Origin of the sequence: Pseudoalteromonas sp. BSi20311 (assembly GCF_000239875.1) — a bacterium.
Lineage (GTDB): Bacteria > Pseudomonadota > Gammaproteobacteria > Enterobacterales > Alteromonadaceae > Pseudoalteromonas.
This window is the reverse complement of the sequence record NZ_BADU01000188.1, coordinates 1-56,108: the sequence shown is the minus strand read 5'-3', so window position 1 is coordinate 56,108 and position 56,108 is coordinate 1. Positions and strand designations below refer to the sequence as shown.

At 41.1% G+C, this 56,108-nt stretch carries 63 protein-coding genes, 3 tRNA genes and 1 riboswitch; of the genes, 29 read left to right on the top strand and 37 right to left on the bottom strand.

Translation table 11 applies throughout. The features are described from left to right. Nucleotides 1-119 precede the first annotated feature (119 nt). Nucleotides 120-1,472 (top strand): Do family serine endopeptidase, encoded by a 1,353-nt coding sequence (locus tag P20311_RS18070; RefSeq protein WP_008115544.1) that lies wholly within the window; start codon nt 120-122, stop codon nt 1,470-1,472. Between the two features lie 143 nt (nt 1,473-1,615). Beyond that, nucleotides 1,616-2,698 carry a trypsin-like peptidase domain-containing protein gene (locus P20311_RS18065; protein ID WP_008115543.1) on the top strand — a complete coding sequence of 361 codons (1,083 nt, stop codon included), beginning with the start codon at nt 1,616-1,618 and terminating at the stop codon, nt 2,696-2,698. A 75-nt stretch (nt 2,699-2,773) separates the two neighbouring features. On the opposite strand, the gene murA is transcribed toward P20311_RS18065, so the two are convergent. Genes murA through P20311_RS18030 form a run of 7 tightly spaced genes read right to left on the bottom strand, consistent with a single transcriptional unit; the run spans nt 2,774 to nt 7,440 of the window. Beyond that, complete coding sequence (gene murA / locus P20311_RS18060) at nt 2,774-4,033, bottom strand: UDP-N-acetylglucosamine 1-carboxyvinyltransferase (protein ID WP_008115542.1); 1,260 nt, start codon at nt 4,031-4,033, stop codon at nt 2,774-2,776. Nucleotides 4,034-4,047: 14 nt separating this feature from the next. Further along, a complete protein-coding gene (locus P20311_RS18055) occupies nt 4,048-4,305 on the bottom strand; it encodes a BolA family protein (protein ID WP_007378312.1) in 258 nt (85 codons plus the stop codon). Between the two features lie 5 nt (nt 4,306-4,310). Continuing rightward, nucleotides 4,311-4,604 (bottom strand): lipid asymmetry maintenance protein MlaB, encoded by a 294-nt coding sequence (locus P20311_RS18050; RefSeq protein ID WP_008115539.1) that lies wholly within the window; start codon nt 4,602-4,604, stop codon nt 4,311-4,313. Beyond that, the gene (locus tag P20311_RS18045) at nt 4,597-5,277 is read right to left on the bottom strand and encodes a phospholipid-binding protein MlaC (protein ID WP_008115538.1); all 681 of its coding nucleotides are present in this window, start codon (nt 5,275-5,277) and stop codon (nt 4,597-4,599) included. The genes P20311_RS18050 and P20311_RS18045 overlap by 8 nt, the downstream gene beginning before the upstream one ends. 5 nt (nt 5,278-5,282) lie before the next feature. Continuing rightward, nucleotides 5,283-5,831 carry an outer membrane lipid asymmetry maintenance protein MlaD gene (gene mlaD / locus P20311_RS18040; protein WP_008115537.1) on the bottom strand — a complete coding sequence of 183 codons (549 nt, stop codon included), beginning with the start codon at nt 5,829-5,831 and terminating at the stop codon, nt 5,283-5,285. A 14-nt stretch (nt 5,832-5,845) separates the two neighbouring features. Beyond that, nucleotides 5,846-6,625 carry a lipid asymmetry maintenance ABC transporter permease subunit MlaE gene (gene mlaE / locus P20311_RS18035; RefSeq protein ID WP_008115536.1) on the bottom strand — a complete coding sequence of 260 codons (780 nt, stop codon included), beginning with the start codon at nt 6,623-6,625 and terminating at the stop codon, nt 5,846-5,848. Continuing rightward, nucleotides 6,625-7,440, bottom strand: a complete 816-nt coding sequence (locus P20311_RS18030) for an ATP-binding cassette domain-containing protein (RefSeq protein ID WP_076918908.1) — start codon at nt 7,438-7,440, stop codon at nt 6,625-6,627. Before P20311_RS18030 ends, mlaE begins: the two co-directional genes overlap by 1 nt. Before the next feature lie 265 nt (nt 7,441-7,705). On the opposite strand from P20311_RS18030, the gene P20311_RS18025 reads away from it, so the two are divergent. From P20311_RS18025 to mgtE, 12 genes are all read left to right on the top strand, one after another. Next, on the top strand, nt 7,706-8,674 hold the full coding sequence (locus tag P20311_RS18025; protein WP_036932956.1) for a calcium/sodium antiporter: 969 nt from the start codon (nt 7,706-7,708) through the stop codon (nt 8,672-8,674). 3 nt (nt 8,675-8,677) lie between these two features. Further along, entirely contained in the window at nt 8,678-9,649 is a 972-nt protein-coding gene (locus tag P20311_RS18020) for a KpsF/GutQ family sugar-phosphate isomerase (protein ID WP_008115530.1), read from the top strand. After that, nucleotides 9,650-10,201 carry a 3-deoxy-manno-octulosonate-8-phosphatase KdsC gene (gene kdsC, locus P20311_RS18015; RefSeq protein WP_008115528.1) on the top strand — a complete coding sequence of 184 codons (552 nt, stop codon included), beginning with the start codon at nt 9,650-9,652 and terminating at the stop codon, nt 10,199-10,201. Further along, nucleotides 10,198-10,752 (top strand): LPS export ABC transporter periplasmic protein LptC, encoded by a 555-nt coding sequence (gene lptC / locus P20311_RS18010; protein WP_008115526.1) that lies wholly within the window; start codon nt 10,198-10,200, stop codon nt 10,750-10,752. The genes kdsC and lptC overlap by 4 nt, the downstream gene beginning before the upstream one ends. Continuing rightward, the gene (gene lptA / locus P20311_RS18005) at nt 10,742-11,281 is read left to right on the top strand and encodes a lipopolysaccharide transport periplasmic protein LptA (protein ID WP_008115524.1); all 540 of its coding nucleotides are present in this window, start codon (nt 10,742-10,744) and stop codon (nt 11,279-11,281) included. Before lptC ends, lptA begins: the two co-directional genes overlap by 11 nt. Continuing rightward, entirely contained in the window at nt 11,278-12,003 is a 726-nt protein-coding gene (gene lptB / locus P20311_RS18000; protein WP_008115523.1) for an LPS export ABC transporter ATP-binding protein, read from the top strand. Before lptA ends, lptB begins: the two co-directional genes overlap by 4 nt. A gap of 334 nt (nt 12,004-12,337) precedes the next feature. After that, complete coding sequence (locus P20311_RS17995) at nt 12,338-13,837, top strand: RNA polymerase factor sigma-54 (protein ID WP_008115521.1); 1,500 nt, start codon at nt 12,338-12,340, stop codon at nt 13,835-13,837. A 26-nt stretch (nt 13,838-13,863) separates the two neighbouring features. Then, entirely contained in the window at nt 13,864-14,151 is a 288-nt protein-coding gene (gene hpf, locus P20311_RS17990) for a ribosome hibernation promoting factor (RefSeq protein ID WP_008115519.1), read from the top strand. Nucleotides 14,152-14,155: 4 nt separating this feature from the next. After that, a complete protein-coding gene (gene ptsN, locus P20311_RS17985) occupies nt 14,156-14,608 on the top strand; it encodes a PTS IIA-like nitrogen regulatory protein PtsN (protein WP_036985320.1) in 453 nt (150 codons plus the stop codon). Between the two features lie 19 nt (nt 14,609-14,627). Next, the gene (rapZ, locus tag P20311_RS17980) at nt 14,628-15,470 is read left to right on the top strand and encodes an RNase adapter RapZ (RefSeq protein WP_008115516.1); all 843 of its coding nucleotides are present in this window, start codon (nt 14,628-14,630) and stop codon (nt 15,468-15,470) included. Nucleotides 15,471-15,487: 17 nt separating this feature from the next. Then, complete coding sequence (locus P20311_RS17975; RefSeq protein WP_008115514.1) at nt 15,488-15,760, top strand: HPr family phosphocarrier protein; 273 nt, start codon at nt 15,488-15,490, stop codon at nt 15,758-15,760. A 106-nt stretch (nt 15,761-15,866) separates the two neighbouring features. Then, on the top strand, nt 15,867-17,225 hold the full coding sequence (gene mgtE, locus P20311_RS17970; protein ID WP_008115512.1) for a magnesium transporter: 1,359 nt from the start codon (nt 15,867-15,869) through the stop codon (nt 17,223-17,225). Between the two features lie 87 nt (nt 17,226-17,312). On the opposite strand, the gene P20311_RS17965 is transcribed toward mgtE, so the two are convergent. Beyond that, nucleotides 17,313-19,496 (bottom strand): YgiQ family radical SAM protein, encoded by a 2,184-nt coding sequence (locus P20311_RS17965; RefSeq protein WP_008115511.1) that lies wholly within the window; start codon nt 19,494-19,496, stop codon nt 17,313-17,315. A 300-nt stretch (nt 19,497-19,796) separates the two neighbouring features. Between P20311_RS17965 and P20311_RS17960 the strand changes: the two genes are divergently transcribed. Continuing rightward, entirely contained in the window at nt 19,797-20,345 is a 549-nt protein-coding gene (locus P20311_RS17960; protein WP_008115510.1) for an SRPBCC family protein, read from the top strand. Continuing rightward, nucleotides 20,314-21,195 carry a TIGR03899 family protein gene (locus P20311_RS17955; protein WP_008115509.1) on the top strand — a complete coding sequence of 294 codons (882 nt, stop codon included), beginning with the start codon at nt 20,314-20,316 and terminating at the stop codon, nt 21,193-21,195. The genes P20311_RS17960 and P20311_RS17955 overlap by 32 nt, the downstream gene beginning before the upstream one ends. Nucleotides 21,196-21,237: 42 nt before the next feature. Here P20311_RS17955 and P20311_RS17950 read toward each other — a convergent pair whose 3' ends face one another. The 8 genes from P20311_RS17950 to P20311_RS17915 all read right to left on the bottom strand — a co-directional run bounded on the left by P20311_RS17950 (nt 21,238) and on the right by P20311_RS17915 (nt 26,767). Continuing rightward, nucleotides 21,238-22,008 carry a TIGR04219 family outer membrane beta-barrel protein gene (locus tag P20311_RS17950; RefSeq protein WP_008115508.1) on the bottom strand — a complete coding sequence of 257 codons (771 nt, stop codon included), beginning with the start codon at nt 22,006-22,008 and terminating at the stop codon, nt 21,238-21,240. 3 nt (nt 22,009-22,011) lie between these two features. Next, a complete protein-coding gene (locus tag P20311_RS17945) occupies nt 22,012-22,998 on the bottom strand; it encodes a DUF2333 family protein (RefSeq protein ID WP_008115507.1) in 987 nt (328 codons plus the stop codon). An 8-nt stretch (nt 22,999-23,006) separates the two neighbouring features. Then, the gene (locus tag P20311_RS17940) at nt 23,007-23,516 is read right to left on the bottom strand and encodes a copper chaperone PCu(A)C (protein ID WP_008115506.1); all 510 of its coding nucleotides are present in this window, start codon (nt 23,514-23,516) and stop codon (nt 23,007-23,009) included. Nucleotides 23,517-23,594: 78 nt separating this feature from the next. Beyond that, nucleotides 23,595-23,921 (bottom strand): hypothetical protein, encoded by a 327-nt coding sequence (locus P20311_RS17935; protein WP_008115505.1) that lies wholly within the window; start codon nt 23,919-23,921, stop codon nt 23,595-23,597. 10 nt (nt 23,922-23,931) lie between these two features. Further along, nucleotides 23,932-24,138: a PspC domain-containing protein gene (locus P20311_RS17930; protein WP_008115504.1), complete on the bottom strand. Its 207-nt coding sequence runs from the start codon at nt 24,136-24,138 to the stop codon at nt 23,932-23,934. Between the two features lie 10 nt (nt 24,139-24,148). Then, on the bottom strand, nt 24,149-24,829 hold the full coding sequence (locus P20311_RS17925; RefSeq protein WP_008115503.1) for a PspA/IM30 family protein: 681 nt from the start codon (nt 24,827-24,829) through the stop codon (nt 24,149-24,151). A 261-nt stretch (nt 24,830-25,090) separates the two neighbouring features. Further along, entirely contained in the window at nt 25,091-26,023 is a 933-nt protein-coding gene (gene dusA / locus P20311_RS17920; RefSeq protein ID WP_036932963.1) for a tRNA dihydrouridine(20/20a) synthase DusA, read from the bottom strand. 123 nt (nt 26,024-26,146) lie between these two features. Next, nucleotides 26,147-26,767: a MarC family protein gene (locus P20311_RS17915; RefSeq protein ID WP_008115498.1), complete on the bottom strand. Its 621-nt coding sequence runs from the start codon at nt 26,765-26,767 to the stop codon at nt 26,147-26,149. A gap of 92 nt (nt 26,768-26,859) precedes the next feature. Between P20311_RS17915 and P20311_RS17910 the strand changes: the two genes are divergently transcribed. The 3 genes from P20311_RS17910 to P20311_RS17900 all read left to right on the top strand — a co-directional run bounded on the left by P20311_RS17910 (nt 26,860) and on the right by P20311_RS17900 (nt 28,250). Further along, nucleotides 26,860-27,294 carry a transcriptional repressor gene (locus P20311_RS17910; protein ID WP_008115496.1) on the top strand — a complete coding sequence of 145 codons (435 nt, stop codon included), beginning with the start codon at nt 26,860-26,862 and terminating at the stop codon, nt 27,292-27,294. A 63-nt stretch (nt 27,295-27,357) separates the two neighbouring features. Further along, nucleotides 27,358-27,825 (top strand): chemotaxis protein CheX, encoded by a 468-nt coding sequence (locus P20311_RS17905; protein ID WP_008115494.1) that lies wholly within the window; start codon nt 27,358-27,360, stop codon nt 27,823-27,825. Beyond that, nucleotides 27,822-28,250, top strand: coding sequence for a secondary thiamine-phosphate synthase enzyme YjbQ (locus P20311_RS17900; protein ID WP_008115492.1), 429 nt, complete (start codon nt 27,822-27,824; stop codon nt 28,248-28,250). The genes P20311_RS17905 and P20311_RS17900 overlap by 4 nt, the downstream gene beginning before the upstream one ends. A gap of 162 nt (nt 28,251-28,412) precedes the next feature. Here P20311_RS17900 and P20311_RS17895 read toward each other — a convergent pair. From P20311_RS17895 to orn, 4 genes are all read right to left on the bottom strand, one after another. Beyond that, a tRNA-Gly gene (locus tag P20311_RS17895) sits at nt 28,413-28,488 on the bottom strand. A 65-nt stretch (nt 28,489-28,553) separates the two neighbouring features. After that, nucleotides 28,554-28,629: transfer RNA gene (locus P20311_RS17890), tRNA-Gly, on the bottom strand. A gap of 130 nt (nt 28,630-28,759) precedes the next feature. Beyond that, a tRNA-Gly gene (locus P20311_RS17885) sits at nt 28,760-28,835 on the bottom strand. A 146-nt stretch (nt 28,836-28,981) separates the two neighbouring features. Further along, nucleotides 28,982-29,527: an oligoribonuclease gene (gene orn / locus P20311_RS17880; protein WP_008115490.1), complete on the bottom strand. Its 546-nt coding sequence runs from the start codon at nt 29,525-29,527 to the stop codon at nt 28,982-28,984. 122 nt (nt 29,528-29,649) lie between these two features. Between orn and rsgA the strand changes: the two genes are divergently transcribed. Together rsgA and asd are read left to right on the top strand one after the other, a co-directional pair. Continuing rightward, on the top strand, nt 29,650-30,708 hold the full coding sequence (rsgA, locus tag P20311_RS17875; protein WP_008115488.1) for a small ribosomal subunit biogenesis GTPase RsgA: 1,059 nt from the start codon (nt 29,650-29,652) through the stop codon (nt 30,706-30,708). A 14-nt stretch (nt 30,709-30,722) separates the two neighbouring features. After that, a complete protein-coding gene (gene asd / locus P20311_RS17870) occupies nt 30,723-31,589 on the top strand; it encodes an archaetidylserine decarboxylase (protein WP_008115486.1) in 867 nt (288 codons plus the stop codon). A gap of 90 nt (nt 31,590-31,679) precedes the next feature. Here asd and P20311_RS17865 read toward each other — a convergent pair whose 3' ends face one another. The 8 genes from P20311_RS17865 to P20311_RS17830 form a co-directional block, all read right to left on the bottom strand. Then, nucleotides 31,680-32,477, bottom strand: a complete 798-nt coding sequence (locus tag P20311_RS17865; RefSeq protein ID WP_008115483.1) for a HesA/MoeB/ThiF family protein — start codon at nt 32,475-32,477, stop codon at nt 31,680-31,682. Beyond that, nucleotides 32,461-33,987 (bottom strand): thiamine phosphate synthase, encoded by a 1,527-nt coding sequence (gene thiE / locus P20311_RS17860; RefSeq protein ID WP_008115482.1) that lies wholly within the window; start codon nt 33,985-33,987, stop codon nt 32,461-32,463. The genes P20311_RS17865 and thiE overlap by 17 nt, the downstream gene beginning before the upstream one ends. A gap of 21 nt (nt 33,988-34,008) precedes the next feature. Next, nucleotides 34,009-34,800, bottom strand: coding sequence for a thiazole synthase (locus tag P20311_RS17855; protein WP_008115481.1), 792 nt, complete (start codon nt 34,798-34,800; stop codon nt 34,009-34,011). A 5-nt stretch (nt 34,801-34,805) separates the two neighbouring features. Continuing rightward, entirely contained in the window at nt 34,806-35,000 is a 195-nt protein-coding gene (gene thiS, locus P20311_RS17850) for a sulfur carrier protein ThiS (protein WP_036932961.1), read from the bottom strand. A 6-nt stretch (nt 35,001-35,006) separates the two neighbouring features. After that, entirely contained in the window at nt 35,007-36,008 is a 1,002-nt protein-coding gene (locus tag P20311_RS17845) for an FAD-dependent oxidoreductase (RefSeq protein ID WP_008115479.1), read from the bottom strand. Nucleotides 36,009-36,124: 116 nt separating this feature from the next. After that, on the bottom strand, nt 36,125-38,077 hold the full coding sequence (thiC, locus tag P20311_RS17840; protein ID WP_008115478.1) for a phosphomethylpyrimidine synthase ThiC: 1,953 nt from the start codon (nt 38,075-38,077) through the stop codon (nt 36,125-36,127). 141 nt (nt 38,078-38,218) lie between these two features. Beyond that, a riboswitch (TPP riboswitch) is annotated at nt 38,219-38,325 on the bottom strand. Nucleotides 38,326-38,423: 98 nt separating this feature from the next. Continuing rightward, nucleotides 38,424-38,822 carry an META domain-containing protein gene (locus P20311_RS17835; protein ID WP_010390523.1) on the bottom strand — a complete coding sequence of 133 codons (399 nt, stop codon included), beginning with the start codon at nt 38,820-38,822 and terminating at the stop codon, nt 38,424-38,426. 115 nt (nt 38,823-38,937) lie between these two features. Continuing rightward, complete coding sequence (locus tag P20311_RS17830) at nt 38,938-39,336, bottom strand: thioesterase family protein (RefSeq protein ID WP_008115476.1); 399 nt, start codon at nt 39,334-39,336, stop codon at nt 38,938-38,940. 102 nt (nt 39,337-39,438) lie between these two features. Between P20311_RS17830 and P20311_RS17825 the strand changes: the two genes are divergently transcribed. Beyond that, entirely contained in the window at nt 39,439-41,538 is a 2,100-nt protein-coding gene (locus P20311_RS17825) for a TonB-dependent receptor (protein ID WP_008115475.1), read from the top strand. A 277-nt stretch (nt 41,539-41,815) separates the two neighbouring features. On the opposite strand, the gene epmA is transcribed toward P20311_RS17825, so the two are convergent. Continuing rightward, nucleotides 41,816-42,790: an elongation factor P--(R)-beta-lysine ligase gene (gene epmA / locus P20311_RS17820; protein WP_008115473.1), complete on the bottom strand. Its 975-nt coding sequence runs from the start codon at nt 42,788-42,790 to the stop codon at nt 41,816-41,818. A 60-nt stretch (nt 42,791-42,850) separates the two neighbouring features. Beyond that, nucleotides 42,851-43,417, bottom strand: coding sequence for an elongation factor P (gene efp / locus P20311_RS17815; RefSeq protein ID WP_010390517.1), 567 nt, complete (start codon nt 43,415-43,417; stop codon nt 42,851-42,853). Nucleotides 43,418-43,457: 40 nt separating this feature from the next. On the opposite strand from efp, the gene epmB reads away from it, so the two are divergent. Continuing rightward, the gene (epmB, locus tag P20311_RS17810; protein WP_008115469.1) at nt 43,458-44,471 is read left to right on the top strand and encodes an EF-P beta-lysylation protein EpmB; all 1,014 of its coding nucleotides are present in this window, start codon (nt 43,458-43,460) and stop codon (nt 44,469-44,471) included. On the opposite strand, the gene P20311_RS17805 is transcribed toward epmB, so the two are convergent. Then, nucleotides 44,468-44,677 (bottom strand): hypothetical protein, encoded by a 210-nt coding sequence (locus P20311_RS17805; protein ID WP_008115467.1) that lies wholly within the window; start codon nt 44,675-44,677, stop codon nt 44,468-44,470. The two genes, epmB and P20311_RS17805, sit on opposite strands and share 4 nt — an antisense overlap. A 116-nt stretch (nt 44,678-44,793) precedes the next feature. On the opposite strand from P20311_RS17805, the gene P20311_RS17800 reads away from it, so the two are divergent. After that, nucleotides 44,794-45,084 (top strand): hypothetical protein, encoded by a 291-nt coding sequence (locus P20311_RS17800; protein ID WP_008115466.1) that lies wholly within the window; start codon nt 44,794-44,796, stop codon nt 45,082-45,084. Nucleotides 45,085-45,137: 53 nt separating this feature from the next. Here the strand turns inward: P20311_RS17800 and P20311_RS17795 are convergent, their stop codons facing one another. After that, the gene (locus P20311_RS17795; protein ID WP_008115465.1) at nt 45,138-45,626 is read right to left on the bottom strand and encodes a DUF3016 domain-containing protein; all 489 of its coding nucleotides are present in this window, start codon (nt 45,624-45,626) and stop codon (nt 45,138-45,140) included. 251 nt (nt 45,627-45,877) lie between these two features. Between P20311_RS17795 and galE the strand changes: the two genes are divergently transcribed. After that, complete coding sequence (gene galE, locus P20311_RS17790; protein ID WP_008115464.1) at nt 45,878-46,894, top strand: UDP-glucose 4-epimerase GalE; 1,017 nt, start codon at nt 45,878-45,880, stop codon at nt 46,892-46,894. A gap of 83 nt (nt 46,895-46,977) precedes the next feature. On the opposite strand, the gene zapE is transcribed toward galE, so the two are convergent. After that, nucleotides 46,978-48,087 carry a cell division protein ZapE gene (gene zapE, locus P20311_RS17785; protein ID WP_008115463.1) on the bottom strand — a complete coding sequence of 370 codons (1,110 nt, stop codon included), beginning with the start codon at nt 48,085-48,087 and terminating at the stop codon, nt 46,978-46,980. Between the two features lie 58 nt (nt 48,088-48,145). On the opposite strand from zapE, the gene rsuA reads away from it, so the two are divergent. Then, entirely contained in the window at nt 48,146-48,844 is a 699-nt protein-coding gene (gene rsuA / locus P20311_RS17780) for a 16S rRNA pseudouridine(516) synthase RsuA (protein WP_008115462.1), read from the top strand. A gap of 75 nt (nt 48,845-48,919) precedes the next feature. Here the strand turns inward: rsuA and P20311_RS17775 are convergent, their stop codons facing one another. After that, nucleotides 48,920-49,693, bottom strand: a complete 774-nt coding sequence (locus P20311_RS17775; protein WP_008115461.1) for a YggN family protein — start codon at nt 49,691-49,693, stop codon at nt 48,920-48,922. Between the two features lie 139 nt (nt 49,694-49,832). Further along, a complete protein-coding gene (locus tag P20311_RS17770) occupies nt 49,833-52,262 on the bottom strand; it encodes a zinc-dependent metalloprotease (protein WP_008115460.1) in 2,430 nt (809 codons plus the stop codon). A gap of 154 nt (nt 52,263-52,416) precedes the next feature. Between P20311_RS17770 and P20311_RS17765 the strand changes: the two genes are divergently transcribed. Further along, nucleotides 52,417-53,385, top strand: a complete 969-nt coding sequence (locus P20311_RS17765) for a class 1 fructose-bisphosphatase (protein WP_008115459.1) — start codon at nt 52,417-52,419, stop codon at nt 53,383-53,385. Nucleotides 53,386-53,498: 113 nt separating this feature from the next. Here P20311_RS17765 and P20311_RS17760 read toward each other — a convergent pair whose 3' ends face one another. Then, entirely contained in the window at nt 53,499-53,825 is a 327-nt protein-coding gene (locus P20311_RS17760) for a hypothetical protein (protein ID WP_008115457.1), read from the bottom strand. 43 nt (nt 53,826-53,868) lie between these two features. On the opposite strand from P20311_RS17760, the gene P20311_RS18840 reads away from it, so the two are divergent. Further along, nucleotides 53,869-54,219 (top strand): cysteine-rich CWC family protein, encoded by a 351-nt coding sequence (locus tag P20311_RS18840; RefSeq protein WP_035112598.1) that lies wholly within the window; start codon nt 53,869-53,871, stop codon nt 54,217-54,219. A 1-nt stretch (nt 54,220) separates the two neighbouring features. Here the strand turns inward: P20311_RS18840 and P20311_RS17755 are convergent, their stop codons facing one another. After that, entirely contained in the window at nt 54,221-55,051 is an 831-nt protein-coding gene (locus P20311_RS17755) for a sulfurtransferase (protein WP_008115454.1), read from the bottom strand. Nucleotides 55,052-55,261: 210 nt separating this feature from the next. On the opposite strand from P20311_RS17755, the gene P20311_RS17750 reads away from it, so the two are divergent. Continuing rightward, the gene (locus P20311_RS17750; protein WP_008115452.1) at nt 55,262-56,002 is read left to right on the top strand and encodes a glycosyltransferase family 2 protein; all 741 of its coding nucleotides are present in this window, start codon (nt 55,262-55,264) and stop codon (nt 56,000-56,002) included. Nucleotides 56,003-56,108 lie beyond the last annotated feature (106 nt).

The window sequence follows — 56,108 nt, the reverse complement described above, 5'->3', positions numbered from 1 at the left end:
CTGAAACTCCCATCATGAGGTTGATTGGGTATACAGCTTTGTTGTTTTATCTTACTAAGATACTTTTTTGAGGCTGCTTATTGCAGCCTTTTGCTTTTTAAGTGGAGTAAACCCTGACTATGAAAATGAAATTATCACTTATCAGTGCTGCTATTTTATCTACTAGCTTATTACTAAGTCCAACCGCCTCGTTTGCTAAATTGCCGGTTGCCGTTAATGGTCAACAATTACCAACACTTGCCCCTATGCTTGAGCAAATTACCCCAGGTGTAGTGAGTATTCAGGTTTCAGGCTCTAAAGAGGTTCGCCGACGCGGTGACCCGCTCGATTTCTTTTTTGGCAACCCGCAGCCACGTAGCCAAAAGCGCCAGTTTAGTGGTTTAGGCTCAGGAGTTATTATTGATGCTGACAAAGGTTATGTCGTTACTAACAACCATGTAGTGCAAGACGCTGAAAAAATGGTGGTCACTCTTGAGGATGGCCGCGAATATGAAGCAACAAAAATTGGTAGCGATAAAGAGTCTGATATTGCGCTACTACAAATAGACGCAGATGAATTAACCGCAGTAAAGCTAGCTAACTCAGATGACTTACGTGTCGGTGATTTTGCCGTCGCAATTGGTAATCCTTTTGGTTTAAGCCACACGGTTACCTCAGGTATTGTTAGCGCATTAGGCCGCAGTGGCTTAAATATTGAGGGTTACGAAGATTTCATTCAAACAGATGCCGCGATAAACCAAGGTAACTCAGGTGGGGCTTTAGTTAATTTAAACGGTGAGCTGATTGGTATTAATACCGCTATTTTAGGTGCATCAGGCGGAAATGTGGGGATTGGCTTTGCTATTCCGTCAAATATGATGAAAAACCTAGTTGATCAAATTGTAGAGCATGGTGAAGTACGCCGTGGTTCGTTAGGTATTTCAGGCCGCCCTCTTGATGCAGGTCTTGCTAAAGCACAGCAGCTTGATGTTAAACAAGGGGCTTATGTTATGCAGGTAATGGATGACACTGCAGCCAGCAAAGCGGGAATTAAAGCAGGCGATGTAATTATTAGTATTAATGGTAGTGAAATTAGTGGCTTCCATGAACTACGCAGTAAAATTGCCACCTTAGGTGAGGGTCGTGAAGTACAGTTGGGGATTTACCGTGACGGTAAAGTTAAAAACGTTGAAGTTACCCTAGATGGCGCATCAGGGATTACTGCTGCAGGTGAAGAGTTACACCCCGCATTCCAAGGTGCAACACTTGAAAACGTGAAGAAAAACAAAATGAAAGGGATTGAGGTAACCTCTGTCGATCCTCGTTCACCATCAGCACGGGTTGGCCTTGAAGAAGGCGATGTTATTGTGCAAGTAAACCGTCAACGGGTAGAAAGCATTCGCGATATGAACCAAATTATCGACGATATTCAAGGTAATATTGTGTTAGGTGTTAAACGCGGACGCGAGTCTATCTTTGTATTAATTCAGTAATAGTATTACCCAAATCACCTCAAGATGCGTAATTCAGCGCTTCACTGAGGCTAAATAAACTCAATAAAAGTAACAGCGGCACTTGCCGCTGTTATTTTTTTTGTGCCATCATAAAGGGATTGCTCACTAACAATAAGAATACCGTGCTAAAACTTCTAAAATTTGTACTTCCTCCTTTATTTGCCGGTTTAGGCATTGCTTTTTTAGTGGTTTTTTTCAGCCCTAACATGCGTACTGCATTACTACCTAATGTTCCCCTGCCCAGTGCAATGACCGCCAGCCATTTGAGCTTTTCTGATGCGGTTAAACGTGCGGCACCATCGGTTGTCACTATTTTTTCAGAAAGCATTTCTAAAGAGCCACGCTACAAGCGCCAAAATACCGTGCAAGAGTTAGGATCTGGGGTGATCATGTCACCCGATGGCTATATATTAACTAACTACCATGTGATCAATAATGCCGATCAAATACTGGTCATCCTTACCGATGGTAGGCGCTTTTTTGATGTGCAACTTATTGGTTTTGATACGATTACCGATTTAGCATTATTAAAAATAAATGCCAACCACCTCCCCGTTATCCCTGTTAATGACAACTACACCACAAGTGTAGGTGATTTGGTGTTAGCAATTGGCAACCCATTAAATTTAGGGCAAACAATTACTCAGGGGATCATTAGCGCCACCGGTAAGCAAAAAATTACTGACAGCCCCTACAATAATTTATTGCAAATGGATGCTGCCATTAACGTGGGCAACTCAGGGGGGGCACTGGTAAATTCTAATGGCGACTTAGTGGGGATAACTTCTGCCCAATTTAAAACCCGTGAGAACTTAAACATTCAGGGAATATTTTTTGCTGTACCTTACACCCTTGCTAAAGAAGTTATGGGTAAACTTATTCGCCATGGACGAGTTGTACGTGGCTATTTGGGCTTTGAAGGTACAGCGGTAGACAGTACAGGTAAAGAGGTCAATGATAGCTTAACGCCCGTTGCAGGCATGCGTATTACCAACCTAGACCCTTTAGGCCCTGCTTGGCAGGCGGGTATAGAAGAGCAAGATATTGTGATTAAAATTGCTGGGCTTTCAGTGGCTAATCCACAAAATGTATTGAAAAAAATAGGCAGTACCGAGCCAGGCAAAGAAATTGAGTTTGAGCTATACCGTAATGGTGAAATAGAAAAAATAATGGTGACGGTTGCGGAGCTTGAAACCAAACTATAAAGCGCTTATTTATACTTTGGCATTAGACATAAAAAAACGCGATAGATCATCGCGTTTTTTTATGTCTTTGACTAACTAATTGCTTTTGCGTTTGATGTTAGCACCTAGCGCACTGAGTTTATCTTCAATACGCTGATAGCCTCTATCTACATGATAAATACGGTCAACAATCGTTTCACCTTGAGCCACAATTCCCGTTAAAATAAGGCTCGCTGATGCTCGTAAATCGGTTGCCATAACCTGCGCACCCGATAAGCTTTGTGTTTCACCACAAAAAGCCGTATTGCCTTCAAGGCGAATATTAGCACCCATACGCTGTAGCTCAGGTACATGCATAAAACGATTTTCAAAAATAGTTTCGGTAATGGTCGCACTGCCATTAGCTACTACATTTAAAGCGGTAAATTGCGCTTGCATGTCGGTTGGAAAACCTGGATGCGGCATAGTTTTAATATTAACCGCTTTAAGCTCTCGGCCTCGCATATCAAGATAAATACTATCCTCATGCACTTCTAGTAGCGCGTTGGTTGCACGCAGTTTTTCAATTACCGGCTCAAGTGAATGAAAGTCGGTCATTTTACACAGTACTTCGCCACCGGCCATCGCGGCGGCAACTAAGAAGGTACCGGTTTCAATACGATCCGGCAATATGCGGTGCTCACAACCTGATAAACGCTCAACCCCTTCAATCTCAATACGGCTAGAACCTGCACCAGTAATTTTAGCGCCCATTGCAATTAAGCAATTAGCTAAGTCGATGATTTCAGGCTCGCGCGCTGCATTTTCTAAAACAGTTTTGCCATCTGCAAGCGTTGCCGCCATGAGTAAGTTTTCGGTAGCACCGACACTGATCATTTCCATGAAAATTTCAGCGCCTTTTAAGCGTCCATCTACTTTGGCATTAATATAACCATTTTCCACCGTTATTTGCGCGCCCATGCGCTCTAAACCTTGAATATGAATATCAACTGGGCGTGCACCAATAGCACAGCCACCTGGCAAGGATACTTGTGCCTCACCAAAGCGAGCGACTAAAGGGCCAAGTGCGAGCACTGATGCGCGCATTTGCTTTACTAATTCATAAGGCGCTAACGTACTATTTACCGTTGCACCATCAATAATCAGTGAATCACCTTGCCACTGAACATCAGCGCCTAAGGTTTTTAATAAAGCTTCTGTAGTAATAATATCGCGAAGGCGCGGTACATTAGTAAAGGTACTTTTACCCTCGGGCAATAAGGCTGCAAATAAAATAGGCAGTGCCGCATTTTTAGCGCCAGAAATAGTTACTTCACCAGCCAGCGAAGTGCCACCTTGAATTACAAATTGATCCATCTAAGGGGCCTTATTTATTGCGGTAAAATGAATTTTTGCTCACGTTTCCACTCAGTCGGAGTAAAAGCGCGGATAGAAACAGCATGAATGGTACCATCTGAAATAGTATTCATTAATGGGCCATACACTAACTGTTGCTTTTTAACACGACTTAATCCGTCAAAGCATTCACCAACTGCAATTACTTCATAATGACTGCCATTGGCTTTTACATGTACTTCAGCTAACTGAAGTTCGTCGCGTAATAATGTTTCGACTTGACTCGTTTCCATAACTCTCACTCAAATAGGGTTGTAACCTGACCCAACTGCATAAGGTTTTGCAGTTGTCCAGGTGGGTTTTGCAATTCAAGGCGAATGCCTTGCTGCTTAAATTCTGTAAAAGAGTGAATTAACCAAGCTAAGCCGGCTGTGTCAACCCTTGTGACCTCACTTAGGTCAAAATAAAGGGTTTTATGCTTAGTTTGTCGCTTGGTGTTCAGAAGCCGTTCATTGCCAATTGAATTATGAGTCAATTCACCACTGACTCTTAAGTGCTGCTCATCGACTTGGCTGATTGCCAATTTACTCATTTGTGTCGCTGCCTCTAAACTGAACCGGTAACTTACTTTTTTGCTCTAGTAAGTCGCTAACATGGTCAATACCTTGTTGGCGTAAAATACCTTGTAGCTCGCTTTGCTTTGCATCAAGTAAACTAATACCTTCAGCAATCATATCGTAAGCGCGCCATTCACCGCTTCGGTCTTCACGTACTTTAAAATCAATTTTAATGTCGGGTTTACCGGCTTCTACAATTTTGGTTTTTACCACCACCACATCTTTACCTTTAAAAGGTTGCTCAGCAGCAAATTCAACTTGTTGATTAGTGTACTGGGTAAACACACCTGCATAAGTGGCAACTAGGTACTCTCTAAACGCACCAATAAAACGCTGAATATCTTTAATTGCTTTAGCTTTTTCTGCTTTATCGGTAATCGCGCGTACCTTTGACACTTCACTACCTAACACTCTTAGTGCCGCATATTTGTAGTCAATGTAAGGCATCAGCTCTTCTTCAACGATGACCCTTAAATGTTCTTTGTTGGTAGATATTAATGGCTGGTCTTTGGTAATACGCTCAAAAGTATTATCAGCAACCTGACGCACCATTTTATTCGGATCAACCAATTTAACTTCATCGGCATGCACGCTTTGTACTAGCATTAAACTTACCAATGCGACATTTGCTAAAAATGTTTTCAACATAATAATTACTCACTACCTTGGTTGAATAAAAACTGGCCAATTAATTCTTCAAGTACCAATGCCGACTTAGTATCAGTGATTGAATCGCCACTTGCTAATGCTTTGCTTTGCACCCCAAATAAATCGTCAATAGCTTGGTCTTGCGCACTGTTTGCAACATCTTCGCCTAAACAACGTTGTTTAGCTGAATCTGAGGCGATCACAGGGTTAATACCTAAATATTGCTCGCCTAAAATACCCGAGGTTAAAATTGAGATAGAACTGGTGTCTGAAAAACGACATAAATACTGCGCATCAATACTCATGTTCACCACAGGTAAAAACTCTTGCGGGTGCACATAAATTGACTCGACACGACCAATAACAACTCCCCCTACTTTAATAGGCGCGCGAGTTTTTAATGAGCCTATATTTTCAAACTTGGCGTTTAATGTGTAGGTTTCACCTGAGCCGCTAATACCTGAATTGGCCACTTTAAGCGCTAGCATTGAAAACGCCAAAATACCTAGTGCGACAAAAAAACCAACTAAAATTTCTAATTTCCGTGAATTCATTATTTAATACCCTATTAGCTAGTAAACATTACCGCTGTCAAAATAAAGTCAAAACCTAATACCGCCAGTGATGAGTGCACCACTGTTTCTGTTGTTGCCTTGCTGATCCCTTCTGATGTAGGAATACAGTCATACCCTTTATAAAGCGCAATCCAAGTCACAACAATCGCAAATACGATACTTTTAATTAAACCGTTTAGTATATCTTTTTCAAACGACACCTGAGCTTGCATTATTGACCAAAAGCTTCCGGTATCAACGCCTAGCCAATCAACACCCACCAAGTGAGCACCAATAATAGCGACCGCTGAAAAAATTAACGCCAGTAACGGCATACTAATTAAGCCAGCCCAAAATCGCGGCGCAATAATACGTCTAAGCGGGTCGATAGCCATCATCTCTAGCGACGATAACTGCTCGGTGGCTTTCATTAAACCGATTTCAGCCGTTAACGCACTGCCTGCCCTGCCTGCAAATAATAATGCAGTAACCACAGGCCCCAGCTCACGTAACAAGCTAAGCGCCACTAGAGGTCCAAGGCTGTCTTCTGCACCATAATCAACTAAAACGGTATAACCTTGCAGAGCTAAAACCATGCCGATAAATAAGCCCGACACCACAATAATCAACAGCGATTGTGAACCAACCATGTAGAGTTGGCGCACCAGTAGAGGCGTACCTTTTTTAAAATTGGGTAAATGCCATAGTGCACTTGCTAGCATTTGCGTTGAACGCCCAAGTGCAGCAAAACGACCCAGTGTTTTATGGCCTATTTTTTGTAGTAAATCCAACATTACTGCGGCTCTCCTAACAGTTCATCTGCATAGGTTTGTGCTGGATAATGAAATGGTACAGGCCCATCTGATAACCCTTTTAAAAATTGTTGCACCAGTGGTGATTCATGCTGACGCATTTCATCTGGCGTGCCGCTTCCAATCACACCTTGCTCGGCAATAATAATAACATGGTCGGCAATGCTCATTACTTCATTCACATCATGTGTAACGATCAAAGAAGATAAACCAAGCACTTCATTTAATGACTTAATCAGCTTAACCAACACTCCCATTGAAATGGGATCTTGTCCTGCAAAAGGCTCATCATACATAATAAGTTCAGGATCAAGCGCTATAGAGCGAGCCAAAGCTGCACGACGTGCCATACCACCAGATAACTCTGAAGGCATTAAATCTTTAGCACCACGTAAGCCAACGGCTTGAAGTTTCATTAAAACCACTAGACGGATTAAGTCTTCACTGAGTTGTGTGTGCTCGCGGATAGGAAATGCGATATTGTCAAACACCGACATATCGGTAAATAAAGCACCGCTTTGAAATAACATGCTCATGCGTTTACGTGCCGCGTAGAGTTCTTTACGCGACATGGCGACTATGCTGTCTTTTTTAAATAAAATATCACCGGAGTCAGGTTTGAGCTGGCCACCAATTAAGCGCAGCATCGTGGTTTTGCCAATTCCGCTTGGCCCCATAATGGCAGTAATTTTACCCTCTGGGACATCAAAGCTCATATTTTTATATATGACCCTATCGCCTCTAGAAAAGGTAACATCCTTTACTTCTACTATTGATTGCGACAAGTCGCTCTCCATAACAATATTCTCTCATATTTCTATTTTAAGGGTTTTTTGGTCAAGATGGAAAAAACAATTCGTAAGATTTTGTAATAGCGCCGCCAAAACAGTTATAAGACTGCGATAAATTGACTTAACCGACGCTTAAACAACCAAATCAACTTAGTAAAAAATTATTTTAATAACCGTCTAATGTATTACAGCTTACTCTTTTACTTATACTTTTATGGTGGCTTTTGTTACTATTCGCGCTATCTGAATTTACACTAGCTGGCTTATCACAATGGTTACCTCGTTTGTCATTTTAATTCTCGGTTTTGCAGCTCTCGTATGGAGTGCAGACAGGTTTGTTTATGGTGCAGCTGCACTGGCTAAAAACTTTGGCGTACCAACATTAATAGTAGGTTTAACCGTGGTAGCTATGGGCTCATCGGCGCCTGAAATGATGGTATCCGCTTCAGCTGCTTTGGCTAATAAAACCGATACGGCGGTTGGTAATGCGGTAGGTTCAAATATAACTAACATACTATTAGTATTAGGTATTACAGCGCTTTTAAGACCACTTTCAGTTTCTTCAAGTACACTAAGGCGTGAAATTCCATTGGTATTACTGGTGTCTATCGCCACTTGGTATATTTTTTCAGATAACTACTTTTCGTTTTTTGAAGGCGCAGCCTTACTGTTTGGTTTTGTTGTTTTTATTGGTGGGCTTATTTTTGTCTCACTGCGAGCAAAAAACCAAGACGACCCCTTTGTTAGCGAAGCCTGTGATGAAGTACCTGACAACGTACCAACCAAAAAAGCCGTTTTTTGGCTGGTAGTGGGTATGATTTTACTGCCGGTTAGTTCACACTTTTTAGTTGGCTCAGCCGTCGATATTGCTAAATACTTTGGCCTAAGTGACTTAGTAATTGGTTTAACCATAATAGCCATAGGTACCAGCTTACCTGAACTTGCAGCCTCTATTGCGGGTGTTCTTAAAAATGAAGATGACCTAGCACTGGGTAACATTGTTGGCTCAAATATTTTTAATATTCTCGCGGTGTTACCGCTGGCAGGATTAATTAACCCATCAGTTATTGACGCATCAGTAGCTAACCGTGATGTTATCATTATGATAGGTGCAACCTTGGCACTTATTGCTATGTCATTGAACTTTAGAGGTCAAAGACGTATCAATAGACTAGAAGGTGGCTTGCTCATCGTCGCATTTATGATTTACCAAGGTTATATTTTTAGTCAAGTAGGGTGATCCATGGCAACGCTAAATTTTATTCAACAAGGCTTACGCGTCCTTGATATAGAACGCCAAGCACTCAACGATATCGCACAATACGTTAATGAAAGCTTTAACCAAGCGTGTCAATTAATGTATGACTGCTCAGGCCGTATAATTGTTATTGGCATGGGTAAATCGGGCCATATCGGTAATAAAATAGCAGCCACTTTAGCGAGTACTGGTAGCCCCGCATTTTTTGTTCACCCTGGTGAAGCGAGTCATGGTGATTTAGGTATGATCACCGCCAGTGATGTAGTTATGCTTATTTCTAACTCTGGCGAAACCAGTGAAGTGCTTAATATTATTCCGGTATTAAAACGCATTGGCGCTAAAATGATTGCTATGACAGGTAACGAAACGTCAACTATGGCAACATTGGCAAATGTGCATGTGTGTATTAAAGTTGAACAAGAAGCCTGCTCATTAGGCCTAGCGCCAACGGCAAGTACCACGGCAACACTCGCTATGGGTGATGCAATGGCAGTCGCATTATTGGAAGCCCGTGGCTTTACCGCAGATGATTTTGCTCTGTCGCATCCAGGTGGCAGTTTAGGCAAACGCTTACTGCTAACCTTAAAAGATGTAATGCACAGCGGTATTCACACGCCTATTATTAATGAAACGCAAACCATTAAAGACGCCCTAATTGAAATGTCAGCCAAAGGGCTTGGCATGACCGCTATTATAGATGGTAACCAACAATTATCTGGTTTGTTTACCGATGGTGATTTACGTCGTATTTTAGAGCAACGTGTTGATATACACAGCACAGAAATTAATGTTGTGATGACTAAATCATGCACAACAGCCACACAAGACATGCTCGCGGCTGAAGCACTGAACATTATGGAACAAAAACGTATTAATGGTTTAATTGTGATTAATGAGCATAATCAGCCCATTGGCGCACTAAATATGCAAGACTTACTAAAAGCGGGAGTGCTATAAATGCAGTTTGAAGATCTTTACCAACCGTTAAGTGATGATGCAAAAGCGCGCGCCAAAAAAATAAAATTATTAATTTGCGACATTGATGGTGTGTTTTCTGATGGGCGTATTTATCTTGGCAACCAAGGTGAAGAGCTCAAAGCATTTAATACCAAAGACGGATTTGGCATTAAAGCCCTTATTAATAGTGGTTTTGAAGTTGCCGTGATCACAGGTCGTCACTCACAAATAGTTCAACAACGTATGAGTAGCTTAACCGTACAACATATATACCAAGGCCAAGAAGACAAACTCATCGCCTATCAAGAATTAAAACAAAAATTAGCGCTTAGCGATGAGCAAATTGCCTACATAGGCGACGATGGCCCTGATATGCCGGTAATGGAAAAAGTCGGGTTTGCAGTAGCCGTGAACGACGCCCACCCGCTGATTAAACGCTTATCGCATTATGTTACTCAGCTGCCTGGCGGCTTTGGCGCAGTGAGAGAACTAACAGACTTACTAATGCTTGAAAACAATAAGCCACTTACCAGCCAAGGAACCAGTTCATGAATGTAGCGCGCATTATACTGAGCGTTTTATTCATAAGCTGTATGGTTTGGCTTTGGTATCCTTACTTTACTCAAGTAGATATTGTTGCGGATGAACAAACTCAAGTTATTGCTAAACCCGATTATACCGCGATTGAGCTAAAACAAACCGCTTATAATGATCAAGGTAAAGTAAGCCATAAAGTGACTGCGGTAAAAATGGAGTTATATCAACAACTCGGTTTTACCTTTTTTGAAAAACCTATATTTACGTTATATAACGAACAGCAAACATGGCGTATTAACGCTGATGAAGCCACCCTCTACGACGATCGGCAACTGGTGTTAGAGGGTAATGTGAAAGCGCTAAATTTAGTCGATAACGCCATGATCGATACGATCACAGCCGATAGCATCAATGTAGATATAAAACTACTGACTATGCAGTCACAGCAGCCAGTCGTTATTACAGGACCTAATTTAAAAATCATCGGTAAAGGCCTTGAAGCCGATTTAAAAACCGAAGTGATTAAACTTATTAACCATACGCGAACCCTATATTATGACCAATAACCTATTTAAAATTTTAATTGTTCCTTCACTACTGATTGCATTTCATAGCCATGCAGAGGAAACCGTTGAAGCCCCTGCGGCTAATCAAATTTCAATTAGTGCTGACAGACAGGAAGGTCAATTAAAAGAAAACGTGGGCATTTTTGAGAAAAATGTTGAAATTATTCATGGTAATCGCCGCATTACCGCCGATCGTTTAGAAGTACATAAACGTGATGACTTAGGCGAGAATAAGCAACTTTTAATTGCCACAGGTAGCCCTGCTTACTTTGAAGAAACACAAGCTGATGGCACCATCATGAGCGCCAGTGCCAATGAAGTTCGCTATGATGTATCGCAACGTTTTTTAACCTTAATCGGTGATGCCAGTATCGCTCAAGCAGGTCAAAAAATTACCGCTAAAAGTATCACCTACGATATAGAGCAGCAGTTGATTAGCGCAGAAAAAGATGAAAATTCAACCGATCGTGTACACACCATTTTGGTGCCTGTTGAAAACAAAAAAGAAGACGATAAAGGCCAACCATGAGCACATTAAAAGCAGAGCTATTAGCAAAAAGCTATAAAGGCCGTGAAGTGGTGAAAAATGTTGGCCTAGAAGTCGAAGCTGGCAGTATTGTCGGTTTACTTGGCCCCAATGGCGCAGGTAAAACCACGACCTTTTACATGATTGTAGGCCTTGTACCGAGCGATAAAGGTAAAATATCAATAGATGATCAAGATATCACTTTATTACCTATGCATAGCCGAGCTCGCTTAGGGATTGGTTACTTACCACAAGAATCATCGATTTTTAGAAAGCTGACGGTTTACCAAAACTTAATGGCTATTTTAGAAACACGTAAAGAGCTTAATAAACAACAGCGTGAAGATACCTTAAATAATTTACTTGATGAATTTAGCATTCAGCATATTCGTGACAGCCAAGGTATGGCTCTGTCAGGCGGTGAACGCCGCCGTGTTGAAATTGCCCGGGCATTAGCAGCAAATCCTAAATTTATACTATTGGACGAACCCTTTGCAGGGGTTGATCCTATCTCTGTATTAGATATTAAAAAGATCATAGAGCATCTTAAAAATCGAGGGATTGGCGTATTGATCACAGATCACAACGTACGCGAAACACTTGATGTTTGTGAAAAAGCCTACATAGTTTCTCATGGGGAGTTAATTGCATCAGGCACTCCAGATTACGTATTAAACGATAAAACAGTACGCGATGTTTATTTGGGCGAGCAGTTCAAGCTCTAATATTTGTGTTATTCCACTAAGCATCTGCTAAGATTAATTATACTTAGGTCTGTTGACCTTTCAAGGTTGAATTTGCAGCAGTCTGTTTGGTATTTAGGCAAGGCAGAGCCTATGTGATGTGGTATTCCCCATAAATAGGCGATAACGCAGCATCAATGCCAAACAGGCGCTGCCCTTCGGGTTCTGCCTAGGGACGATTTACTTTTTGTTGCTCGGTTTTGACTTAGCCCACTAGGTTACAAACCTCGCGCCGCGATTAAACCGCCCCTAGTTTGAACAAATTTTAATCCGTAAAGGTCAACAGACCGTAATTTAAAAGGATTGTTAGAGATAAATGAGGCAATCATTACAGCTGCGCATGGGCCAGCAACTTACAATGACTCCACAGTTGCAACAAGCAATTCGCTTATTGCAGCTCAGTACATTGGATCTCCAGCAAGAAATTCAAGAAGCGCTCGATAGCAATCCCTTGCTTGAAGTTGAAGAACAAGATTACAGCGAAGATGCTGCGGGTAAAAACGAACAAAAAGCCGATAACGATGAATCAACGCTAAGTACTTCAGCTGACGAAAAACCTAGCGAGTATGAGCAAGACAGCGGCGAAGCCATGAGCAAAGACACCATTAGCGATGATATGGCAATGGATGTTACATGGGATGAATACATGAGCGCAGCACCTGCCTCTTCATCGGGACCGATGCCTGAAGATGAATCAATTTATCAAGGCTCTTCAACTGAAACGCTGCATGAATATTTAATGTGGCAATTGCAACTGACGCCATTTAGTCCTACAGATGAAGCCATTGCGATTGCAATAGTAGAAGCCGTGGACGACTCAGGTATTTTAACCCTTAGCTGTGAAGAAATTTTAGAAAGCTTTAATCAAGAAAACGACGACGAAGATGAAGTTGAACTTGATGAAATAGAAGCGGTATTAAAGCGTATTCAATTATTTGATCCGGTAGGAATAGCCGCGCGTAGTTTACAAGAGTGCTTGTGTATTCAACTTAATCAGTTTGATAAAGACACGCCTTTTTTAAACGAAACAAAAATGATTTTAACCGATCATATTGATTTGCTGGCTGCACGTGATTATCGCACGTTAATGAAAAAAACTAAGCTCAAAGAAGATGAGCTTAAAGAGATCATGACGTTAATTCATACCCTTAGCCCAAAACCGGCGGACACTATTGTCAGAGAAGAGTCAGAGTATGTTATTCCTGATGTGTCGGTTAAAAAAATTAAAGGGCGTTGGGTGGTTGAACTAAACCCTGATAGCATGCCTAAAATTAGGGTAAACAGCCAATATGCGGCTATGTCACGTACTGTTAAATCAAGTGGTGATAGCCAGTTTATTCGCTCACACTTGCAAGAAGCAAAATGGTTTATAAAAAGTCTAGAAAGTAGAAACGACACGCTACTTAAAGTAACTAACTGTATTGTGCAACAGCAACAGGCCTTTTTTGAACATGGTCCTGAGGCAATGAAGCCTATGGTGCTTAATGATGTGGCAGAAATGGTAGAAATGCACGAATCGACTATTTCACGTGTTACTACGCAAAAATACATGCACACACCACGGGGTATTTTTGAGCTTAAATATTTCTTTTCAAGCCATGTAAGCACTGAAAACGGTGGCGAATGTTCATCAACAGCAATTCGCGCATTAATTAAAAAATTAATCGCAGCAGAAAACTCAGCTAAACCATTGAGTGATAGTAAAATTGCAGATATATTGGCAGAGCAAGGAATTAAAGTAGCAAGGAGAACTATTGCAAAATATCGCGAATCTCTAGCTATTCCCCCGTCGAATCAACGAAAAAGTTTGATTTAAGGCGTACAACAAAGAGGAAAATGTTTATGCAACTGAACTTAACTGGTCGCCATGTAGATATTACTGACTCGCTTAGAGACTACGTAAATAGTAAATTTGCAAAGCTGCAGAGGCACACTGATCACATAACGAATGTGCATGTTATTCTCGATGTAGAAAAACTAAACCAAAAAGCTGAAGCAACCGTTCATGTTAGTGGCGCTGAAATTTTTGCCTCTACTGAACATCAAGATATGTATGCCGCTATAGACTCGCTGATTGACAAGCTAGATCGTCAAGTAATTAAACACAAAGAGAAACTTGCTCGACACTAACACTATGAAACTAAGCTCACTTATCTGTCAGGACTGCAGTAAAGCTGCGGTCCTTTTTAATAGTAAAAAAAGAATTTTAGAATTTATCAGTGAATTGGCTCACAATAAACTGCCCTATTTAACCCAACAAGATATTCTCAACGCGTTAACCGCTAGAGAAAAGCTAGGGAGTACAGGTATAGGCCGAGGAATTGCAATTCCACATGGTCGTATGAGTGGTGCACAAGAGCCTCTTGCACTTATACTGGTGAGCGAAACGGCTATTAATTTTGATGCGATAGATAACCGACCGGTCGACATTTTTGTTGCCTTAATTGTCCCAGACGGTGACAATCAACAGCATTTAAAGACCTTAGCTACCATTGCAGATAAGCTCAACGAAAAAGAATTTTGTAAGCAATTACGGGCGGCAAAATCCGACAATGAGCTGTACCAAGTCATTGTCAGTCAACCGTAGTAACAATAAAGGGTGATAAATGGAATTAATAATTATAAGTGGTCGCTCAGGTTCTGGTAAATCTGTTGCGTTACGGGTTGTTGAGGATTTAGGTTATTATTGTGTAGATAATATTCCTTTAAATTTATTACCATCTCTTGTTCGTAGTGTTTCCGACAGCTACAACAAAATTGCCGTAAGTGTTGATGTGCGTAACTTACCTAAAGAGCAGCAACAGTTTAATGAAATCATTGAATATTTACCTGGTTTCACTAAACCAACGGTGTTTTATTTAGACAGTGACGATCAAACATTAATTAAACGCTTTTCGGAAACTAGGCGTCTTCACCCTCTTTCGATTGACTCACTGCCGCTTGATTTAGCAATAAAAAAAGAAAAACAACTACTGGATGTTTTGATCAATCATGCTGATCATATGATTGATACCACTGATTTAAGTGTGCATCAGCTGGCTGAGTCTATCCGTGAAAAAATACTCGGTAAAAAAGACAAACAACTGATCATTACCTTTGAGTCATTTGGTTTTAAGCACGGTATACCCAAAGAAGCAGATTACGTATTCGATGCCCGATTTTTACCAAACCCGCATTGGGAGCCTGAACTTAAGCCACTCACAGGGCTAGATCAACCGGTAAAAGACTACCTAGCCAGCCACAGCATAGTACAAAAATTTACATGGCAAATTCAAACCTTTGTACAAACATGGTTGCCGCATTTAGAAAGAAATAACCGCAGCTATTTGACCATAGCCATAGGTTGTACTGGTGGACAACACCGTTCTGTTTACTTAGCGCAAACTATAGGTGAAAGTTTTGCAATGAGTCATCCTAATGTAAAAATTCGTCACAGAGAACAAGAATAACATCAAAGAGAATAGTAATGCGGTTAGAAAACACATTTTTAATAAAAAACAAGTTAGGCCTGCATGCCAGAGCAGCTACGGTGCTGGCACAGCTTTCTGTGCAATTTGATGCCTCAATCACGTTATTTCAAGACGATAAACAAGCCGCTGGCGACAGTGTATTAGCACTTATGTTACTCGAAAGCAGTCAAGGCAAAGAAGTTAAGGTAGTATGTGAAGGCCCTGACGCAGAGCCTGCACTTAATGCAATTGGTGAGCTCATTGACCAACGATTTAATGAGCAAGAGTAATCCTGCTTATAAGCTAAGGTTAATAGTGGTTGAGGTAGTTTACTGATATAAAGTAAGATAAAGCGATACCCCATCATCGTGTAATAAAATTTAATTAAGGACGCCAATGCCTGAAGCTTTAGAACAAGATATTCCACTACAACAACTAAAACAGGTGACTAAGTCACTAAATAGTGGTCAATTTGTTCAAGTTAGGCGCATGCTAGCAAAAACGGCACCTTGTGATACCGCACTTCTTTTAGAATCATCTCCCCATAAAATTCGTCGTATGCTCTGGCAACTGGTTGATCCTGATGTACAGGGTGATGTACTTGAAGAGCTCTCTGAAGACGTACGTTTGGGCATTATTGCGCAAATGGCACCTGAGCACATTGCTGCTGCAACAGAAGACATGGGCCATGATGATTTAGGGGAAGTACTACGTAGCCTACCAGACACCGTATATAAAGACGTTGTTAGCGCTATGGATATTCAAGATAGAGAGCGTGCAACACAAGCTCTATCTTACCAAGAGCGCTCTGCTGGCGCCTTGATGAATATAGATACCGTAACTATTCGCCCTGATGTAACTCTAGATGTTGTACTACGTTATATTCGCTTACGCGGTGAACTGCCAGAGGGCACCGATGACTTATACGTTGTAGATAAACATAACTGTTTTTTAGGCGCCTTATCGCTGAGCACTTTATTAACTAATCCCCCTGAAAAAATTGTTCAGGATTTAATGGATGAAGAGTGTGAATCTATTCCTATTTCTATGGATGAAAGCGAAGTAGCGCAACTATTTGAACGGCATAACTGGATATCGGCACCAGTTGTCGATGACAACGCGCATTTGCTTGGTCGTATTACTATTGATGATATCGTTGATGTTATCCGTGAAGATGCAGAGCATAGCTTATTAAGCTTAGCGGGTCTTGATGATGAAGAAGATACCTTTGCGCCGGTCTTAAAAAGCTCTAAAAAGCGCTCAATTTGGCTAGGTGTAAACTTACTAACTGCATTGCTGGCTGCAATTGTGGCGAGCTTTTTCGAAAACACCTTAGCTATATTACCAATTCTTGCTGTGCTCAATGGCATTGTCCCGTCAATGGGTGGGGTTGCAGGCAGCCAAACCTTAACTTTGGTTATTCGCGGTATCGCGGTGGGCCATATCAACCAAACTAACCAACGTTTTTTATTATTAAAAGAACTCGCTATCGGCGCGATTAACGGTATGGTTTGGTCTATCCTAATTGCCGGTGTCGTTGCGCTTTGGCAATGGGATTTCAAACTCGGTGGTGTTTTAGCGTTTGCTATGTTTATGAATTTAGTTGCAGCAGGTATTGCGGGTGCTAGTATTCCACTATTGCTTAAAAAAATGAAAATAGATCCAGCACTGGCAGGCAGTGTGGTACTAACCACAGTAACTGATATTGTTGGTATATTTGCCTTCTTAGGTACTGCGACTTGGTTATTGATTTAATCTTTTTATAAACGTTTATAAACAAAAACACCGCATCAATACGCGGTGTTTTTGTTTAAGCCGATAGTTACTTTACATAAGTTAAGGCTACTTAGCGCGCTGGCGATTACCGCCTACCTTAGGTTTAGTGTTGGCTTTTTTAAACTGACTAAAGCCAGTATGACGAGTAAGCGCAGGACGACCGCCCTTATTGCCTTTACCGCCTTTGGTTTGCCTTTCATCTCTGCCTTCTTCTGGCACTAAACAATTTGGACCTTTACCAATGAGTTTAGCTTTGCCCATATTACGCAGGGCTTCACGGATCATTGGCCAACCGGCAGGATCATGGTAACGCAAAATCGCTTTATGCAAACGACGCTGGCGCGCGCCTTTTGGTACCGCAACTTGCTCAGTATTATTTTTAATATTACGCAGCGAGTTCATTTCAGTATGATAAATGGTGGTCGCATTAGCCATCGGTGATGGGTAAAAGTTTTGCACCTGATCAAGCTTAAAGTCATTCGATTTCAGCCACAAAGCCATATTCACCATGTCTTCGTCTTTAGTCCCTGGGTGAGCAGAAATAAAGTATGGAATTAAATACTGCTTTTTACCTGCTTCTTTAGAGTACTTATCAAATAGCGCTTTAAATTCATCATAGGCGCCCATACCCGGCTTCATCATTTTTGATAATGGGCCGTCTTCTGTGTGTTCTGGGGCTATTTTTAAATATCCACCAACATGATGAGTTACTAGCTCTTTAACGTAACGAGGATCACGTACAGCAAGGTCATAACGTACGCCCGAAGCAATTAAGATCTTTTTGATCCCTTTAACCTCACGCGCCTTTTTATATAAATCGATAGTCGGGGTATGGTCAGTATCCATATGCTTACAAATATCAGGATACACACACGACAAGCGGCGACAGGTACTCTCTGCTTTTTTACTGGTACAACGCAGTTTGTACATATTTGCGGTCGGTCCGCCTAAATCAGAAATAACCCCAGTAAAGCCCGGCACTTTATCTCTAATTTGCTCAATCTCTTCAATAATTGATTCTTGTGAGCGGCTTTGTATTATTCGCCCTTCATGCTCAGTAATAGAACAGAACGAACAGCCGCCAAAACAACCACGCATAATGTTTACCGACGTTTTAATCATATCGTAAGCAGGAATTTTATCGTCGCCATAACTTGGGTGCGGAATACGCTGATACGGTAAACCAAACACATCATCCATTTCTTGGGTTTCAAGTGGATAAGCTGGCGGATTCACCCAAATAGAGCGATCGCCATGACGCTGAAATAGCGCTCTTGCACAACCGGGGTTAGTTTCTTGGTGCAAAATACGCGATGCATGGGCATACAATGGTTTATTAACACTGACCTGCTCAAAAGCGGGTAACTTAACGTAAGTTTTTTCCCATGGCTTAGGACGCGCAGGCTGAATGGTAATTGGTTTTGCAGCTTCGGCTTTTAAATCAATACCCGCTTGCTTAAATTCTGATTTAGCACAACCCACATCATCCGCCCCATAAGGATTAGGAATAGGATCTATTTTACCAATTTTATCAATCGCGGTTGAATCACTGCCGCGCCAACCGGGTAAAGGCTCCTTACGAATAACCGCCGTGCCTCTCACATCTTGTATGGTATCCATGGTTTCACCTGCAGCGATACGATGCGCCACTTCAACTAATGGACGTTCGGCATTACCATAAATTAAAATGTCACCCTTAGCGTCAAACAATACACTACGGCGTACTTTCTCTTGCCAATAATCGTAATGAGCAATACGACGCAAGCTGGCTTCAATGCCCCCTAACACCAGTGGCACATCTTTATAGGCTTCACGACAACGTTGTGAGTATATGATCACGGCACGGTCAGGGCGTTTACCACCTACATTTCCCGGTGTATAAGCATCATCGTGGCGCATACGTTTTTCAGCGGTGTAACGATTGATCATCGAATCCATGTTACCGGCTGTAATACCAAAAAATAAGTTAGGCTTACCCAATGCCATAAACGCATCTTTAGAGTTCCAATCAGGCTGAGCAATAATGCCCACTCTAAATCCTTGCGCTTCAAGCACACGGCCAATTACGGCCATCCCAAAACTAGGATGGTCTACATAAGCATCACCGCTAATAATAATAATATCGCAGCTATCCCAGCCAAGCGCGTCCATTTCTTCGCGTGTTGTTGGTAAAAATGGGGCTGTGCCATAACACTCAGCCCAATACTTAGGGTATGAGAATAAGGCGCGATCAGCTTTTAATGTGCTCATAAAATTGGCCGTTCAATAACAAAAGGCGCGAATTATACCCTATCGACATCCACGTTGATATAGCTCAAAATGTAAGGTGGTGATTAAAAACCGCCTACTTTTATAGCAATACTAAAACAAAAATATCATCTAAACTAATTACTGCTAATGTCTGCTTTTAGAATTGTTTTAAGCAGATAAAATAAACAAAAATCCGCAGCTCTAAGCTAAACTATTAAATAAGCTGTGATTATTAACAATTCATAGACGCTGTAATATTAAAACCAATGAGGCATACCTATTAAACTACTTAAACAATTAATGCAGTTTTCAGCCATCTTACTGTTGGCGTTTGTTGTTGTTGGGTTACTTTTACCACAAAACTATCACGTGCAAAAAAGCATTAAAATAAATGCCCGCCCTCCTGTTATAAAGTCATTAGTGGAAGATTTTACGCAGTGGTACAAATGGTCGCCGTGGCAGCAAATAGATCCCAACATTGAATTTAGTATTGGTGAACCAAGTTCTGGGGCAGGCGCCTATCAGTCTTGGCAAGGTAAGTGGGGCAATGGCTCAATGACAATATCATCATTGAGCGCCAATGAAGTTGTATTTAGTGTGTTATTTAATCAAGAACATATTATTACTAGCCGATTACTATTTAGCCCGCATACAAAAACCGTCACGTGGCATATTGAAGGGCAAGCAACGGTGCCACTCATTTCTGGCTATGTTGCTATATTTGCTGAAAATATATTAAGCAATATAGTCACTCTTGGGCTAAATAACCTAAAGACGGTAGCCCAGCTCAGTGATGCACAAGCAATAATGGAAAGTCATGACAGTCAAAACCGCACAAGCCAGAATTAAACTTGCCAATATTATTGAGTCACTGTTAGGTTACTCAGTCACAAAAGTGAGTAATACACCTGCAGCTGATGAAAAAACCTATAATACGCAGGGTAAAGCAAAGTCTCTTTATCGTATTAATAGCGAGCATTCAGTGTTAGCTCGAGCACAAAAAAGACAAGATCTACTGCTAATAAAACAACAACAAAATATCGAGACTATTTTAGCCTTAGCAATGGAGTTTTGTCCTGATGTAGCCTGCGCTAAACAACCTGACGCCGATTGGGTGGAGCACTTTATTGCCTTATGTGAAGATACCTCAAACCAATCTATGCAAACATTATGGGCAAAAATTTTTACTGGCGAAACCATTAGCCCAGGTACCTTTTCTATAAAAAGCTTACAAACTCTCAAACACATGACCCAGCGCGAAGCTGATTCATTAAGAAAGTGTGTGTCTATTTCAGGGTATAACGAAAAAGACAGTAGTCACCTAATATTTTTAGGCTATTACAAAAAACCCTCGTTATTTGATTTATTAGGTAAGGGTAATAAAGTGTCATTAAGCATAGGTAAAAGCGGTGTGAGCTTTCCTGATGTATTAACCTTAATGGATTTAAATTTGTTATACCGTAAAGAGATTGAATCAGCTGCATTAAAAGCAGGACAAGAAATTACCCTCTCCTTTTTGACTCAAAAACTAACTTTAAAAGCAAAAAGTAACGATTTAGTATTGAGTTATTATAAGTTTACCCAAACCGGTGATGAACTGTTTAGACTGATGAATTACCCAATTAATAAAGTGTACAAACAGTTAATTGGTGCAGCATTTGAGGGGGAGTTTGAATTAGTATGGCACGCTTCAAAATAACTAAAAAAAGCCACACAAGGTGGCTTTTAGAAAAATCGGTGCTTAAAAATGAACTTGTATGCCCGCAAATGGGCCTGAAGCATCAATATTAGTATTAATGTCATCTACATCATCAAGTTCTAAAACCATAGAGCGGTAGCCCGCTTTAACCGCAACATCAACGGCTAGGTTATCAATAAACTCCCAAGCAATACCCATTTGGTAATCTTGTACTTTGCTATCGTCAATGGCTAAAAAGCTACCCTCAGCAAAAACACTTAAACCACTAAACGGTAAACCCGCTTCAAAACGGCCGTATGCTAAAGGCACCACACCTGAGAACTCTTCAATTTCAGTGAAGTTAGCGCCACCTTGTTGTGATGTACCTGTTACCACAAGCTCACCATCAAACTGCTTAGCATTAATACCTAAATCAATCGAGATTAAATCGTTATCAAAAATCTCGTAGTAAAGAATATAATCAATGTGCGATAAGTCAGTAACTGAATTAACATCAGTGCCTACAACATAATCAGTGCCATTGAAAGTAAATGTATCTTCCAGTCGCGTTGAACCGGTTAGTTCAAGCTCAGTGTATTTTAGCTTTAAGTTTGGCACTAATGGAACCGGATGCTCAAGTGCGGCGTAATAGCTAACAAAAGTCTCATCTTCAAAATTGAAGTTTTGTAGGGCGTTATTATTATCAGAAAAGCTACCGTCATTATCGGCTTTCCAACCATCAACCCCTACATACAAACCCAATACAGTGTCGGCTTGTGCTACAGGTGCTAAACATGCCATTGATAAGGCTGCTGCTATACAATACTTTTTCATTTTTTATCCTTGCGCTAATAATTCGCTAAGTTCAATCAGTGCCGCATTGGCTCTAGAGATATAATTTGCCATAACGAGTGAATGGTTGGCGACATAACCGAACCCGTTGCCGTTTAAAATCATTGGGCTCCAAACGGTTTCTTGGGTCGCTTCAAGCTCGCGTATAATTTGTTGTAAACTAACACGAGCGTTCTTTTTATCAAGCACTTCGGCAAAATCATATTCAACCGCTTGTAAAAAATGCAGTAAAGCCCAAGTAGCACCGCGTGACTCATAAAATACATCATCAATTTCCCACCACGATGTTTTTACTTGTTGTTGCAATGGCGTATAAGTGGCTTGAGTATTTGAAGAGTTGCCGGCTAAATCGGTATTTACCTTATCTTGACCTACACTCGCACTCAAACGTTGGCTTAGGCTACCTAAGCGTTTTTCTGCTTCTTTTAACCAACTGCGTAAATTATCTGCACGTGAGTAAAATTGGCTATCGCGCTCATGCTGATTCGCAATTTGAGAGCGGTATACTAATAAGTAATCAATGCCCTTTTGATATTCGCCCTCAGCACTCGGCCATGCCCATGCTTCAGAGCTGATATTAAATTGTGGTTGTGCTTTTTTAAGCGCTTCGTGCTCAGTTGATTGTGACTGTGAACGACTAAAATCTTTTCGCATTGATAATGCTAAATCACGCACCATTTCCAACGCGCCATACTCCCAAGCTGGCATGTTGTCCATTATTACGCTCGGTGGCAGCACATCATTTGATAAATAACCACCTGACTTAGTTAAAAGAGTATCAGAGACAGTGATAAGCGTTGAAGTGGTTACATAGCCTGTTACTGGTTTCTCGTTACGCAACTGTGCTTGTTGTTTTGCATTTTGTACCACATCAAAACGTGCAGGCTCTATGCTCCAGTAAACTGCAATAGCGTAAAATACGACAAACAATAATACCAATGCCGTTATTATTTTTCCTTTATGCTGTGACATTTATCCCCCTAATGATGACTATGATCTTTCGATGCTTTTACCGGCTCAGCTTGCGATGCTAACGAAACTACTTTTGCATTAGTGAACACTCGATTCCCATCTTCAAAATATAGCGTGAGTTTGCGTTCTTGACCTACTTTTAACGGCTCTTGTGGTTCAAACACCATTAAATGATAGCTACCAGGCTTAAAATCGAGTTGCTGGTGAGCTTTAATAAGCAATGATTCTACTTTTTGCATTTTCATCATACCATCAGCGTGGACGTTCTCATGAATCTCAACACGACCTAAACCATCTATGGTCGCTCTTATGAGTGTTGCCGGTACATTACTGTGATTTTCAATACTAAAATAACCCACGCTCGCTTTAGTGGCAGGTAAAAACTCTCTTACTTGCGCATGCGTTACTTGTAATTGCGCAACGACACTATCGTGTTCATGTCCTTCATGCGCCAATAACGAAGACGAAAAAACACCCATCAATAATGCACTTGCACTTAAAATACATTGTTTAATCATCAGTAAAATCCTTGTTAAAATATAAAAATATAGTCCAAATTTATCATAATTCCCTAATATTAGGCAGCTAATTTAAGTTTAAGAAGCCACTTTTTTGTTATCTGCGATTAACCAGCATAACCCTGCCACAAACAATAATGGCCAAGCAATCATCAATGATCCGAATAAAAAGGCTAATATAGTTCCAGCCAGTGCCACCATCGCCGCGCCAACAAGCCCCATGGTTACCAAAGCAGCAATCGCAATAACAACAATAATGGCGACTAACGCCCCAATGAGCTCAATACCTGTCCAACTAATATCTGAAATCCACAGCGGAAATTGCCATACATCAAAATGAATTATCGAACCGCTATTAATTAAAAATAATGTAACAATAAGTAGGCATACGGCGAAAGTTTTCATGTTGCTCTCCTTACACTGCTTTTTCTTCAAGACAACAGTGTGCGATTAAATAACCTAGCGCCACTGCAAACGGAAAACTTAAAAATAATAAAACGGTGACTAAGCGAGTAGACCATACCGGAAAGTCTAATCGATAAGCTAACCCACTACAGACACCCGATATTTTTTTGTTAAGTGTATTTTTATACCAACGACGATATGTATTAAAATTATTCATAACAATCTCCTTAGGCTGTTTGTTTATCAGCGGTGTTTAAACTCGCTTTTAAACTTGCCAGCTCTGCATCAATTTTTTCGTTTTTAACCAGTGACTCAATTTGCATTGCCGTATTGCTCGCTGTATCTGTTAGTTCATACGCTTCAACTTGCGATTCAACACTCTCAACGCGGCGCTCAATTTGCTCAAATCGTGATAAAGCAGTGGCCACTTTATCGCTCTGCAGCTGAGTATTTATCTTTGCTCTTGCCTCAACCACATTTTCACGCTTTACAAGTTGTGCTTGCTTAGCTTTAGCCTGCGTCATTTTTTGCTGTAGGCGCTCACAGTCCTCTGTGATTTTTACAATTGATTGCTGCAATGTCTCAAGCTGTGTTTGTAAGCATTCTATGTTTTTTTCAACTGTGTGTTTTTCAGCTAATGCTGATTTAGCTAAATCGTCACGATTTTTTGCAATGGCATGTTCGGCCTTTAATTGCCAATTTGTGAGCGCTTGTTGTTTATTGCTTATTTGACGCTTGATATTCTTTTCTTCACATAATAGTGCTGCCGCGGTGCTACGACACTCATTAAGTGCCTCCTGCATTTCGGTTAGCATCAAATTAAGTAGTTTTTCTGAATCTTCAGCTTTATCAAGCATAGCTACGATATTTGCTTGAATGACGTCGTTTACGCGATTAAATATACCCATGTTATTCTCCTGATGATTTTTTATTTATACATCAACAGGATTCCAAGAGTTATGCCAATAACTTAACATTCTTTTATTTTCATTAAATATCAATAATTTAAATCATTTTTGGCGGGTAAGTTAATGACTAGTCACTGAATGAAATTAAGTCGAATTGGCTAATAAATTACATTTTTGACTAAAATTTGGGATCAAAAAAAGCCACCTGAGGTGACTTTTTCTATACAGAGGATCTGTTACGCCAATTGCATTAAATTGGCATTACTCGGGTACGTAGCTTAGTGCCTTATCCATAACACTTAAATCAGCTTGCTTGCCATGACCATTTTCAGATAAGTGGCGTCTAAAACCACGCGCACCAGGTTGCCCCTGAAAAATACCCAACATATGGCGAGCAACATGCCAAAAGTTAGCGCCTAAACGCATCTCTTCTTCAATGTAATCATACATAGAGCGCACAACATCATGACGTGACTGAGTATTAGCAGCATCACCATATATTTTTTCATCCACTTCATTTAGCATAAATGGATTGCTGTAAGCCTCTCGCCCAACCATCACCCCATCTATGTACTGTAAATGCTCAAGACTTTGCTCAATGGTTTTAACACCGCCATTAATACTTAAATCAAGTTGTGGATAATCTTTTTTAAGCTGGTAAACACGGGGGTAGTTAAGCTCAGGAACTTCGCGATTTTCTTTTGGACTCAACCCTTTTAGCCATGCCTTACGGGCATGAATAATAAAATCATCACAGCCTACTTTGTGCGATGCTTCAATAAGCGCACATAAAAACTCATAAGAATCTTGCTCATCAATACCAATACGAGTTTTAACCGTAACCGGAATATTCACTTCACTTTTCATTGCAGCAACACACTCTGCAACTAAATTAGGCTCAGCCATTAAACAGGCACCAAAACGTCCATTTTGCACACGATCTGACGGACAACCTACATTAAGGTTTATTTCATCATAACCACGCTCACCAGCAAGCTTGGCACACTGCGCTAGCGCTTGCGGATCGGATCCTCCTAATTGCAATGCCACAGGACCTTCGTGCTGATTAAAATGCAAGTAGTCACCGCGGCCGAATAAAATAGCGCCTGTAGTGATCATTTCGGTGTAGAGCACGGTGTGTTTTGTCATTTTACGATGAAACGTACGACAGTGGCGATCAGTCCAATCGAGCATGGGTGCCACGCTAAAGCGTCGATTTAAAGTACGTTTATCCAAAATGTGATCCTCAAAAATTTATAATTTAAGCACAGCTTAAACGGCGCTGCATTTTACACAAAAGCCCTATGCGCAGCAATATCAAGCAAACACTTGCAAGCCAAAGTATTGTGCAATACCGTTTAAAATATTAGTCACCGCGACTGAGCTTAAAATTAACCCCATAATTCGACTAATAATACTCGCCCCACTATCACCTATTATTTTATGTACATGCGTAGCAAGTAATAACAAAATCAGTACCACCACTAAAACAGCTAACATCATTGATGAGGTAATCATTTGCTCAACCCAGGTATACTCCTCATTGCGCGTCATTAATACCGCACCTAACATGGCACCGGGACTGGCTATTGAAGGGATAGCGAGGGGAAAAATAGCGGTTTCAGTGCTGTCTCTAACACTTTTAATTTCAGCTTCGGGCTTACTTTCACCAAAGGTCATGGAGAGCGCAAAAATTAATAAAATTAAACCACCTGCTATTTGAAATGCCGAGAGCGGAATCTCAATCACATTCAATAATTGCTCGCCAGCAACCACAAAAAATAACAGCACTAAAGCAGATACACCCACGGCCTTAAAAATCACTTTACGCTTAAACTTGTCGTCATCTCCCCGAGTTACAGCGATAAAAACCGGGATGGTGCCTATTGGATCAATAACCGCAAAAAAGAAAATAAATATAGCTAATAGCTCATGCATTAATGAATACCTTTGGACAAAATCAATTAATAAAACGCTGCAACTACAATACAGTATGTTAGTATATCACGGCAGCGTAAGGATGAGAGAAGATGAATATAGAATCACTCGTAAGTAAAGCAAAACAAGTATGCGACAACCGTGGTGCGCGATTCACACCAATTCGCGAAAAGGTATTTCGTTTATTAGCCAGTGCCCAAGGTGGTGTGGGTGCATACGATTTACTTGAACAATTAAAAGTCACTGAAACAGGTGCTAAACCTGCAACAATTTATCGTGCTTTAGACTTTTTAGCCGAACTCGGTTTTATTCATAAAATTGAAAGCACCAATGCATTTATGCTGTGTCATCATTTTGATCATATTCATCCTGTTCAGCTATTAATTTGTGATAGCTGCGGTTTTGTTAAAGAGCTGCATTCAACAGTAATTTCACATGAGCTCAATAACTTAGCAGCTGAAAGTGGCTTTGTCGTTTCAGGGCAAACAATAGAAGCGCATGGTAAATGTGACTCTTGTCGAGCATAGCTCAGCGACTATAGCTATACTTTACGTATAACCTTTATCAGTACCAATTTAAGGATATCTAACATGAATGTAGAGTTCATTAATCCCTTTTTAGCTTCTTTGATGAATGTATTGAGCACTATGGCTCAAACTCAATTAAAACCAGGCAAGCCGCGTATTAAAACCGATGAGATAGCCTGTGGTGATGTATCGGGATTAATTGGTATGGTCGGTCCGCAAACTCGTGGTTCATTTTCAATTACCTTCGACGAGAGTTTAGCACTGACTATTATGGAACGTATGTTAGGTGAGCGACCAGACAGTATAAATGAAGAAGTAACTGACATGGTTGGCGAAATAACCAATATGGTTACCGGTGGAGCTAAGAATTTATTAGGGGAAAAAGGCTATGACTTTGCCATGGCAACTCCCATCGTTGTCTCTGGTACAAACCACACCATTACGCATAAAAGTGACGGCAAAAAAATTCTTATGCCATTTACCAGTGACGCAGGTAATGCAAATATTGAAGTGAGTTTCGATAAGCTATGAGCTGGTCGCAAACTACGATTACATTAAAGCCTCGCTCGCGAGGCTTTCATTTAATTGATAACGACATACTTACTCACCTCCCACAACTGAGCCAGCTTAAAGTTGGTTTATTACACTTATTTATTCAACACACCTCAGCCAGCTTAACTATTAACGAAAACGCGGATCCAACGGTACGCATGGATATGGAAAGCCACTTTAATCAGTTTGTTCCAGAGCGCCAGCCTTATTATCGCCATGACTATGAGGGCGATGATGATATGCCTGCCCATATAAAAACCAGTACCTTAGGTTGTGAGTTAACTATACCGATTAGTGATGGTCAGTTAGCGCTAGGAACTTGGCAAGGAATATACTTAGGTGAGCACCGTGATCATGGCGGTTCAAGACGTATTATTGCAACTTTGCAAGGCGAAAAGTTTTAGGTTTTAGGTTTTAGGTTTTAGGTTTTAGGTTTTAGGTTTTACAACATAGATCATTCGCACACATTGAACATTTCAAAAAGTTACATAAATTAAATTTATAATGATTCGCGTGTGGGTTATTGTTTGCTATTTGAGAATGAATATCTGGAAAGTAAATAAGATTGGAGCGGTACACGAGGCTCGAACTCGTGACCTCGACCTTGGCAAGGTCGCGCTCTACCAACTGAGCTAGTACCGCATTTAATTTAGGTTCTATCAATTTTAACCTTTTATCTTGAACTACAATTTCTTTTGGTGAGAAATTGGAGCGGCACACGAGGCTCGAACTCGTGACCTCGACCTTGGCAAGGTCGCGCTCTACCAACTGAGCTAGTGCCGCATTCAAAATAGTCAGTAATTTTTCCGTTGGTGCGCGACGGGTCGCGTTCAACATTCTGGCAACTGAGCTAGTGCCGCATTATATCAACTTTAACTTTTTGTCTTGTGCTGCAATTTCTTTGGTGAGAAATTGGAGCGGCACACGAGGCTCGAACTCGTGACCTCGACCTTGGCAAGGTCGCGCTCTACCAACTGAGCTAGTGCCGCATTCTAGGTTCTAGGTTCTAGGTTCTAGGTTCTATCAATATTAAACCTGTTCTTTTAACCTAAGCCCAAACACACTAACCCCGCGGGGGTTATCGTCTTGAGCGGGGCAGGATTCTACAATAATTAGGGGGCTTTGCAAGTATTTTTTATAAATTAAAAAACTTTTCTCGGTAAACCTTTAATTCCATAATCGAATCTTTAATGTCATCTAACGCTAAATGCGACCCTTTTTTATTCACTTGAGCCAACACATCTGGTTTCCAACGACGAGCAAGTTCTTTAATGGTACTGACATCTAAATTACGGTAATGGAAGAAGTCTTCAAGCTCGCGCATATACTTATTCATAAAGCGGCGGTCTTGGCCTATCGAGTTACCACACATAGGTGAAGCACCCGCTGGCACCCATTGCTTTAAAAACGCGAGAGTTTGTTCCACGGCATAAGCTTCATCAAACGTGCTTGCCTTACAGCGTGCCGTTAATCCAGATTTGCCATGCTGAGTTGTACACCACTCATCCATGCCATCCAGTAGTTCATCACTTTGATGAATGGCAATCGTTGGGCCTTCGGCTAATATATTCAGATCAGCATCAGTGACAACAGTTGCAATTTCAAGTATTTTGTCAGTCTCTGGTTCAAGTCCGGTCATTTCCAGATCGAGCCAAATTAAATTTGATTTATTAATAGTCATAATTACCTTAAACGGTGCTTTTCTTTAGATCCAACGCATTTCGATATATCATATTAGCATCAACCGTCGAGCTAAAGCTTTTTTTAGCAAACTCGGCATTTAACTCAGGTTATAGGCCTCAAGTGGCAAAACAGAAAAAATTAAGTAAAGGCCAATCCCGTAGGATCAAGGCTAACCATCAAAAGCGTTTAAGCAATGCCGACGCAAAACCAGCGAAAGCGGGTGCGCAAGAGTGGCAAACAGATAATTTAGGTCAAGTGGAAAATGCGATTGTCATTAGCCGCTTTGGGCAACATGCCGATGTAGAAACGCAAAATGGCGATGTTCTTCGCTGTAATATTCGCCGTACCGTATCGAATTTAGTATGTGGCGATGAGGTATTATTTCGTCGAGCAAAAGTAAGTGAAGGCGATTTAGCGGGTGTTATTGAAGCAACTCAAGAACGTCGTTCACAGTTAACGCGCCCTGATTTTTACGACGGTGTAAAAGTTATTGCCGCTAATATAGATCAAATTTTAATGGTTTCAGCGGTACTGCCAGAGTTTACGCCAAGCATTATCGACCGCTATTTAATTGCCTGCGAAGACATGGGCATTGAGCCAATTTTAGTGCTTAATAAAATTGATTTAATTGATGAAGCTGGTTTAAACGACATACAACAAATACTCGATATTTACCGTAAACTTAATTATCAGGTGCTGCTAGTTAGTAATATAACCGGCGAAGGCATTAATGAATTAAAAGAAGTACTTGTAGGCAAAAACAATATTTTTGTTGGCCAAAGTGGTGTGGGTAAATCTACCTTAGTTAACACTGTGCTGCCGGATGCTGAAATTTTGACTAAAGAAGTGTCTGAAAACAGCGGTCTAGGCCAGCACACCACCACAGTATCGCGTCTGCATCATTTACCAAGTGGCGGTAACTTAATTGATTCACCGGGTATTCGTGAGTTTGGTTTATGGCATTTAGATGTTGAACGAGTCACTTGGTGCTTTAAAGAATTTAGAGAGTTTATAGGTGGATGCCGTTTTAGAGACTGTAAACACTTAAACGATCCAGGCTGTATAATTCAGCAAGCAGTCGCTGATGGCGATATCTCAAAGTTACGTTTTGAAAGCTATCATCGTATTTTAGAAACCATGGCCGATGGCCGTGCCGGCGCGCGTGCGCCTCGCGTATAATTAGGAAAAAACCTGTGAGTTTAGATAAATTTAAAATCGCCATGCAATATGCTATGCCAAAGCACTTTATTTCTCGTGTAGTAGGTAAGCTTGCAGCTGCAAAAGCGGGCGCATTAACCACAACATTAATTAAATTATTCATTAAACAATACAAAATAAATATGAGTGAGGCTAAATATTCTGATCCAGCTCACTATAAAACCTTTAATGAATTTTTTACCCGCCCATTAAAAGACGGTGCTCGTCCTATGGTTGAAGATGACGATATTATTATTCACCCTGTTGACGGCGCAATCAGTCAACTTGGCGATATTGTTGACGGCCAACTAATCCAAGCTAAAGGCCATGATTACAGCTTACAAGCGTTGCTAGGTGGCTCAGAAGACGACACAACGCCGTTTTTAGGCGGTAAATTTGCAACTATTTACTTGGCACCAAAAGACTACCACCGTATTCATATGCCAATTGATGGCACGTTAAGCAAAATGATTTACGTACCGGGCGATTTATTTTCGGTAAATCCACTTACCGCGCAAAACGTACCGAATTTATTTGCCCGTAACGAGCGTGTAGTAGCAATTTTTGAAACTGAAATTGGCCCGCTTGCTATGGTCCTTGTAGGCGCAACCATTGTTGCTAGCATAGAAACTATTTGGGCTGGCACAGTCACTCCACCAGCTGGCAGTGATGTGTTTAGCTGGAACTACCCAACTAAAGGCGAAAACGCGATCACTCTTAAGAAAGGGGAAGAAATGGGTCGCTTTAAATTAGGCTCAACAGTTGTGCTTGCATGGGGTGCAGATAAAGCCGATATTTTTGATGATCAACGCCCTGAAACGGTAACTCGTTTAGGAACTGCGTTTGCAAAAATTGATGATTAATAAATAGTACCAGTTGTCAGATTGAGATTAAAAAACACCGTGTTTATTTTCTATAATCACGGTGTTTTTGTAGACGTAGAGCTTGCAACGTTAAAAGCAAAGCTGTTCATTACTCATACTTGCGCACTCTCTACACGCTAAATTTTTAGCCATCTTAAAATGCTGTTGCTTTAAGCTTAATGCGTCAAAGGTTATAAACACACTCCCACCACAATGACCTAACAACATATTAAGAGTTAGCTGTGCCTGCATAGAGCCAATTACACCAAGTAAGGGACTAATAACGCCCGCATTGTCGCAATTAACAACAGGGTTAGCATCATTTTGTGGAAATACGCAGCCATAGCAAGGGCTATCTGTTTGCCTAAAGTCAAAGCCCATTAATTGCCCTTGGGTTGCTAGCGCTGCTGCAGAAATTAGTGGTGTTTTGTTGTTTACGCAAAAACGATTGACGGTGTAACGAGTCGCAAAGTTATCAGAGCAATCAAGTACGATATCGGCGTTACTGAATAGTGCATCACTGTTAGCATCGCTCAACTTTTGCGAGTGAGTCACTATGTTTATTTGATTGTTAAGGCTCGCAAGCACCTTCCCTGCTGCATTTACTTTTTGCTGCCCTAAGTGATTCACTTTATACAGTATTTGCCGCTGTAAATTAGAGAGTTCAACGGTATCGTCATCAATTAATATTAGTGTGCCGATACCAGCAGCTGCTAAATAAAGTAGCGCAGGACTTCCTAGTCCACCTGCACCTACCACGGCAACGGTTGCCGCTTTAAGTGTTAACTGCCCCTCAAGCCCCACCTCTTTTAATAATAAGTGGCGGCTATAACGTAGAGTTTCTTTGTCGCTGAGCTGCTGCGTTTGCATGTTAGCAGGCATTCTCATTTATCACCGATTTTAAGGTATTGATTGCCTCTACATAATCATCAGCTTCGGTAATAGCACGTACCACGGCTACACTGCCCACGCCAGTTTTAGCAACCTCTTGCGCCCTATTTAAATCAATTCCACCAATAGCCACAGTAGGATAACTTTGCATTAATGGCACAAATCGAGTTAGCTTTTCAAGCCCTTGAATTTGCCCTGCCATGTCTTTGGTGGTGGTAGGGTAAATCGCGCCAAAGGCCATGTAGCTTGGGCGGTAATTATGCGCCCGAAGCATTTCATAAAAGCCATGGGTAGAAAGCCCAAGTCGCAGGCCTGCTTCTTTTATAGCCGCTAAATTTGCGCTCTCTAAGTCTTCTTGTCCTAAATGCACACCATATGCGCCATGTTTGATTGCCAGCTGCCAGTAATCGTTAATAAACACATGCGCACTGTATTGCTGACCCAAAGCGACCGCGCTTGCGACTAATTGTTCCAGCTCATCTTCGCTTTTATCTTTAACTCTTAATTGCGCTGTTTTAATGCCATTTTGTAAGCATTTTTCTAGCCACTCTACGCTATCGACTACCGCATAAGCGCCAAGCGCTTTGCTTTCACACGCAGCAAAGTCAGCTGCCATATTAAAATCAAGCGGTACATCAAAATCTAGCTCATCACCCAACCAACTACCCGCTTCAATCACTTGAGGGTAATGCGCTAGGTCAGTCGGAAACGACGTTTGTGCAACCGGCCCTATCCCCTCGCCATAGCGAACTGATTGCTTTAAACCTTGGTTTATATAGGCTTTAGCTAAAATAAACGCATCTTTTAACGGATAGTCTTTTGCAAGACATGCAGCAATAACAGACGCCATACTACAGCCAGTGCCATGATTGTGCGGAACCTGAATTTTTTCATTACCCAACCAGTACTCTTCACCACCTTGTGAGCAGTAATCAATACAGTAACCACTTGGGTAATCCCAATGCCCGCCTTTTATAACCACCGCTTTGGCACCCCATGCCATTAGTTTGCTTGCTGCTTCTTTAATTGCTGCGGGGCCAATTAAATACACACCTGTTAATAACTGTGTTTCATGGGTATTAGGGGTAATTACATCCACCAGCGGTAATAGGCATTCTTTAATCGCGCTTACAGTGTCTTCTTCTGTTAGTACGTCACCGCTTGAGGCAATAGCCACAGGGTCGTACACAATCACCGGCGGGGTTGGCCACTTCGCTTTGTAATGGCTAATATGCTCACTGATCAATTGAATTTGCTGCACGTTAGCTAACATACCAATTTTAATTACTTTGGCTTTCATGTCTTTTTCGAGTGCCAATAACTGCGACTCAATCACATCAGTAGAGACGGGATTAATCGCCTCAACACCTAAACTGTTTTGTGCTGTTAGTGCGGTAATCGCAGTACAACCGTGCACACCAAAGCTTTGCATTGCTTTAATATCAGCTTGAATACCTGCGCCACCGCCGGAGTCTGAGCCCGCAATCGTCCATACTACATTGTTCATAATGACCTACTTCCTAATTTTTTACGTTTGATGCCAAAATGGCATACCCATTGTGGGGGTTGATGGGGCCGCAACGTCTTTTTCTGGCATTGCTTTGGCGTTATAAGCAAAGCGCCCTGCTTCAACCGCTGCTTTAAATGCACGTCCCATGGTAATAGGGCAACCCGCGCCCGCTATGGCTGAATTTAATAATACCGCATCATACCCTAATTCTAAGGCTTGGCAGGCATGCGATGGTAAACCTAACCCAGCATCAACAATTAATGTGCTGTTAGGTAAACGCTCCCGTATCGCCTTTAAGTTATAACTATTTAATAATCCCTTACCGGTACCAATTGGCGCGCCCCATGGCATTAGCACCTCGCAGCCTAATTCATCTAAACGCTGGCAAAGCACTAAGTCATCGGTGCAGTAAGGCAGTACTTTAAACCCATCTTTAATTAAAATCTCAGTGGCTTCAAGCAGAGCAAAAGGATCTGGCTGTAAGTTATAATCATCGCCAATTAATTCCAGCTTAATCCAATCGGTAGCAAATACTTCTCGACACATTTTAGCTAAATTAATGGCCTCTTTAACACTGTGGCATCCTGCTGTGTTAGGTAAAACTTTGAGCCCTGTATTCTTTATAAGTTGCCAAAAATCATCTCCTGCAGCTGCGCTTTGCTGGCGACGTAAAGACACAGTAACAATATCCGCTCCTGAAGCATTAATTGCTTTAGTCATCGTCGCGGGAGATGGGTAAAGCGCAGAGCCAATCAGTAATCTACTTGAAAATTGCTCGCCATAAATAGTGATATTATCGGGAGGTAACATAATGGTTACCCTCCTTGAATCGGAGATAACACATCAATGCAATCACCATCATTAAGTGTGTAGTTAGCATGTTGCTCTTGAGGTACAAACTGGCCATTAATGGCTACTGCAAACGGTGCTTTAGCACCATACTCAATTAAACACTGTTTTAGTTCGCTACTTGTTAGGGTGAGCGCTTTACCATTAATTATTATATCCATCATTCTTCACTCTATTCTGGCAACAGCATCAGCAACTAAACTCGGCGCGAGCATGTAGCCATGGCGGTATAATCCATTAATACTAATTACCTGCCCCAGTTGTGTAACTTGTGGGCAGTTATCGCTAAACGCAGGGCGAAGCCCGGTTTGAATATTTAACAGTCGAGCCTCGGCAAAACCGCTGTGCACTGTATAAGCGGCTGAAAGTAACTCCAACGTTGAACGCACCGTTGCCAGCCCATTATCTTGAGACTCAATTTCGGTGGCACCAATCACATATTCATGATTCGGCTTAGGTGCTATATAAATAGGATAACGCGGATGCATTAACCTCACTGGCCGAGATAAATTAACCTCGGGTGCATAGAGTCTTGCCACTTCCCCGCGCACGCCTCGAAGGGGCTGTTCTTGTTTGGCTCCAAGCCCTCTGCAATCAATAATGTAATCAAACTCTCGATTATTCACTTTGTTATCAAAGATGCTGGCGCGCTGATTAAATACAAACTTTACTTTGCGCTTATTTAGCAACCTAAAGCTGGCTTTGTAAAAGGCTTGGTTATCTATCTGCGCTTCACCGGGCAAAAATAGGCCTTGGCTAAATCGACCAGCCAGTTCAGGTTCTAGTTGCTCAATTTGCTGCGCATTGACTGCTTCAGCACTAAAATTTAGTAACGGCTTGATTCGCTGTGCAAAGCTTTGTAAGTCGCCTTTATCCTGCGGATGAGCAACCACTAGGGTACCTTGCTGTTGAAAAAATACCTCGCTATTTAGTTGTTCTAAAATAGCAGGCCATCGAGTAATAGAATCCACTCCCATTAAAGCCAATTCACGTTCGCACATAACAGACTCAGCTAGAGGGGCTAGCATCGCTGCTGCCACTTTACCGGCACTGTTCTGAGTATGTTCATCATCGGCTTCAAATACGGTAACACGATGTTGCTTACTTAACTCAAGCGCGGCCAACCGCCCTGCTAAACCAAAGCCCACCACAGCAATGTTATAAAACATAAACACTCCTAAATGTAGCTCATAGCCACCAGCTTTCAGCTGTCAATAAAGCAACTCTTGCCTCTACGCTGCTTACTTTATCGCTGATAGCTGACAGCTAATAACTGAAAGCTGTGCTACAGCGCTTTATGGTAAATCTCTGAGCCTGTTTGCTTAAACTCTTCAGATTTGGCTTTCATCTCGGCCTCTACATCAACCATTTTGATTTCAATGGCATCACCCACGTTATTAGGATCAATACCGCGCGCTTCTAGATCTTTAGCGTAGTCGCGTACTTCTTGGGTTATTTTCATGGAACAAAATTTAGGGCCGCACATAGAACAAAAATGCGCCACTTTGCCTGATTCTTGCGGCAGTGTTTCATCATGATATTCACGGGCGCGAACCGGGTCTAAACCAATATTAAATTGGTCATGCCATCTAAATTCAAAGCGCGCTTTTGATAGCGCGTTATCTCGCTCTTGTGCACCTGGGTGACCTTTCGCTAAATCGGCGGCATGAGCGGCAATTTTGTAAGTAATAAGGCCTTCTTTAACGTCTTCTTTATTTGGCAAACCTAAATGCTCTTTAGGTGTTACGTAACACAGCATGGCACAGCCATACCAAGCAATCTGCGCTGCACCAATCCCTGAGGTTATATGATCATACCCTGGGGCAATATCTGTGGTCAGTGGACCTAAAGTATAAAACGGGGCTTCGTCACAATGCTTAAGCTGTTCATCCATATTCGCTTTGATCATATGCATAGGCACGTGTCCAGGGCCTTCAATAAACACTTGTACATCGTGCTTCCAAGCTATTTTAGTCAGCTCTCCTAAGGTACGAAGTTCACTAAATTGTGCCTCGTCGTTCGCATCGGCAATTGAGCCCGGGCGCAAACCATCACCGAGTGAAAAGCACACATCGTATTGCTTTAAAATTTCACAAATATCTTCAAAGTGTGTGTATAAGAAGTTTTCTTTGTGGTGTGCTAAACACCATTTAGCCATAATTGAGCCACCACGTGACACAATACCGGTTACGCGCTTTGCTGTCATTGGTACATAACGTAGCAGCACACCAGCATGAATGGTAAAGTAATCAACGCCTTGTTCTGCTTGTTCAATCAGAGTGTCGCGAAATATTTCCCAGGTTAGGTCTTCTGCTACGCCATTTACTTTTTCAAGTGCTTGGTAAATTGGAACAGTACCGATAGGTACTGGCGAATTACGTACCAGCCATTCACGGGTTTCGTGAATGTAACGTCCTGTTGATAAATCCATTACGGTGTCAGCACCCCAGCGGGTTGACCACACCATTTTTTCAACTTCTTCTTCGATAGATGAACCCACTGATGAATTACCAATATTGGCGTTAACTTTAACTAAAAAGTTACGACCAACAATCATAGGCTCGGTTTCTGGGTGATTAATATTGTTAGGTAAAATAGCGCGTCCGCGAGCAATTTCATCACGCACAAATTCAGGAGTAATAAACTCAGGGATGCTCGCGCCAAACGACTCCCCTTTATGCTGCGCAGCTAGTAACTCTTCACGTATTTGCGCACGCCCCATGTTTTCACGTATCGCTACATATTCCATTTCTGGGGTGACTATCCCTTGGCGAGCATAATGCATTTGGGTGACATTTTTACCCGCTTTTGCACGGCGTATTTTTGGAAGGTGTTCAAAGCGAATATGATCTAGCCCATCATCAGCCATACGCTGCTGTGCAAACTGTGAGGTTACCGACTCGAGTACTTCGGTATCATTACGGCTCTCAATCCATTGTTCACGATATTTATTAAGTCCCTTGCGCACATCCAATTTAAATTCAGGATCGGTATACGGGCCTGATGTATCGTAAACACGCAGTGGTGCATTTGACTCATACACTGGGTTTTGTTCATCACCACCAATAAAAGTATCGCTCAATGTGATTTCACGCATACCCACACGTACGCCTTGCTGGCTACCTGCAACGTATACTTTATGGGAGCTTGGAAACGGCTGACCGGTTAAGTTATAAATATAATCTGATGCGGCCGCACGAGTTTCGCGACGGGTGGCTTTATTTGTTGTATTTGACATGACTTACCTCATTGCTAAAGGGTTGTCTTGTCAGATATTCCGCTGAGGAATAGAGAAAGATCGTAAAGTAGCTTTATGCGACTTTGCGGCCTAAGACGGATGTTGCTTTTTTGTGCGCATAAAAAAAGACGCACAAGCGTCCTAGTTAGGCAGCTTGTTCCCTACGCAGGTATTAACCTGATCAGGTTCACGGATCCCGCTTTCGCGATCTCAGCCTAAATAAAACTTAGGCACTCCGACAAGTATTTGAATTGTTCGTTGATTTGATAATGTTTTGATCAAATCTGCGATGAGTGTACGTCAGTTGAAAATTCCCTGCAAGGGGCTGTTTTTCAAAACTCAAAAATTATTTTGGGATAAACACAAATTTTTGTTCAGCTTGCATTACCAATGTTTGGTCTTGCATGTTAAGCACTGCACCTTGCTGCAGAGCTTGTAAAAACTGTTGTTCAAACTCATCCAGTTCAGGGCCACATGATTTACGTGTCATACCTAATTTGCTTACGCTCAGGCTACTGTCTTCAAGTGAGCCTTCACCAAAAAACTTATTACATCCGGCAAAGCCGTTTATTTGTAGCGCTTCTATAAAACTCATTGATGCTTTAAAGGACGCGGGAATAGCCAAATCATCAACCTTTGATAATTGCCATTGTGTATATTTTAGCTGCTCAGTGGTAACTGTCCCTGTTGATGCGCAACCAACACATAAACCGATTACGAGCATCGGTATTGCTGCTAATTTCATGTTACTACTAACTTATTGTCTAATTAATGTAATAGTATCAATATTTGTCAGGTTTATCCGTTAAAAATGCATATTTTAAATGTAAATTTTTGTTTAAAAGTTACGCTATTTAGCACTATGCAACTGCTTGGAATAAGTTATCTATCTGTGGTGGTAAAAATGGACGACCTTTCTCATTAACCGATGTACCAATAACTAAGGCATTGAGCATCACTTTTTCATCTAGTTTGCGCACTACCGTTTGTTTAAATGCAAACTTAAGACGACTAATACGCACAGGCTCTATCGCCACATAAAACTCATCTCCAGGCAATAGGGAATGTTTGTAATCCATTTCACTGCGTATCACTACTAAGTTAATTTTATCTTTCGCAAGTTGTGCAAAATCAACGCCGTGTGCGTATAAAAATTCGTGGCGAGCGTGCTCAAGATAATTAAAATAAACACTGTTATTCACAATACCTTGTAAGTCACATTCGTAGTCGCGTACCTTAAAGTCTACTTTAAAGGTCATATTAGTAATCCCAATTATTTAACGTATAATTGCCGCGTTTATAGCACAAGTGTTGAAATAATTGCTACCATACAAGTCCCTAAAATGGAGTTAAGTAACCTAATGAACTTACGTTTGTCTTTAATTACAGCCACGTTATTACCCCTGCTCGCAGCACCTATATATGCTAACGCAGATGACACCGAGCTAGAGAAAATCATTGTTACCGGTGACTTTCAGCAAGAAAGCATTCAAACATTAAGCGCCAGTGCCAGCTTATTTTCTGAAAATGAAATGAATCAACGTGGTGCAACGTATTTAGACGAAATGTTAGCCAGTGCAGCCAATGTAAACTTTGCTGCTGGTGCGTCTCGCGGTCGTTATATTCAAATTCGCGGTGTCGGTTTACGCTCGCAATTTGTTGATCCGATAAATCCATCTGTGGGCTTAGTAATTGACGGTATTAATTATTCAGGCTTAGGTGGTAGTTCATTATTGTTTGATATTGACCAAGTAGAAATTTATCGCGGTCCTCAAGGTACACGTTTTGGTGCAGATGGCATGGCGGGCATGATCCAAATGCAATCAGCTAGTGCAACCAGCGATCCTAGCTTAAAATTACATTTAGGCGCTGGCACTTATAACAGCCACGAAGCAGGCCTTGCTGCTAGTACCGGTTTAACAGATGACACCAGTGCCCGCGTTAGCTACTTTCGCAGAAAGTCTGACGGCTACGTAGACAACCTTTATTTAGATAAACCCACTCAAGATCAAGATGAGCAAGTTGCACGCTTTAAATTAAACAGCCAACTCACAGCTCATTTAAATTCAGAACTTAACCTGCATTATATTGATATTAATAACGGCTACGATGCATTTACTCTTGATAATTCTCGCAACAGCCTTGCTGATCAACCAGGCGAAGATAATCAACAAAGTTATGCTATTGGCCTGAATAATACTTACACTGGTTTTGATGCCTTTGATGTCAACTTAAACCTTTCAGCCATTGATACAGAACTTTTTTATAGCTTTGATGAAGACTGGGTGTGTAACGATACTAATAAGCCGCAATTATGTGCCGCCGGTTTACATCCTGATGGTTATAGTTCAACAGATATTTATAGCCGCGATCGTGATGATCAAGCGCTCGATCTGCAATTTACTGGTAAAGCAGGTAACTGGGTTGCGGGTATTTACTATCAAAACCGTGATGTGGATTTAGAGCGTCAATATACGTGGTTAGCCAACCCGTTTTCTTCAACCTATGAAACTAATAACATTGCAGCTTATGGCCAATTAGCCACAGCAATTGGCCCAAAAACTACGCTTATTACTGGTTTACGAATTGAGCAATATCAAGGTGATTACACCGATAGTAACGGCTTTATTGAAGAAACTGACGATATTATGCTCGGTGGTAAAATTGCACTTGAATACCAAGTTATTGACCGCACCATGATTTATACCAGTATCACCCGCGGTTACAAAGCCGGTGGTATTAATTCAGAAGCGCTAGCAAAAGCAAAAGATGAAGGTTTAAGCTTAGATGCTGATTTTTTCAAACAGCATACCAGCTTTGACCCAGAGTACTTGTGGAGTGGTGAGTTTGGTGTTAAAGGCTCATCGCTAGATGACAAGTTTACCCTGCGTTTAGCTGCTTTTTATATGCATCGCGATAATATTCAATTAAAGTCGTGGCAAGTATCAGATCAACAATTTACCGGTTATGTCGCCAATGCCAGCTCTGGCAGCAACTACGGTCTTGAAATTGAAGGCAGCTACTTACTTACTGATAATTTACTCATTAGCGGTAGCGCTGGCTATTTAGATACGAAAATAAACGACTTTGTAACTAAATCAGGCTTAAACCAAGATGGCCGCGAGCAAGCACAAGCACCTAAATATCAATACGCATTTAGTGCACGCTACAATGTTACTGATGAGCTATATGCTATGTTAGGTGTTGAAGGCAAAGATGATTATTACTTCTCAGACAGCCATAATGCACAAGCTCCGAATACAAACTTAGTAAATGCGAGCCTTGGTTACGAAGCAGAAAACTGGGCTGTTCGTGCGTGGGCACGTAATGTGTTTGATGAAACCGTTCCAACTCGCGGCTTTGAATTTGGTAACAACCCGTTAGATGGTTATACAAGCCAAACTTATATTCAACTAGGTGAGCCACGTGTAGCGGGCGTTACGTTTACACTCAATTTGTAATACAGCTACCAGTTGTCAGTTAGGGATAAAAAAACACCGCGTTTAATGCAAACGCGGTGTTTTAGTTTTGTGTAGGCGAGTAGCTTGCTGCCGCTCGCGCAGTCCAAATGGTTTAAACAAATTACAGTTAAAAATGTAGCTTTCAGGTTTTGGCTTTCGGCGGTCAGCAAAAAATTAACCAAGCATTGTGTTTAGATTTTATATAAGCGGGGAACGCACATCAGCTCGAATCCCGCCGCCCTAAGCTCGTCGCCGGCAACCCGAAGCGATAATTCACCTAAGCTCTGGCCACATCAAACGCAATCACTTCTTTTATTTTTTGTTTATTGGTTGCTAGCATCACTAATCTATCAATCCCTAATGCAACCCCCGCACATTGCTCTAAACCATGTTCCAATGCTGCAATTAAACGCGTATCCATAGGAACCTGCTTTAAGCCATTGGCAGCACGGTAGGTGTTATCTTCGTTAAACCTTTTTGCTTGTTCTTTAGCATTAGTGAGTTCATTAAAGCCGTTAGCCAGCTCCATATTTTTGTAATACAACTCAAAGCGCCCTGCTACACGCTCATCGTGTTCACAAATTTGTGCCAGTGCCGCTTGTGATGCTGGAAAGTGATACACAAAACATGGCTTATCTTGCCCTATTGTTGGCTCTACTTTCATACAAAATAATAATTGTAGTAAGGTATCTTTATGAGTCTCATTTTTAGCAATATCAGCAAAGCCATGTTCGCATGCGAGTTGTTGTAACTGCGTGATAGAGGCAGTTAATGGATCGACCCCTAACGCGCGTTCAAATGCCTGTTGGTAGGTAACGCGCTCTGCAGGAGCAACCTCAAGAATGAGCTGCATTAGCTCATCTATTTCGTCCATTAAAGCAAATTCGTCAAACCCAGGCCGATACCATTCGAGCATAGTAAATTCAGGATTATGATGACTGCCTGCTTCTTCATTTCTAAATGCCTTACAAAGCTGAAAAATAGCGCCTGAGCCAGCTGCTAACAAGCGTTTCATCGCAAACTCTGGAGATGTTTGCAAAAACAGGGGTAGCCCACCAGCATGGCCTGGGCCCACAAATGTAGTATTAAAGCTGGCTAAATGCACATCGGTTACACTGGCAGCACTTAAACTCGGTGTTTCGACTTCCATTACATTACGCTCATAAAAGAATTCCCGAATGCTGCGCATAATTGCTGCTCGTTGCTTAAGTATCTCTATGCTGGCACTCGGCTTCCAAAGATCTGCTGACATATTTTCTCCAAAAAAAATCCCAGCTTAAGCCGGGATTTAATTAATAAGACGCGTTGCTGCTTACTTAACACGGCTCACGTATTCACCATTACGAGTGTCTACTTTAATTACTTCGCCAATTTGTACGAATAATGGAACACGTACTACAGCACCTGTGCTAAGCGTTGCTGGTTTACCACCCGTACCCGCTGTATCACCTTTAAGGCCCGGATCAGTTTCAGTGATCTCAAGCTCAACAAAGTTTGGTGGAGTAACAGCAATTGGGCTGCCGTTCCATAATGTAATAGTACATACATCGTTTTCAACTAACCATTTGCCAGCATCGCCCAGTGCTTTTTCGTCAGCAGCGATTTGTTCAAATGTTTCATTGTTCATGAAATGCCAAAATTCACCGTCTGTGTATAGGTACGCTAAATCGGTATCCATTACATCAGCACCTTCAACCGATTCACCCGATTTAAAGGTTTTTTCAAGTACCTTGCCAGAGATAAGCTTACGGATACGAACACGGTTAAACGCTTGGCCTTTACCCGGTTTTACCATTTCATTTTCTAAGATACTGCAAGGTTCGCCGTCCATCATAATTTTTAGGCCGCCCTTGAACTCGTTGGTGCTATAATTCGCCATCGTTTCCTCTATTTATATTTTTCGAGTAATCTACGTGCCAATGATACAAAGAAATGAAGCAAATTTGCATAAAAACTGGCAAAAAGAATTAGCAAATGTAGTTACCTGCCCAAAAGTGTTGTTAGAAATGGTTGGTTTATCGAGCCAAGTCCATGAAAACGACATAAAAGCTCGTAGCTTGTTTCCTGTTCGTGTGCCATTGCCTTTTATAAAAAAAATTCGTCATGGCGATGCAAATGATCCTTTATTGCTGCAAGTTATGCCTCGCCATCAAGAATTTTTAACTAAGTCGGGGTTTAATAAAGATCCGCTACTTGAGCAAGATAACAATCAACCAGGTCTGTTACATAAATATCAATCACGTGTTTTAGTCATGTTTAAAACTGGTTGTGCGGTAAATTGCCGCTACTGCTTTAGACGCCATTTTCCTTATCAAGAAAACCAGTTAAATAAACGCAGCCTTATTGATGCATTGAGCTATATACAAGCTGATAAAAATATTAACGAAGTGATTTTAAGTGGTGGCGATCCACTAATGGCCAAAGACGATGCCATAAGCTGGTTTTTAGATGAGCTTGAGCAAATACCACAAATAAAACGGATGCGCATACACAGCCGCTTACCCGTTGTGATCCCTGCACGCATTACTGAACAATTATGTGAAAGATTAGCAAAGTCACCACTAAAAATTATATTCGTGAACCATATTAACCATGCTAACGAAATAGATAATGACTTTAAAAACGCCATGAAGATGCTAAAACAAGCCAATGTACTGTTATTGAATCAGGCGGTTATTTTAAAAGATGTTAACGATACCGTTGATGCACAAATTAACTTAAGTGAAGCACTATTTGATGCAGACGTAATGCCTTATTACTTACACCTACTGGATAAGGTAGAAGGCGCAAGTCATTTTGATATAGATGAGGCGCAGGCCATAAAAATAATGGCAGAGCTTTTAGAAGCCCTGCCAGGATTTTTAGTGCCTAAACTGGTAAGAGAAATAGGGGGCCAAAAAAGTAAAACCCCTATTGACCTCAAATTGGTTTAAACATAAACGTTTACATTATTTCCAAGTGTTGCAGTAACCGACTTAGCCGGTGTTTGCGCACTTGAGGATTGTGTAGCACCTTCAATAAGCGCAAGTGCAGCGGCGCCATCAGCTTGCTGTTGCTTTTTAGATAAAGCAGCAGTTAAAACCTCTGCGCCTTGGCCTGCACCAGGGATTGTAGGTAGATTTCCACCTGATATATTCATAACTCACACCTGACATTTAAATGTAATACACGTATTATAGTCGTTGAATTGGTAAATTACTTTACCAACCCACTTAAGTATTTATCGGCAACATTGCACTAAGCTTTAGGAAAACCATGGATTCTATAATTGAACAACTCAACGCCAACTTAAAAATTGTTTACCGTCAGGCGCTTGATGCTGATAAAAAACTCGATGAGTTACAACAGCAAGGCCACGGAAAATTTAAAGCCTTATTTGCCGAGGACGCTGGATTTAGCTTTGAAGCTAAACGCTTTAAGCCGTACGTTTTAGACGTTGCCGCTGATGTAGAAAGCTTATCGAGCGACGGTTTTGATGAAGAAAAGCTAAAACAAGCAGTTATTAAACTACAAAACTTACTAACCTTGTTGGCCACCTTTAAGTAAGCACTCTGGGCTTACTGCGCAAAACACCTGTTGAACAGATGTTTTGCGCTATGTTACTTAATTCGCGGTAAAACTTGCTCACCAAACCACTCTGTTAATAAGCGTTTTTCGTAGTAAAACGCTTCATCTCGACCCATTTTAATTTTATCCATAAAACCCATATCTTTTAGACTTACGTTATCTTCTTGTGCGACAACGCCACTTTCATCACTAAGCACATAGTTAAATTCAATGCGTGGAAAGTGAATGGGTTTAACCACCCGAATTTCGTTAACACCGCCATAGCGTACGTCTCCGGCTAAATCTAAATCGGTGACTTCAATTTTTAAACTGTAGTTTTTAGGAAGTTGCTCGCTGAGCTTTGCAAAGTGTTCATCAATACTTTTGGCTATTTGCTTATGGTATGAGCCTTTAGTTTGGTTTGATGGGCGTACATCGCGATAATCATTAAAGTCATGCCATTTCACTTGAGCCTCACCCGCGCAAACAACACTCGGTAGTGCAATACACATCAACATTGCTATTTTTTTAACTAAGTTCATACGTTTCTCCAACGAGTATTTTGATCATTGTGATCAATTGAATATTTTACAAATCGCTATACATCACTTTAGCAATTACATATGAACTATAACTTAATCTTTACGCTGAGGTGTTATTAAAATTGCACAAAATGTAATCGAAAGTACGGTTTACGATCATACTATTACAAAGCAAATAAAATAATACATGTAAAAACTCATTATTTATGGTGAAATTAGGGTAATTGAACAGAGGTTTCCAAGGAGCATTCATGGCAATTTTAGTAACCGGTGGCGCAGGCTATATTGGCTCACACACCGTTTTAGAACTTTTACAGCAAGGCAGCGACGTTATCGTTATCGATAACTTAAGTAACTCCTCTGAAGAGTCACTTGAGAGAGTGAAAAAAATAACCGGTAAAGCAATTACTTTTTATCAAGGTGATATTTTAGATAAATCCTTTTTAGACTCAGTATTTGCAAAACATAACATTGATAGTGTAATTCATTTTGCAGGTTTAAAAGCGGTTGGTGAGTCGGTAGCCAAACCAATCGCGTATTATCAAAATAACGTACAAGGAACATTAACACTAGTTGATGCTATGCGTGACGCGGGTGTGTTTAAACTGGTATTTAGCTCATCTGCAACAGTTTATGGTGACCCTGCAAGCTTACCAATACGCGAAGACTTCCCCGTTGGCGGTACAACCAACCCATATGGTACGTCTAAACTAATGGTTGAAATGATGCTGCAAGATATCGCTAAATCAGATGAGCGCTTTGCGTTTGCTATTTTGCGCTACTTTAATCCTGTTGGTGCACATGAGTCAGGTTTAATTGGTGAAGATCCTAATGGCATTCCTAATAATTTACTGCCTTTCATTTCACAAGTTGCGGTTGGTAAATTAAAGCAGCTCGCTATATTTGGCGATGATTACGACACGGTAGATGGTACTGGTGTGCGCGATTACATTCATGTTGTGGATTTAGCCTTAGGGCATTTAAAAGCACTTGATAAAATAGCCGCAGAAACCGGCGCACTTGTTTATAACCTTGGTACCGGTAACGGCTATTCAGTATTACAAATGGTCAATGCGTTTATTAAGGCTAGCGACCAAGCTATCCCTTATGCGGTGTCGCCTCGTCGCCCTGGTGATATTGCAGCCTGTTATGCTGCGCCAGAAAAAGCCCTTAGTGAACTAGGTTGGCAAGCTGAGCGTGGTATTGATGTGATGATGCAAGATACTTGGCGCTGGCAATCAAATAATCCAAATGGATACAGAAAATAGAGGTTTTAGGTTTTAGGTTTTAGGTTTTAGGTTTTAGTTTGATATGAGCCTAAAACCTTATTCCTAGCACCTCTTTTTTACCTCTACCAGTTTTGCATTTCAACAATGCGAGACTGGGTTCGCGCATATTCAAAACTTAATTTTTTACCTTGATACAACTCGTTAATGTCAGCCTGGGCATTAATAACCAGTAATTTATGGCAATCATAAAACTCATCGACTAAGGCAATAAAACGCCTAGCTTCATCATCAAGAGTATGTTCATCTAACTGCTGCTTTTCGCGCTGATAGCTGTCTTCTATACCATGCACAATAACTTTACCAGTTGCCTCTTTTCCCATTATTGGCACATTCGCGATGTATACTACCGAAAACTGTTCTGCTAAAAACATATAGTCATTGGCGCTACGAGGGCCTGAGCACAATGCCATAAAATCAATTAGTAAAGCATCGTCAGTTTTTAATAAATAAGGAAGCACTCGGCCATGCACAGTTATTGTATTATTACGCATTGCATGAGAATGTGCGGATAAAAACCCAGCCTCAAATTCAGCATCGGGCAAGTTAATAAAATAATGACGACTGCTTCTACCGTACCTGAAGCGGTGGTCTTCCTCCCCCGCTACGTTAATTACATGACAATGCGCATTTATTAAATCGATAGTTGGTAAAAATCGCGCGCGTTGCAAACCGTTGTAATAAAGTTGCTCGGGTTTTGCGTTAGAGGTTGCGACTAGTACCACGCCTTGTTCAAACAAAGCGTTAAATAACCGAGCCATGATCATGGCATCACCAATATCACTAACAAAAAACTCATCAAAGCACAGTACCTTTATCTCTTTGGCCCACTGTTTAGCTATTATTTGTAGCGGATTTTTATCCCCTTGTAACTTGGCCAATTGAGCATGAATTTTTTCAATAAAGTGATGAAAATGCAGGCGCTGCTTTTTTTCTGTGGGTAAGTTTTTATAAAATAAATCCATCAGCATAGATTTACCTCGGCCAACAGGACCGTATAAATATACCCCTTTGATTAACCGTGCTTTTTGCCACCAGCTTGTTGGCTGATTTAATTGCTCACTCAAAGACTGTAACGCACTCACGGCTTGGTGCTGCGCCGCATCAAAAACAAGCTCTCCTGATGAAACTTTGCGGTGGTACAGGCTTAAAATTTCTGTGCTGGGCTCTGTCATGGTATTTCACTATCCGCTATACTCGCGGTCATTGTAGCCGACTAAAAATGTGAACAACATGAAATTTCCTTGCCGTTTAGATAAATTTATTAGCCATTTAGCAGAGTTACCACGCTCAAAAGCCCGTGCGGCAATAAAAAGCCAAGCGGCTAGCGTTAATGGCGAGGTGATCACGGCATTCGACTTTCAAGTTACTCAACAAGATGACGTGCTGTTTTATGACGAGCCATTAGTTTTTTTAGGTAAACGCTACTTTATGCTCAATAAGCCGGTAGGTTATGTATGCGCTAATTCAGATGAGTTACACAAAACCGTATTTGATTTGCTTGATGAGCCAAACATGGCCGATTTTCACATTGCTGGGCGTTTAGACATAGACACCACTGGCCTAGTGCTTATTACTAACGATGGCGACTGGTCACACAAAATTACCTCGCCGAAAAAGAATAAATTTAAAACCTATTTGGTTGAAACCCAAGAGCCGATTACCGATGATGCACTGCAGCAATTACGCGACGGTGTACAGCTTCACAATGAAAAAGATTTAACTCGCCCTGCTATTGCTGAGCGCTTGGGGAATTATGGTTTACGCTTGTCTATTTCTGAGGGTAAGTATCACCAAGTAAAACGTATGCTAGCAGCGGTAGATAACAAAGTAGTTGAATTACATCGTGAACAAATTGCGGGTATAAAGTTAGGTGAAGATCTGGCTGCAGGTGAATACCGCCCACTAACCGCCGCAGAGATAAAACTGTAAGGCTGTTTAGGTATTAGGAAAACAGCTTCAAACTGACCGCAGCCCTTTCTGAAACCTGACGCCTAAAACCTGCTCTTATGATTTAATCTGCACTAAATCAAAGTCTGTCATCCCGGGTACAATGGCTTGTAGGCGAGACTCTGTAATATCAAGAGAATTTAAGCATTCACAATATTCAGAGGCTTTAAGTTCTAATTGGTGGGCTTTTTTTTGCAACGACTTATCGATTTCTTTGGTGATGATATCCATGCGTTGCCCCATGTCGTTCATGCGGTCTTCTATATTGCCTTCTCGAGATTTAAACGCATCCCCGAGCGACATTAAAATAGCCCCCAAAGAGCCATGTACTGCAGAGTGTATTTTTTGGCTAATTTCTTTAGTAAAAAAATCATCAATTTGGGAAAGCGATTGAGGGGCTATAAAAAAGAAGTCGTCGCCACGCTTAAACTTATCCATAAGTGCACGCTCTACATATTGTAATTGCGTTTTTAGCACTTCGGGTTCTTTATCTGACATGCCCTCAACAACATGCTCAATAGCACTAAGCCCAAGGTTTACGCCATCAGTCGCTAAATCGACCAGCTCTGGAACCGTTTGACGAATACCATTGCTAAATTGTTCTAGCACTTTACTTTCGTCGGTACTTAAATCGACCCAGTAGCCTCGAATAAACAGTTGATTATTATTGTTAATTTGCACCCTAGTTTGGCCTTTATCAACAATACGGATCACATCATCGGTAATAATTAAACCATGACGAAGTTCAACATCACATTGCTTTTGTGCGATTGCATTGCAGCTTAAAAGTGCCATTGATAACGCCAATATCGAACGAGATAAAAACGCCATAAACACCTCAAAAAGACTAAAATAGGGGGTGGCTAGATTAACAAAAAACCAACTTTATGCAAGCAAAAGTAACACCCTAAAAACAAGGCACCATGAAACGTAACGTTTATACAGCGCCTTTATCCTCTGGCTTGTACTATTAAATAGGTGAGCCTGGTGGTATGGGTAACGCTTTAAAGTTATCAGGCCACTGGCCTGTTGTTAAAAACTGATTAATTTGCGCCGCTAAATAGTCTTTAAATGCGCTGTCACCTACTTCAGGATGGCTCAGTAAAGAGTGTTGATTAAACTCATCCGCTAGTTTATTTAAGTAAAAATGCAGTTGCGCTTGCACCTCTGGACTTAGTGTTTGGCTAGCGACAAGATCAGCCATAGTTTTTGCCGTTAAGTACTGTACTCGTTGCGTTACTTTTCCTGTCATGGTGGCAGGCGCTGATACATTAAACACCTGCTTATTTAATTGTTTAAGCAGCTCATCTAAGCCATAAAAGCGGTTATCACGTGCTTGTTGCTGTGCTAAACGATTTAATCGTTGAGCATTAAGTAATAGCGATAAGCTATGCTGCGCGGCGACTTCAGGTAATGCAAGTGCATCCATAGTTAAGCCGGTACGACCCACTATACTTTCTCGTGATTTAGACTCGCCATACGCTTTAGGTACGATTAAGGAAAGTATCGACTCTGGAATCGTTAAGTTGCTTGCTTTTAGGGTCGCTAAAATGGCATTAACCGCTTGTTGTTGAGCATCTTTAGTTACAACTTGAGCGCCTTTAACGGGTGCATCACTGCGTATCTCATAGTCATAATCAACGCCCGCGATAAGCTTAGCAACCGCTTCAACTTGATAACGGTGGAACAAATAAAGCGGTACTAGCTTTTCTTCCAATTGCGATAGCGCAACCCCAGTTTTTATATTATTAATACCAAACTGCCCAAGCGCCTGCTTTCGCACATCAAGCACTCTAAGTAATTCTTCACTTGGATTACTGCCATTATCCCAAAGATGCGCTGTAGGGTGCGCCCCACCTTTTGCACGGGCATCACTGTCAGAAATAAACGCCAAACCTTGCGCTTTATTTTGCTGTAAAATAGCAGCGAGTGCTGCGCTTTCATCTTGGCCGGTAAAATCACTGTAGCCATATTTGATCACTTGGGTATCCCATGCCCCCATGCCTTTAGCATAACCTTGAGATACATCTAACTGACCATTATCTGCAAAGCTCAATAACGGATGTGGATAATCCATCACCGAAGCACGATTATTTACTGACGCAGCAAAGTTGTGCGCAATACCCAGTGTATGACCAATTTCGTGAGCACTGAGTTGACGAATACGATCAAGTGCCATTGCCTGTAAGGTACTTGCTACTTCATTGCCTTTTAAATAAGGCGCTGCCAGTGATTCAGCAATTAAAATATCTTGGCGTACTCGTAGCGATCCTAGTGTGACATGGCCTTTAATAATTTCGCCTGTACGTGGGTCTATAATTGAACTGCCATAAGACCAACCACGAGTTGCGCGATGCACCCATTGAATAACGTTGTAGCGCACATCCATAGGATCAGCATTATCTGGTAGCACTTTAACTTCAAATGCATTTTTATATCCTGCTGCATTAAAGGCGTCATTCCACCATTGCCCGCCTTCTAATAAAGCCGTTTTTACTGGTTCAGGTACGCCAGGGTCTAAGTAATACACAATGGGTTCGACCGGTTCACTTACAGCCAGACTCGGATCTTTTTTTATTAACCGATGGCGTGGAATGTGACGCACATACATAGACTCATCGAGCCCTGCTGCATAATTTTTATGCTCCACACTCCAATAACCCGATTGCGGGCTGAATTTACGTGGCGTGTAATTGTCATCAGGCAATTTGATTAATGAATGGTGCATATGCACGGTTAGCGCGTATGGATCAGCACTCACTTGGCGCACATATTCACCTGGTTTAGACCCTTTAAAGGTGAGAATGGCTTCAAGTTCAGTATTTTTTACAAATGCTTTTGAGCGATTCATAAATACCGCACTGCGTGACTCATCAAGGCTAAACTGCCCTTGCTTGCGCGCAGCTAAAGTACGGCTTACGCCATGTACATCGCTTAGTAAATAGGGGGTGTAATCAATTAATGCAGCATTGTCATCTTGCGCGACAACTTTAAAACCCGCCAAAATACTGGATGCAAACGCTTCTTTAACGCTTTGCTGCTCTGCTAGATTACTTGTGTTAGCACGGTAGTAAGTATTTACAGCGCGCAACATAACCTTATTGCCGAAGCGCTCAAACTGTACCAAATAAGTACCGCCTAATTGGCCTCTATCTAAACCTATGTCGTTAGAACCAACGCCATAAGGTAAGCTGTGTTGTAATAAAAATTGTTGTTCAAGTTTATCGACCTTTAAATACACATTGCCGTTTTGCGTATCGTAAAAGAAAGAAAAATAACCCGGGAAATGGTTCATTTTTTCAGTAAATTCGTCAATAGACTTAATTGCTGCGTGCGCTTGGGTTATCATACAGAGCAGCACAGTAAAGAGTATGTAACTTAATCGTGATATTTTTTGCATAATCTTATCTTTGTTATTAGCGTTTTAAATGCGATGTAGCTACCCCATTATAGGGGGTTATTTATACAATACAGTTATTTAAGACGAATTTCAGCGCTCTAAACTAATTTCTCTCACATTATGATTAGTTTTAACACGTTATCAGGAAAAAAGAATGCGTAGACTCCCACCAGTATTACTAGAAGATGGCTGTTCAAGAGAACTTTTGTCGTTAATTCGTACTATTTTAGCGGCATGTAAAGAAATTTCATTTCGCGTCGGTCAAGGTGAATTATCGGGCGTATTAGGCTCAACCCTCGATGAAAACATTCAAGGCGAAACACAAAAGAAACTCGATGTACTGTCTAATCAGTTATTAAAAGATATATTGCTGGAGTCAGGCACAGTTAAAGCGATTGCCTCTGAAGAAGAAGATTATACCGTTGCCGGTAATCCAGATGCTGAGTACATTGTTGCATTTGACCCACTTGATGGTTCGTCAAATACCGATATTAACTCGCTAGTAGGCACTATATTTTCTATTATGAAAGCGCCGGTGGGCTCTGATGCTGCTGATGAAAAGATTTTTATGCAACCTGGGCATCAACAAGTAGCTGCAGGTTACGTACTGTATGGGCCATCGACCATGCTTGCGCTAACAACGGGTAAAGGTACACGCATGTTTACCTTAGATAAAACCCAAGGTAGCTTTTTACTTACCCAAGATTTTGCCGCTATTCCTGCTAAAACCAATGAATTTGCAATTAATGCCTCAAACCAGCGCCACTGGGAACCGGCGATGCAAAACTACATTAATGATTTACTTGCCGGAGATACAGGCCCTCGTGCTCAAAACTTCAATATGCGTTGGATTGCTGCAATGGTTGGCGATGTACACCGTGTACTTAGTCGTGGTGGCTTATTTACTTACCCAACTGATACTAAAGATCCTAATAAGCCTAACAAACTGCGTTTACTTTACGAAGCAAACCCAATGGCAATGCTAGTAGAGCAAGCAGGTGGTATTGCTTCAACAGGCACTGAGCGTATTATGGATATTCAGCCTGATGCCATCCATCAGCGTGTTGCGGTTATTTTAGGCTCTAAAGACGAAGTAGAAACTTGCTTGAGCTATCATAAGTAAACTTTAAGAACAGGTTTTAGGTTTCAGTTGTCAGCTAGAGATTAGCCCAGTAGTGGTTACTAACATCTGAAAACTGTTGCTTAAAACCTTTCATACTTTCTGATAACCACCTGCTACTGTTGTAACAGCTTTAACAACTGTGCGAGCTTTTGATGAGTCAACTCGCCCATTTGCTCGCTATTACTTAGCGCGTAAATAACACCTTCATGCTCAGCGCAATTTATGTCATCTCGCGACTCAATAACATTTGCCCACAGCTGTAAATCGTCAATATCAATTTCTTTATTGAAACAACGCGTAAGTACATTAATTAGTACAGGCTTTGTGAGTGTGTACAGGTAGATTTTATTGCTTGCTGCGGTTGAAACAATCACACTAATGGCACTATCTCTTTGCTCGCCAAATGTAATAAATTCAGCCAATGCTTTTTGTATATTCATAATGTTTGTTATTCTTGCTGCTCTACTGTTAATAAGACCTAAAATGACCCAGATAAACTGCAGCCAATGTAATACAACGCTTAACTGTAATGTTAATGATATAACCGCATGTTGGTGTTATCAGTTACCCGCTATTTTACCACTCAATGATACAGCAACCAGCTGCTTATGCCGATCATGTACTCTTGCTAAAATAAATAGCTATTTAGAGACTATATACACCCAACCAATAAAAGCTCAAATCGCTTTTGCTAAACAATTTAGAAGCAATGATAATTTAATTGAAGGGTTAGATTACACCATGCAAAATAGTTACATGGTGTTTAGTAAGTGGTATTTTTTAAAACGGGGTACTTGCTGCAAAAACGGGTGTAAAAATTGTCCCTACAATTAATCTACTCTCCCGCTGCAATTGGCAGTGAACTGTCGGCTCCCCATTCACTCCACGAGCCATCGTACACACTTAAATTACTATAGCCGCATTCATCAGCGAACAGCGCAAGCGCACAGGCAGTAACGCCAGAGCCACAGCTAAATTGTAAGTGGGTTGCATTACCAACTAATTCATTAAACTTTGCCTTTATAAAGTCGAGTGATTTTGCCTCGCCATTTTCTAATAGACTATTTAAAGGTAGCGAATAGCTATTAATAATATGGCCGCTGCGCATTCCGGCTCTTGGCTCACTACTTTTGCCGGTAAAGCGCTCATAAGCGCGTGCATCTAAAATAACTGTATTGGCATCCTCAGTAGCACTTAGCACCTGTTTTTTATCAATAAAGTAATCAGGCCGGTATTGAGCAATAAAATCGCCTTTTAATGATGCTTGTGTATAGTTTGATTCAACCGGAAGCCCAAGTTCAAGCCACTTGGCTAAACCGCCACTGAGGACTTTTACGTTATCAAACCCCATGGCTTTAAACATCCACCAAGCTCTAGCTGCACTGAATAACCCTGCATCTTCATAAATCACCACAAGTGAATCGTGATTCACTCCCGCTTTTTGCATCACTTGAGTAAATTGTTCTGCACTACACAAGGTATTAGGCAATGGGTTTGAGGGATCTGCGAGTTCTTTTTTGATATCAAACCGTTGTGCTTTAGGTAGCATGGCAACGGGTGAGTACTCCCCCGCAGCTGAGGGACGTAACATACCCGCATCAAAAATAACCAGGTTAGCTTGCTTTAAACGCATGTTAAGCCACTTTGCATCAACAAGATGTTTCATAAAAAATCCCCTAGAGTAAAGAACCATATAATCAAACTATTAGATTAAACAATACTAAGTAATTAGGTAATATCAACTTTAGCATTGGTTATTTAAAAATAGCTATAAAAATGGTCATAGAAGTAATACTTTGGAATACTATAGTAACTAATTTGTAGATGGATTTATGTTAGGATCTATCGTCAGTAACTTAATTATGAGAAGAATATTTTGAAACTATCTGTTTGTATTATTTGTAAGAATGAGGAAAATACAATTGCCCGCTGTTTAGAATCAGTTAAATGGGCTGACGAGATTATTCTGCTTGACTCAGGCAGTACAGATAATACACTCGAAATTGCAAAAAAATACACCGATAAGATATTCATTAGAGAGGATTGGCAAGGATTTGGCGAGCAACGTCGAAGAGCTGAACAGTTAGCTAGTAACGACTGGATTTTTGCTATTGACTGCGATGAAGAAGTTAGTGAAACATTAAAAAATGAGATACTTAATACTTTGCCTAGGTGTAGTGAAGAAAATGTATTAAGAATAAATCGGCTAACATATTTTTGTGGCCAGTTTATTTATCACAGTGGCTGGCACCCTGATCATATTGCCCGTATATACAACAAGAAAAAAACAAGTTACAACAGAAACTTAGTGCATGAATCTGTTATAACAAAAGACTGTGAGCTAATTACACTAAAAGAAAACATTTTACACTTCCAGCACCAAGATATTTTTACCTATCTTAATAAAAGAAACCACTATGCTAACTTAGGCGCAAAGCAAATAATTCAAAAAGGAAAAAAAGCCTCATTATCAAAAGCTACTGGCTCTGCCATATTTGCTTTTATTCGACATTATTTTTTAAGGCTAGGTTTTTTAGATGGAAGAGCCGGTTTCGTTATAGCTGTTATCCAAAGCCAATACAGTTTTAACAAATACCTTTTCTCAGCTTATAAATAATATATAGCTTTCATAGAATAATACTATTGAGTCTAATTACATATACTGGATTTTTTAAATGAATCTATTTCGCTTAAAGACTATTAAGCTACAAACAATAAAATAA

What these genes read in the sequence shown, in the direction of transcription:
- P20311_RS17855 (WP_008115481.1), bottom strand. Translation starts at nt 34,800, where the DNA reads ATGTTACCTCCCGATAATATCACTATTTATGGCGAGCAATTTTCAAGT.
- P20311_RS18070 (WP_008115544.1), top strand. Translation starts at nt 120, where the DNA reads ATGAAAATGAAATTATCACTTATCAGTGCTGCTATTTTATCTACTAGC.
- P20311_RS17845 (WP_008115479.1), bottom strand. Translation starts at nt 36,008, where the DNA reads ATGTTTTATAACATTGCTGTGGTGGGCTTTGGTTTAGCAGGGCGGTTG.
- P20311_RS17945 (WP_008115507.1), bottom strand. Translation starts at nt 22,998, where the DNA reads ATGTCACAGCATAAAGGAAAAATAATAACGGCATTGGTATTATTGTTT.
- epmB (WP_008115469.1), top strand. Translation starts at nt 43,458, where the DNA reads ATGATACAAAGAAATGAAGCAAATTTGCATAAAAACTGGCAAAAAGAA.
- P20311_RS17805 (WP_008115467.1), bottom strand. Translation starts at nt 44,677, where the DNA reads ATGAATATATCAGGTGGAAATCTACCTACAATCCCTGGTGCAGGCCAA.
- P20311_RS17830 (WP_008115476.1), bottom strand. Translation starts at nt 39,336, where the DNA reads ATGACCTTTAAAGTAGACTTTAAGGTACGCGACTACGAATGTGACTTA.
- P20311_RS18055 (WP_007378312.1), bottom strand. Translation starts at nt 4,305, where the DNA reads ATGGAAACGAGTCAAGTCGAAACATTATTACGCGACGAACTTCAGTTA.
- mlaD (WP_008115537.1), bottom strand. Translation starts at nt 5,831, where the DNA reads ATGAATTCACGGAAATTAGAAATTTTAGTTGGTTTTTTTGTCGCACTA.
- zapE (WP_008115463.1), bottom strand. Translation starts at nt 48,087, where the DNA reads ATGACAGAGCCCAGCACAGAAATTTTAAGCCTGTACCACCGCAAAGTT.
- P20311_RS17760 (WP_008115457.1), bottom strand. Translation starts at nt 53,825, where the DNA reads ATGAATATACAAAAAGCATTGGCTGAATTTATTACATTTGGCGAGCAA.
- P20311_RS17925 (WP_008115503.1), bottom strand. Translation starts at nt 24,829, where the DNA reads ATGGGTATATTTAATCGCGTAAACGACGTCATTCAAGCAAATATCGTA.
- thiC (WP_008115478.1), bottom strand. Translation starts at nt 38,077, where the DNA reads ATGTCAAATACAACAAATAAAGCCACCCGTCGCGAAACTCGTGCGGCC.
- P20311_RS18020 (WP_008115530.1), top strand. Translation starts at nt 8,678, where the DNA reads ATGGCAACGCTAAATTTTATTCAACAAGGCTTACGCGTCCTTGATATA.
- mlaE (WP_008115536.1), bottom strand. Translation starts at nt 6,625, where the DNA reads ATGTTGGATTTACTACAAAAAATAGGCCATAAAACACTGGGTCGTTTT.
- P20311_RS17965 (WP_008115511.1), bottom strand. Translation starts at nt 19,496, where the DNA reads ATGAGCACATTAAAAGCTGATCGCGCCTTATTCTCATACCCTAAGTAT.
- hpf (WP_008115519.1), top strand. Translation starts at nt 13,864, where the DNA reads ATGCAACTGAACTTAACTGGTCGCCATGTAGATATTACTGACTCGCTT.
- P20311_RS17995 (WP_008115521.1), top strand. Translation starts at nt 12,338, where the DNA reads ATGAGGCAATCATTACAGCTGCGCATGGGCCAGCAACTTACAATGACT.
- P20311_RS17835 (WP_010390523.1), bottom strand. Translation starts at nt 38,822, where the DNA reads ATGAAATTAGCAGCAATACCGATGCTCGTAATCGGTTTATGTGTTGGT.
- P20311_RS17825 (WP_008115475.1), top strand. Translation starts at nt 39,439, where the DNA reads ATGAACTTACGTTTGTCTTTAATTACAGCCACGTTATTACCCCTGCTC.
- P20311_RS17755 (WP_008115454.1), bottom strand. Translation starts at nt 55,051, where the DNA reads ATGAAACATCTTGTTGATGCAAAGTGGCTTAACATGCGTTTAAAGCAA.
- P20311_RS17940 (WP_008115506.1), bottom strand. Translation starts at nt 23,516, where the DNA reads ATGATTAAACAATGTATTTTAAGTGCAAGTGCATTATTGATGGGTGTT.
- P20311_RS17795 (WP_008115465.1), bottom strand. Translation starts at nt 45,626, where the DNA reads ATGAACTTAGTTAAAAAAATAGCAATGTTGATGTGTATTGCACTACCG.
- thiE (WP_008115482.1), bottom strand. Translation starts at nt 33,987, where the DNA reads ATGAACAATGTAGTATGGACGATTGCGGGCTCAGACTCCGGCGGTGGC.
- P20311_RS17950 (WP_008115508.1), bottom strand. Translation starts at nt 22,008, where the DNA reads ATGAAAAAGTATTGTATAGCAGCAGCCTTATCAATGGCATGTTTAGCA.
- P20311_RS17905 (WP_008115494.1), top strand. Translation starts at nt 27,358, where the DNA reads ATGAATGTAGAGTTCATTAATCCCTTTTTAGCTTCTTTGATGAATGTA.
- P20311_RS18045 (WP_008115538.1), bottom strand. Translation starts at nt 5,277, where the DNA reads ATGTTGAAAACATTTTTAGCAAATGTCGCATTGGTAAGTTTAATGCTA.
- P20311_RS17955 (WP_008115509.1), top strand. Translation starts at nt 20,314, where the DNA reads ATGACAGTCAAAACCGCACAAGCCAGAATTAAACTTGCCAATATTATT.
- P20311_RS17765 (WP_008115459.1), top strand. Translation starts at nt 52,417, where the DNA reads ATGCGTAGACTCCCACCAGTATTACTAGAAGATGGCTGTTCAAGAGAA.
- P20311_RS18030 (WP_076918908.1), bottom strand. Translation starts at nt 7,440, where the DNA reads ATGGAGAGCGACTTGTCGCAATCAATAGTAGAAGTAAAGGATGTTACC.
- P20311_RS17930 (WP_008115504.1), bottom strand. Translation starts at nt 24,138, where the DNA reads ATGAATAATTTTAATACATATCGTCGTTGGTATAAAAATACACTTAAC.
- P20311_RS17910 (WP_008115496.1), top strand. Translation starts at nt 26,860, where the DNA reads ATGAATATAGAATCACTCGTAAGTAAAGCAAAACAAGTATGCGACAAC.
- lptA (WP_008115524.1), top strand. Translation starts at nt 10,742, where the DNA reads ATGACCAATAACCTATTTAAAATTTTAATTGTTCCTTCACTACTGATT.
- P20311_RS17865 (WP_008115483.1), bottom strand. Translation starts at nt 32,477, where the DNA reads ATGAGAATGCCTGCTAACATGCAAACGCAGCAGCTCAGCGACAAAGAA.
- rsuA (WP_008115462.1), top strand. Translation starts at nt 48,146, where the DNA reads ATGAAATTTCCTTGCCGTTTAGATAAATTTATTAGCCATTTAGCAGAG.
- kdsC (WP_008115528.1), top strand. Translation starts at nt 9,650, where the DNA reads ATGCAGTTTGAAGATCTTTACCAACCGTTAAGTGATGATGCAAAAGCG.
- P20311_RS17935 (WP_008115505.1), bottom strand. Translation starts at nt 23,921, where the DNA reads ATGAAAACTTTCGCCGTATGCCTACTTATTGTTACATTATTTTTAATT.
- thiS (WP_036932961.1), bottom strand. Translation starts at nt 35,000, where the DNA reads ATGGATATAATAATTAATGGTAAAGCGCTCACCCTAACAAGTAGCGAA.
- P20311_RS17900 (WP_008115492.1), top strand. Translation starts at nt 27,822, where the DNA reads ATGAGCTGGTCGCAAACTACGATTACATTAAAGCCTCGCTCGCGAGGC.
- P20311_RS17775 (WP_008115461.1), bottom strand. Translation starts at nt 49,693, where the DNA reads ATGGCGTTTTTATCTCGTTCGATATTGGCGTTATCAATGGCACTTTTA.
- P20311_RS17800 (WP_008115466.1), top strand. Translation starts at nt 44,794, where the DNA reads ATGGATTCTATAATTGAACAACTCAACGCCAACTTAAAAATTGTTTAC.
- epmA (WP_008115473.1), bottom strand. Translation starts at nt 42,790, where the DNA reads ATGTCAGCAGATCTTTGGAAGCCGAGTGCCAGCATAGAGATACTTAAG.
- P20311_RS17770 (WP_008115460.1), bottom strand. Translation starts at nt 52,262, where the DNA reads ATGCAAAAAATATCACGATTAAGTTACATACTCTTTACTGTGCTGCTC.
- efp (WP_010390517.1), bottom strand. Translation starts at nt 43,417, where the DNA reads ATGGCGAATTATAGCACCAACGAGTTCAAGGGCGGCCTAAAAATTATG.
- murA (WP_008115542.1), bottom strand. Translation starts at nt 4,033, where the DNA reads ATGGATCAATTTGTAATTCAAGGTGGCACTTCGCTGGCTGGTGAAGTA.
- mgtE (WP_008115512.1), top strand. Translation starts at nt 15,867, where the DNA reads ATGCCTGAAGCTTTAGAACAAGATATTCCACTACAACAACTAAAACAG.
- P20311_RS18840 (WP_035112598.1), top strand. Translation starts at nt 53,869, where the DNA reads ATGACCCAGATAAACTGCAGCCAATGTAATACAACGCTTAACTGTAAT.
- rapZ (WP_008115516.1), top strand. Translation starts at nt 14,628, where the DNA reads ATGGAATTAATAATTATAAGTGGTCGCTCAGGTTCTGGTAAATCTGTT.
- dusA (WP_036932963.1), bottom strand. Translation starts at nt 26,023, where the DNA reads ATGCTCGATTGGACTGATCGCCACTGTCGTACGTTTCATCGTAAAATG.
- galE (WP_008115464.1), top strand. Translation starts at nt 45,878, where the DNA reads ATGGCAATTTTAGTAACCGGTGGCGCAGGCTATATTGGCTCACACACC.
- P20311_RS17915 (WP_008115498.1), bottom strand. Translation starts at nt 26,767, where the DNA reads ATGCATGAGCTATTAGCTATATTTATTTTCTTTTTTGCGGTTATTGAT.
- P20311_RS18025 (WP_036932956.1), top strand. Translation starts at nt 7,706, where the DNA reads ATGGTTACCTCGTTTGTCATTTTAATTCTCGGTTTTGCAGCTCTCGTA.
- lptB (WP_008115523.1), top strand. Translation starts at nt 11,278, where the DNA reads ATGAGCACATTAAAAGCAGAGCTATTAGCAAAAAGCTATAAAGGCCGT.
- P20311_RS17975 (WP_008115514.1), top strand. Translation starts at nt 15,488, where the DNA reads ATGCGGTTAGAAAACACATTTTTAATAAAAAACAAGTTAGGCCTGCAT.
- orn (WP_008115490.1), bottom strand. Translation starts at nt 29,527, where the DNA reads ATGACTATTAATAAATCAAATTTAATTTGGCTCGATCTGGAAATGACC.
- ptsN (WP_036985320.1), top strand. Translation starts at nt 14,156, where the DNA reads ATGAAACTAAGCTCACTTATCTGTCAGGACTGCAGTAAAGCTGCGGTC.
- P20311_RS17960 (WP_008115510.1), top strand. Translation starts at nt 19,797, where the DNA reads ATGCAGTTTTCAGCCATCTTACTGTTGGCGTTTGTTGTTGTTGGGTTA.
- lptC (WP_008115526.1), top strand. Translation starts at nt 10,198, where the DNA reads ATGAATGTAGCGCGCATTATACTGAGCGTTTTATTCATAAGCTGTATG.
- P20311_RS18050 (WP_008115539.1), bottom strand. Translation starts at nt 4,604, where the DNA reads ATGAGTAAATTGGCAATCAGCCAAGTCGATGAGCAGCACTTAAGAGTC.